The sequence below is a fragment of the Nitrospira sp. genome, assembly GCA_016873435.1.
GTDB lineage: Bacteria > Nitrospirota > Nitrospiria > Nitrospirales > Nitrospiraceae > VGXF01.
The window spans coordinates 55,555-113,225 of sequence record VGXF01000006.1; the positions used below are offsets into that span (position 1 = coordinate 55,555).

Below are 57,671 nucleotides of genomic sequence, written 5' to 3' on the forward strand. Positions count from 1 at the left end.
ACGGCGAGCGGGTTGTAAAAGCGACGCCCGATCTGGGCTATCTGCATCGCGGCGTGGAAAAGCTCTCCGAGGGGCTGACCTATATGCAGATCATCCCCCACACGGACCGGCTCGACTACGTCTGCTCGATGACGAACAACTACGCCTACGTCCGTGCCGTTGAGAAACTGCTCGCACTCACGGTACCGGAGCGGGCCGAGTACATCCGCACGGTCGTGGCGGAGATGCAGCGCATCATCGGGCATCTCTTCTGGCTCGGCACGCAAGCGCTCGACATCGGCGCGATGACGGTCTTCTTCTGGACCTTCCGCGAGCGCGAAGTCCTGCTCGACATGTTCGAGAAGCTCTGCGGGGCGCGGCTCACACTCAACTATTTCCGCATTGGCGGCGTGGACAGCGACTTCACGCCCGACCTGGTCCAGCGATTAAATGCGTTTCTCGACACGTTTGAAGAGCATGTCCGCGAGTACGATTCGCTGATCGCCAACAACCGCATCTGGATCGGCAGAACGAAGAATGTCGCCGTGATCTCGGCCGAAGATGCGATCAACTTCGGTCTGACCGGCCCGCCTCTGCGCGGCTCCGGCGTCAAGTACGATGTGCGCAAGCTGGAGCCCTACGGGGCCTACGACAAGGTGGAATGGGAGGTGCCCGTTGGCAAGAATGGCGACACCTACGACCGGTACTGGATCCGTATGGAGGAGATGCGGCAGAGCGCGCGCATCATCCGACAGTGCCTCGCGCAGATGCCGCAGGGGCCGATCGTCGCTGACGCACCCCAGATCATCCCGCCGCCCAAGGCCAACGTGATGCGGGACATGGAAAGCCTTATCCACCACTTTATCATCTTCACGCAGGGCTTCAAGCCCCCAAAGGGCGAAACCTACTGCGCGACGGAGGTGCCAAAGGGTGAGCTGGGATTTTTCATCATCAGCGACGGCAGCCCGCGGCCTTATCGTCTGAAAATCCGCGCCCCTTCCTTCGTGCACATGGGCGCCTTCGACCACATGGCTCGGGGCTATTTGATTTCGGATATCATCACGATCTTTGGCACCTACGACATCGTGATGGGGGAATGTGACAGATGAAAATTTGGAATTATCAGTTTTGACTGATAAATTTTAAATGGTCGGTAATTCACAGTTCGTCATTGAACGTTTAAAATTTGGATTGTGAACGCGCTATGTTGCAGGACAAATACACAGCTGAAATAGCCGACATTTTGTCACGCTACCCGGTGAGGCGATCAGCGCTGCTGCCCCTGCTTTATCTCGCGCAGCGCGAGCAGGGCTACGTGACCGAAGCGGCAATGAAAGAGATCGCGCAGATTCTGAAATTGACGCCACCCCAGGTCTACGAGACGATCACGTTTTACACGATGCTGAATCTTAAGCCGGTGGGCACGTTTCACATCCAGGTCTGCAAATCGCTCATGTGCGCCCTGGTCGGCTCCGACACGCTAGTCGGCTGGTTGCATGCGAAACTCGGCATCAAGCCGGGACAGACAACTTCGGACAAACTGTTCACGCTGAGTGTAGTGGAATGCCTCGGCGCCTGCGGCACCGGGCCAATGATGCAGATCAACGACGACTATTACGAGCGGCTGACGGAGACGAAGGTGGATCAGATCCTCCAGGATTTGAAAACGACCGGCGCCTGCCCGCTCAAAACCGGGCCCTTTCTGTGGCCAGCGCCCGAAAAGCGGGGCGCGTGAAGCGGTATGCATATCTCGTTGTTCGCAAGCAGGAAATCCACACTGTCTAACGCTCCGCGCTTCACAAGCGACGCTGCACGAGATTAAGCGATGGCCACGTACGAACTTGTTCTTTTAAAAAACATGATGCAGCCCGGCTATGCGGGCTCGCTCAAGGATTACGAGAACGCCGGTGGCTACCAGGCGCTAAAGAAAGTCCTGGGCAAGATTGCGCCTGGTGACGTCACGCAGACGGTTATGAAGTCCGGCCTGCGTGGGCGCGGCGGCGCGGGCTTCCCGACCGGCGTAAAGTGGAACTTCCTCCCCAAGGATTACAAGGGCCCCAAGTACCTCTGCTGCAACGCGGACGAGAGTGAGCCAGGCACCTTCAAAGACCGCCAGTTGATGGAACGGGACCCCCATCAAGTTCTGGAAGGTATCATCATCGCCTGCTACGCCATCGGCGCAGAGACGGCCTATATCTACATCCGCGGCGAGTTCGTCCTAGGTTCGCAGATCCTCGACAAGGCCGTGGCTGAGGCGCGTGCCGCCGGCTATCTGGGGAAAAACCTTCTCGGTTCCGGCGTGAACATCCAGATCCACGTGCATCGGGGGGCCGGCGCCTATATCTGCGGTGAGGAGACAGCCCTGCTGGAATCGCTTGAGGGCAAGCGCGGCCTGCCGCGGGTCAAGCCGCCCTTCCCGGCCACCTCCGGGCTGTACGGCAAACCGACGGTGATCAATAATGTCGAGACGTTGGCCAACCTGCCGCACATCATCAACCGCGGCCCCGACTGGTTTGCGTCTATCGGCTCGCCGCCCAAGAGCACCGGCACGCGCATTTTCTGCGTCAGCGGCCATGTCAAGCGGCCGGGCAACTACGAACTGCCGATGGGCGTGACGCTGCGCGAACTGGTTTATGAACACGCGGGCGGGATGCGCTCCGACAAACCGCTCAAGGCGTTGATCCCCGGCGGGGCCTCCGCACCGTTCCTGACGCCCCAGCACCTGGATGTGAAGCTGGACTTCGAATCCGTCGCAGCGGCCGGATCGATGCTTGGCTCTGGCGGCGTGACGGTCATGGAGGAGGGCACAAGCATGGTCTGGGCCGCGCTACGCCTAACGGAGTTTTTCTATCACGAGTCCTGCGGCAAGTGCAGCCCCTGCCGCGAAGGCAGCTCCTGGCTCACGCAAACGCTCCGCCGGATCCTGGCCAAACGAGGCCGGATGGAGGACCTTGAAACCCTAACACAGTTGTGCCAGAACATCGCCGGGCGGACGATCTGCGCCTTCGGCGATGCCGAGGTGTCACCGATCATGAGCACCCTTCAACACTGGCGGCACGAGTACGAGGAACTGATCCGCGAGGCCGAGGCGCACCGGGAGAAGGAACTCCCAATAGCAGAAGCGAGGCACTGAAGATACCCATGACTCCGACGACAGCCGCAGAGACAGTCCGGCTAACGATCGACGGGCAGACCGTCACGGTCCCAAAGGGGACACTCGTCATCGAGGCCGCGCGCCAGGTCGGCGTGATGGTCCCGCATTTCTGCTATCATCCGAAACTGGCGCCGGTCGCCAACTGTCGCATGTGCCTCGTCGAGGTCGAGAAGGTGCCAAAGCTCCAGACCGCCTGCAGCACGCCGGTAGCTGAGGGCATGGTCATCCGCACGGCCACGACCGTCGTCAACGAGGCACACAAATCCGTCTTGGAGTTCATCCTGGCCAACCACCCGCTGGACTGCCCCGTTTGCGATCAGGGAGGCCGCTGCGATCTTCAGGACTACTCGCACCAGTACACGCCGACGACAAGCCGCTTCATCGAAGTCAAGCGCGTCTACCAGAAGGAATATTTTAGCCCGCTGATCGAAAAACAGATGAACCGCTGCGTGCAGTGCCAGCGCTGCGTACGCTACTGCGACCAGGTGATGGACGTGAATGCGCTCGCCCCGATCAACCGCGGCACGATGACCGAGATCAAGTCGTTCGCCGATCATCCGTTGGACTGCGAGTTCTGCGGCGGCTGCGTACAGATCTGCCCAGTCGGCGCGATCACGAGCCGGCTGTCCATGTACGAGTTCCGGCCCTGGATGCTCAAGCGCGCCGAAACGACCTGCGCCTACTGCGGCGACGGCTGCTCTATTACGCTGCAAACGAAGGGCAACGATCTCATTGAAGTCATGTCCGCGCAGGGCGTAGGCCGTAACAATGGCGACCTCTGTGCGCGCGGTTTCTTCGGCTATCACGTCAGCACGCACGCCGACCGGCTCAAACATCCCCTGATCCGCCGAGACGGCAAGCTGGTCGAAACGACCTGGGAAGAAGCGCTTGAGTACGTAGCCGAGAACGCCATGCGGATCAAGATGGCGCACGGTGGGCAGGCTTTTGCCGGCCTCATTGCCTCCCGCTGCACAAACGAAGAGCTGTATGTATTCCAGAAGTTCATGCGGCTCGCCATCGGCACCAACAAGCTCGACAGCAGCGCCCGCTACGGCCACGTCAATGGCGTCCGCGCACTGCGCCACGTGCAGGGTACGCACCGGTGGACCGTCACCTTCGAGGACATCGCGAAGGCCGAGGCGCTCCTCCTTGTCGGCACGAACGTCACTGAGGCCAACCCGATCACCGGACTCAAGGTCAAGGAAGCGGTAAAGAAGAACCTCGCGACGCTGATCACCATTGAAGCGCTGCAACCGGCTATCGGCACGATCAGTAACATCGCCAATCTTTCGGCACACCACTTCGGCACGCATCCCGACCGGTTCCATGCCGTAGCACTTGGCCTGATCAAGGCGCTGATTGAAGAGAATCTTGTTGCCAAGCCGCTCGTGCAGCGCGCCCCGGCTTTTGTGAAAGCCATCGGCGACGCGGTGAAGACGCTCACCTGGCCGGCGATCGAACGGGAGATCGGCTCGCCGGTTGCCGCAGTGAAAGACGCGGCTCGCGCGTTCCAGAAAACCAGCCGCGCCGTTATCCTCGTCGGTCCCGGCGTCCTGCGGCAGCCCGGAGGCGCGGGCCTCATGACTACGCTGCTCGACCTCCTATTGTTGAGCGGCCATCACGGTCTCGCCGGCTGCGGCGTGGCTCCGCTGGCTGAGGAAAACAACGACCAGGGTGCGATCGAGATGGGCGCAACGGCGGAGTACCTGCCCGGCCCGGCTGAGTTGGGCGATCCAGCCGCGCGCCAGCGCCTCGCGCAGCTTTGGAAGGAAGAGCCGGCGAACGCGCCAGCCCGCACGCTGCTGGAAATTCTCGACGAGGCCCGCGCTAGTACGGTCAAAGCGATGTTCGTCGTCGGCGAGAATCCGGCCGGCTCGTTGCCCCCCGCCGCGAAATCGAAAGAAGCGATGGAGAAACTCGACCTCCTTGTTTGCCAGGAACTATTCCTGACTGAGACGGCGGCGCTCGCGCATGTCGTCCTGCCCGCCTGCTCCTACGCTGAGAAGGATGGTACATTTACCAATTCCGAGGGCCACGTGCAGCCAGTGCGGCGCGCGATCGAGCCGCTAGGCGAGAGCCGCCCCGACTGGGAAATCCTCTCCGCCCTGTCCGTCCTGATGGGAGCTCCGCTTGAATACGGCGACGCGAAGGAGATCACAAACGAGATCCGCAGCCTGATCCCCGGCCACGGCCTGCTCGGGGCCGGCCCCACACCGCCGAAGCCGGATGACGCGACGGTGACGAAATATTTGACCGAGGGCTTCCGCGCCGATCTGTCGGCGCGCTATGCGCTGTCCAAAACAGACTGGCCGGCCGGAGAGTTCACGCTCGTCTCGCAACAAAGCCTCTTCCACTCGGGCAAGTTCTCGACTCGCTCGAAAGGTTTGCTGCAGATTCAATCCACTGGCTCGCTGGCGTTGAATTCAACGGATGCGGCTAGGATGGGGCTGGCCGATGGCGGGCGCGTGCGCCTGTCGAACCAGCAGGGCGAGATGACGACTACGGTCAAAACGCAGGACCGCGTCCCCGAGGGCATGGCGGTGTTTCCCGAACATTTTGACCAGGAACTGCGCCACCTCACGGGCATGGCGGTCGATCCACAGACCGGCGTGCCCTATTGCAAAACGGTGCGCGTGAGGATTGCCAAAGCGTAGGAGTTTTTCTTTCAGGAGGATGTCGTGGCTGAACTGGCGTTGAAGATGGCATTTTCGCTGGCGCAGATCGCTGTCGTGATGGGCGTCATCATGCTGACCGTGATGGTCCTCACGCTGGCTGAGCGCAAGGTCCTCGGCTGGATGCAGGACCGGATGGGGCCGATGGAGGTGGGACCCTACGGCGTGCTGCAGCCGATCGCCGACGGATTGAAGCTGTTCTTTAAGGAAGACATCGTGCCCGCCGGCGCGAACAAGTTTCTCTTCAGCCTCGCGCCGATCCTGGCGCTGGTGCCGGCCCTGATTGGCTTTGCCGTCATCCCCTTCGGTCCTGATACGACAATAGAGCTGTTCGGCCAGACGTTCAACCCCTTCATCATCAGCGACATCAACATCGGTATTCTCTACATCCTGGCCTTCACCTCCATCGGCGCCTACGGCATCATCCTGGGCGGCTGGGCCTCGAACAGCAAATACTCGCTGCTGGGCGGGCTGCGGTCGGCCGCGCAAGTCATCAGCTACGAGTTGAACGTCGGCCTAGCGATCGTGGGCGTGCTGCTGCTGGCCGGCTCGCTGAGCCTCGTGAAGATCACGCAGGCGCAGGCCGGCTGGTTCTGGAACTGGTACATCTTCGCGCCGCCCTTTCCGCAACTGCTGGCCTTCGTGGTCTACGTGATCTCGGCGGTGGCCGAAACCAACCGCGTGCCCTTCGACCTGCCAGAGGCAGAGAGCGAACTGGTGGCGGGCTTCTTCACTGAGTACAGCGGGATGCGGTTTGCGTTCTTCTTCATTGCGGAGTACGCCAATATGATCATGGTCTCCTGCATCGCCGCGGCGCTGTTTCTGGGCGGCTGGAACGCGCCCTATCCGGGTACCGCGCTGGCGCGGTTGGGCTTCGAGCAGTTCGCCTGGGTCGAAAACGTCGTCTGGTTTGCGGCCAAGGTTTATTTTTTTCTATTCCTGTTTTTCTGGCTGCGCGCGACGCTGCCGCGACTGCGGTACGACCAGCTCATGCGGTTCGGCTGGAAGGTGATGCTTCCGATCGCACTGGGCAACATTCTGGTCACATCCATTGCAGCCTACCTGTTCCCCCGGGGGTAGTTTAAGACGCGAGGCCCGGAGTTCGAGGCGAAAGGAAAGACCAGGAGATGCGGACACTTAAAGCGTGGTTCAAAACCATCGTCTTCTACGAGATTCTCGTAGGCATGGCTGCCACGATGCGCCATCTGCTGCACTACAAACCCATCACGATTCAGTACCCGCACGAGAAGCGCGTGCTACCGGACAGTTATCGCGGCATGCTGGCGCTTCTGCGCTACGACGACGGTACCGAGAAGTGCGTCGGCTGCGACCTCTGCGAGGCCGCCTGCCCGTCGCGCGTCATCCGCGTCGTGAGCGGCGAGGTGCCAGGCGAGCCGACCAAGCGCTACGCGAAGGAATATTACATGGACATGACCCGCTGCCTGTTCTGCGGCATGTGCGTGGATGCCTGCCCGGTAGACGCACTAGGCATGACGCGCGAATACGAGTGGGCTGTCTACGATAAGCGAAACTTATTGCTGAATAAGCAGCAGCTCCTGGCCATCGGCGACCGCTCCTATCCGATGCGCGAGAAGCGGCTGGAGTTCCAGCATTCGAACGTCGCCTTCTTCAACGTCGCGTTCAAACAGATCCCCCAAAAGGAGAGCTGACCGCGTGGCCCAGCTCTTCTTTTTTTACTTCGCCTGCATCATCGTGCTGACCTCCATCCTAGTGGTGGCGCTGAAAAACCCTGTCTACAGCGCCCTGTCGCTGCTGATCATGTTCTTCCATGTGGCTGGCCTCTACGTCATGCTCCACGCGGAATTCGTAGCCGCCGTCCAGATCATCGTCTACGCCGGTGCGATCCTGGTGCTTTATCTCTTCGTCGTCATGTTGCTGAATCTCCACCGTGAAGATCGCTACCACGGGCAGTTGCCCGTCGGCGCATTATTGGGCGTGACGCTATTGACCGAGGCCGTGCTGCTCCTCGCGCAGCGGAAGGACACTGGCGCGCCCCCAGCACCCGACTTGACCACGGCAGTCGAAGGCAACACGGAGGCTATCGGTGATTTACTGTACTCGACCTATGTCTTCCCATTTGAAGTCGCGTCGTTGATTTTGCTGGTCGCCATGATCGGTGCGATCATCCTGGCCAAGCGGGACCTCCTCACAAGGCGCGCGCCATGAAGCAAGAAGTATCTCTCGCAAAACACGAGACGCCTTTTCGGCAAAACATGCGATACGCGCGACGAGATCCGAGGATTTAGACATGATTCCCATTTCCTACTACCTGATCCTGAGCGCGATCGTGTTCATCACGGGCGTGGTGGGTGTGCTAATCCGTCGGAATATCATCATCATTCTGCTGTCAGTGGAATTGATGTTGAATGCCACGAACATTAATTTCGTCGCCTTTTCGAATTATTTCCAGAACGTGTCGGGACAGGTTTTCGTCTTCTTCGCACTAACTGTGGCAGCCGCGGAGGTGGCGGTGGGCCTAGCCATCATCATCGCGCTCTATCGCAGTAAGGCCAGCATCAACGTGGACGATTTCCAGCTGATGAAATGGTGATCTTGTACTTATGAAGGTTCACCGATGATTGATGAACTGAGGAAGATGCGAAACAAAGAGATGCCAAGTCTTGCGTTTACCATAGCTCATCCATAGTTCATAGTTGACCCTATGGATTACATTCTCATTCCCTTGCTCCCGTTCACAGCTTTTCTGATCCTCGGCCTCTTCGGTCACTGGATTACGCACAAGGCGCACCTTGTCGCGGTACCAGCCGTAATCGTCTCCTTTATTCTGTCCGTCCTAGCCTTTGTGCAGGTTGCGAACGGCCACCCCATATCCGTGCCGCTCTACACGTGGCTGACCTCTGGTGACCTACGTATCGGCCTCGGCATCACAATTGATCCCCTGACCGCTTGCATGCTGATCCTCGTTACAGTGGTCAGCTCGCTCGTGCATATCTACACAATTGGCTACATGCACGGCGAAAAGGGCTACGCACGGTTCTTTAGTTACATCGCGCTCTTCACCTTCTCGATGCTCATGCTGGTGCTGGCGGACAATTTCCTTCAACTGTTCGTCTTCTGGGAGGCGGTCGGCCTTTGTTCCTATCTTCTGATCAGCCACTGGTACGAACGCCCCTCGGCCTGCGCTGCAGCGACCAAAGCCTTCATCGTCAACCGCGTAGGCGATTTCGGCTTTATGCTCGGCCTGCTGCTTGTCTGGTCCTCCTTCGGCTCACTGGAATACCGGCACGTCTTCGCGCTGGCGGCCGATCTTGCTGGCGAGACGATAAATCTCCTGCGCCCCTTCGGCGGCGTCTGGGAAGTGTCCACACTGACTCTGATATGCCTGTTGCTCTTCACGGGTGCGGTCGGTAAGTCGGCCCAGGTGCCACTACACGTCTGGCTGCCGGACGCGATGGAAGGTCCCACACCGATCTCGGCCCTGATCCATGCCGCTACGATGGTGACCGCTGGCGTTTTCATGGTCGCACGGCTCTCTCCTCTCTATAATCTCTCCCCTGTGGCCATGGACGTAGTTGCCCTTGTGGGCGCCGCGACCATGCTGCTGGGCGCAACGATCGCGCTGACGCAGACCGACATCAAACGCGTGGTAGCCTATTCGACCGTCAGCCAGCTCGGCTACATGACGATGGCCTGCGGGCTCGGCGCCTACGCGGCTGGCATCTACCACCTGCTCACGCATGGGGCCTTCAAGGCCCTGCTGTTCCTTGGCTGCGGCTCGGTGATCATCGCGCTGCATCACGAGCAGGACATACGCCGCATGGGCGGCTTAAAAGACAAGCTCCCCGTGACCTACTGGACCTTTGTGATCGGCTCGCTGGCGCTGGCCGGCTTCCCGCTGACCTCTGGCTTCTTCAGCAAGGACGAATTGCTGGTGTCGGCCTGGGCGTCCGGTCCGCTGGGACAGATCCTGACGGTCTTCGGGCTGCTGACCGCGATGATGACGGCCTTTTACAGTTTCCGGCTAGTCTTCGTAACTTTCTGGGGAACCTATCGGGGTGAAGCGCTTGACCACGGGCAGGGACATGAGCACGGACACGGCGGTTCGCATGAAATCCACGAGCCGTCAAAGACGATCACCGTTCCACTGCTGATCTTATCGGTGCTGTCCATTGTCTCCGGCTATTTCGGCATCTTCGAGTTCCTGTCGCCGGCGATCCCCGGCCCAATTGCTCACGGTGAAGGGCACCAGGGCCAGGCCGGCATTATTATTATGGTGGTGGCCACGCTGATGAGCCTGACTGGCTTCGCCGCGGCATATTTTGTTTACGTAAAATCGCCAGGCCTGCCCGATCGTCTGGCTGCCCAGTGGCAGACGCTCTACCGGCTCTCACTTAACAAATGGTTCGTAGATGAAGTCTACGACCGGACCTTCGTGCAGCCGACCTTTACGCTGGCCGACCGGCTGTGGCGGCACGTGGACGTGGCGGTCATCGACGGCGCGGTCAACGGCGTGGCGCGCGCCATTGCCTGGTGGGGCTGGGTGATGCGGCTGTTCCAGAGCGGACAGACGCAACACTATGCGCTTGGTATGACGCTGGGTGCCGTACTGATTTTGACCCTCTATCTTCTCTTATAGAAACAGGCAATGGGCAAGAGAGTCTTGGCAATAGGCGATGGGCGATGGGCGATGGGTCGGTATGTCCGTCCTGCCAATAGTCTATCGCCTACAGCCCCTGGCCTATGGCCCCTGGTCTGGAGCGAAGCGACATGAGCGACGCGATGCTCCAGACCGGCGGATTCCCCTGGCTGACGACGATCGTCTTCCTACCGCTCGTGGGCGTCCTGCTGCTGCTGTTTGTCAACAAGGCAGCGCATCAGACGATCCGCTGGATTGCGCTAGGCGTCTCACTGGCCGATCTCATCGTTTCGCTCCCGCTCTGGTCGCTCTTCGACTCCTTCACGCCCCGCATGCAGTTCGTGGAGCACGCGAACTGGATTGCGTCGCCGGCGATTAACTACAGCGTCGGCGTGGACGGCATCAGCCTGCCGCTCGTCCTCCTGACAACGGTGCTGTCACCCTTCTGCATCCTCTGCTCCTGGAAGGCGATCGACACCCGCGTTAAGGAATTTATGGCCGTGCTCCTGATTATGGAGACCGCCATGCTTGGCGTCTTCGTTGCGCTGGACTTTGTGCTCTTCTACATTTTCTGGGAGGCGATGCTGATCCCGATGTACCTGCTAATCGGGGTTTGGGGGGGACCGAACAGGCTCTACGCGGCGATCAAGTTCTTCATGTATACATTGGTCGGTAGCGTGCTGCTGCTCGTCGCCATCATCATGCTCTACTTCAAGGGTGGCCAGACGTTCGACATCCTTCTGTTGAGCCGCGTCGAGTACACGTCAAAGTTGCAGAACTGGCTGTTTTGGGCCTTTTGGGCCGCCTTCGCCGTGAAAGTGCCAATGTGGCCGCTGCACACCTGGCTCCCCGACGCTCACGTGGAGGCGCCGACCGCGGGCAGCGTGATTCTCGCAAGCGTGCTGCTCAAGATGGGCGGGTACGGGTTTCTGCGTTTCACGCTGCCGATGCTCCCTGACGCCACCGTCACCTTCACGCCGGTCATGGTGGTGCTGTCGCTGATCGCAATCATTTATGGGGCCTACATGGCGCTCGCGCAGGCCGATCTGAAGAAACTCATCGCCTATTCCAGCGTGAGCCACATGGGCTTTGTGACGCTTGGCATCTTCATGTTGAACGCGCAAGGCATCGAAGGCGCGATCATGCAAATGGTCAACCACGGCATCACAACCGGCGCCCTGTTCCTGTGCGTCGGTGCGATCTACGAGCGCACGCACAGCAGGCAAATCACCGACAACGTGGGCCTTGCAGGCCTGATGCCGCGCTACGTGACCGTTCTCGTCATTTTCAGCCTGTCGTCGCTCGGATTGCCCGGCACGAACAGTTTCGTCGGTGAATTCCTTGTGCTGGCTGGCACCTTTTTCTGGAGCAAATGGATTGCGACCATCGCCTCGCTGGGCATTATCCTGGCAGCAGCCTATCTCTTGTGGATGCTGCAGCGCGTGGCCTTCGGCGTGCCCAACCCTGCTCATGTTTCGCAGCTGCACGACCTCAACCTGCGCGAGATGGTGACGATGGTGCCGCTGGTCGTGCTGGTTTTCTGGATCGGGCTCTATCCGAATCCGTTGCTGGTCAACATGCACGCGAGCGTGAACGGATTGATCGAACGCGTGGACCTGGGAGACTTCGAGATGGGGCAGGACACGCCGGGCATGCCGACCGTCATGCCCGCGCCGGGGCCCCCTACGGCTGAGCTAAAGTCCGCCAACGTCCACATGCGTGATTACACCACCATACTGCCGTTTGTCAGGTGAACTGACAATGCCGCTCGCCGATCTGATTGCTATCCTGCCCGAGCTGATCGTGATCGGTGCGGCCTGCCTTGTCCTGGCGCTCGATCCGATCACCCCGCCCTCACGAAAAGACTGGCTGGCCTGGTTCAGCGTGGCCGCGCTCGCAGCCTGCGCGCACTTCACAATATCGCGTATGGGCACGTCGGTATCCGCCTTCAGTGATCTGGTGATCCTCGATCCCTTCTCAGGATTCTGGAAGCTGCTGCTCTATGGCGTGAGCGGATTCACCATTCTCCTGTCGCTGGCTTATTTAAAGGCCGAACGGCTGAACCTTGGTGAATACTACGGCTTTATCTTATTGTCACTGGCCGGCATGATGGTCATGGTCTCCGCGGCGGACCTTTTGACTATTTATCTTGGCATGGAGCTGATGTCACTCTCGCTCTACATCTTAGCTGGATTCAAGCGCTTCGAAGCACGGTCGCTGGAGGCCTCGGCCAAATACTTTGTCCTCGGCGCCTTCTCGTCGGGCATGCTGCTCTACGGCATCTCACTGCTTTACGGCGCGTCCGGAAGCACACACCTCTCCACGATTGCCATGGCCATCACGACCCGCGGGCTGGACGATCCGATGCTGGCCCTGGCTATGACACTCTTGGCCGTCGGTTTCGGCTTCAAGATCGCTGCCGTCCCGTTCCACATGTGGACGCCGGACGTCTATGAGGGCTCGCCCACGTCGGTGACGGCCTTCATGGCCGTAGCGTCGAAGGCCGCGAGCTTCGCGGCGTTCCTGCGTGTATTCGTAGACGGCCTTGGCGGCCTGAAGGCCAACTGGTCCTTCCTGTTCCTGCTGCTCTGCTTTGCCACACTGCTCCTGGGCAACCTCGTGGCCATCGTGCAGACCAACATCAAGCGCATGCTCGCCTACTCGAGTATCGCTAATGCTGGCTACGCGCTGATCGGCGTCGTGGTCGCTGGCTACGTACCGGCCGATCGCGAGGCCCAGGCCTTCGGGCTCTCCAGTGTCATGCTTTATCTGGTCGTCTATGCCTTTATGACGCTCGGCGCCTTTGCGGTGATCGCCATGGTGCGTAAGAATGGCGTCGAGAACAACGAGATCGAAGATTACGCGGGCCTGGCCAAGCGGCAGCCAGTGGCGGCTTTCCTGATGCTGGCTTTCATGGCCTCGCTAGCTGGCATTCCCCCGACTGCCGGCTTCATTGGAAAATTCTATCTCTTTACGGCAGCCGTTCGGGCTGATCTCGTCTGGCTGGCCGTCATTGGCGTGCTCTTCGCCGCCATTTCGGCCTACTACTACCTGCGCGTCGTGATGGTCATGTACATGCGCGAGCCGGAGACGGCCGGTGGGCAGCTGGCGCTCGTGACCTCGCCGGCTCTAACAGTCGCACTGGCTTGTGCCCTGGCCGGCGTCGTAATCTTTGGCCTCTTCCCCAATCCCCTCGTTGCCCTTGTCATGCAGGCCGTCCTGGGAATGCGGTAAGCCGGAGCATATGGTGGTCGGGTGATGGGCAATGAACCGTGGCTAGCATTGACCATACGCCATTGCCCATCGACCATGAAAGTTTTCAGGCACTCTGTCGTCATGTGCCTCCTCTAGGTCTACTACTCGCCCTCGCTCTTTCTCTACAGCGCTGATGTGGTCCACCGGCCGCAACAAGAACGCAACCAGAAATCAGTGCTGCGTACTGGGTTTTCTGAGGACGGCCCGGTCTGACCGTTCACTTTTAAGTTTTCACTTTTTACTTTCCGCGCGCGTATACTGCTGGTATGTGCACACGCCTGCTGCAGACCGTCTGGTTCAGCCTCGCCATCTTGCTGTCGTGTTCGGGCGACGGCGCCGCGCAGGTGATCAAGGGCGGGACGCCTGCGTGCAAGACCGTGGCCCTGACTTTCGACCTCTGCCCAGTCCGACAAGGTACGGGTTACGACGCCACGTTGATCGACTACTTGGTGGCACATAAGATCCCGGCCACCTTCTTCGCCTCGGGCAACTGGATCAAGAAGCACGATTTGGAAATGAAGCGCCTCCTCGCCGTACCCTTTTTTGAAATGGGCACGCACGGCCAGGTCCATGCGCATCTAGCTTCGCTGGACGAAGATCATCAGCGGGCTGAAATCGTTCAGGCCGTGGACCTGCTCCGAACGCGCTATCACCAGACCGCAATCCTGTTCCGCCCTCCCTACGGCGAATTCAACGATATGACTATCGAGGTGGTAAAGAAACTGGGGCTGCAATTCATTCTCTGGAACGTCATCTCGGGCGATCCTGATCCCGCGCTGTCGTCTGAAAAAATGCTGGCACACCTGACCGCCGCGACACACAGCGGCAGCATGATCGTGTTTCATGCGAACGGAAAAGGGAGGCAGACCCGGACGGTTGTGGAATCCCTCGTCCAGGAAGTGCTTCCGAAACAGGGCTTGAGGCCCGTGACTGTGACGGAACTGCTATCCTGCACGCAACCATGACGATCCGGCCCTATCAAGAGAGCGACCGTTTGGCCGTGGTAGCCATGCTGGCCTCCTCGGAGCCGTGGAAGAAACTGGGCTACACGGATGCAGACTGGAAGAAACTCCTCGATCCGATGCCGGCGGGACGCGAAGGGTTTGTCATCGAAGCGAACGGAGCGCTGGCCGGCTTCGCCCTGCTACGGCCGAAGTTTCTTATGGGTGATTATCTGGAACTGCTGGTTGTCGCACCGGCGGTCCGCGGGAAGGGTCATGGCCGTGCGCTCCTGGCCTACCTTGAAGGACTGGTATTTGCCCGCGCAAAGAACCTCTTGGCCTGCGTGTCTGATTTCAACACGGAGGCACGGGCCTTTTACAAAAAACAGGGGTATCAGGAAATCGGGCCTATGCCAAATTTGCTGATTTCTGGCTCAGCGGAGATTCTGCTCAGGAAGACGGCAGGATCAACACGGGGATAACGTCACACGTCAGTCATTTTTTGTAAAACTCCTAAACTCCTCAAATGACGCATAACCAATGACAGCTAATGCGAGATTCATGAAAGTTAAAAAGCTGCTGCACACGCGAATGAGAGTCAGCGATATGCAGCAAACCATAGACTTTTACACCGGCGTGCTCGGCCTGGAAGTAATGGAGCGGAAAACCTCTCTGCGCGGCTCGCACCTAGCGTTTCTGAAGGTCCCGAACAGTGAGGAATTGATCGAGCTGTGCAGCTTCCCGCCCAGCGGCCCCGTGGAGGTGCAAGAGGACCTGGTACACCTGGCCTTCGAGGTGGAAAATCTCGACGACACAATAGCTGCGTTAAATCAGAAGGGCGTGAAGATCACTGACGGACCGACACGGAGCTCCTCTGGCAGTCGCTTCATTTTCATTGATGCGCCGGATGGCTATGAGGTGGAGTTAATCGAACAGCCGCCAGGCCTACGGTACGCATGACGGCTTCTACTGCCATTGCCAATACGCTACTACGACACGGATGACGCGCTGAAAAAAACCAGCACTCTGATCGCGAGCATTGAGCTGAAAATTCACCAACGAGCAAAGCACAAATCCCTCTAGGGGGAGTCGTCTTCCTGACGCATCACCCATTAACCATCAGCCATGAACCCTTCCCCTGATCTTAAGCATGCCCTGGCCTGCCTCCCCAACCAGCCCGGCGTCTACCTGTTCAAGAACGACGCGGGCGAGGTGCTCTACGTCGGCAAGGCCGCCGTGCTAGCTAACCGCGTGCGGTCTTATTTTCAGAAAGGCGCCGACCACACGCCCAGGACGACATTGCTAGTGAGCCAGATTGCCGATATGGAAACCCTCGTCACGCGCTCCGAGCTGGAGGCGCTCATTCTCGAAAGCAATCTGATCAAGAAACACCGGCCGCGTTTCAACGTCATCCTACGAGATGACAAACAGTACCCCTACCTGCGCTTGCCCATTCGCGAAGCCTTTCCCCGCTTGACGATCGTCCGGCGGGTACAGAAAGACGGGGCGCTCTACTACGGCCCCTACACGGACATCGGCGCGATGAAGCAGACGCTCAAACTGATCCGCAAGGTGTTCCCGCTGGCGACCTGTGAGATTGAGATCGACGGCACCGCCGAGCGGGCCTGCCTTGAATTCGAAATCAAGCGCTGCCTGGCCCCCTGCATCGGCAACCAGTCGCGCGAGGAATATCACGAGATTGTCCGCCAGGTGCGGCAGTTTCTAGAAGGGCGTGATACGGAACTGCTCGACGAGATGCGCAGCCAGATGGAAGCCTTGGCCGACCGGCAGGCCTTTGAGGAAGCCGCGCGCGTGCGGGACCGGATCACTGACATCGAACGCACACTGGAAAAGCAACGCATCACGCAGACGACGGCCGTTGATCAAGACGTGCTCGGTCTCGCCTGGCAGGGGGCGGCCGTGGATCTCCAGATGCTCTTCGTGCGCGGCGGTCTGCTGATCGGCCGGAAGGATTTTTTCTGGCCCGACGCGGCCGGTACATCTGAGGAAGAACTCGTTCGGTCGGCCATCGAGCAGTTCTATAATAAGGACGGCCTACCCCCCCGCGAACTGCTGGTACCCCTGCCGCTGGCCGACGCGCCGCTGATCGAAACCTGGCTTTCGGAGAAAAAAACCCAGGCCGTCAAGATCGTCGCGCCGGAACGCGGGCTGAAGCACCAGCTCGTGCAGCTCGCAGAAGAGAATGCTGCGGCAGCTCTCGTAAACCACCTGCGTAACGAGGAGACCGACCGCCAGGCCACGGCTGAGCTGAAGCGTTTGCTCAAACTGCAAGCGCCCCCCAGCCGGATCGAAGGCTTTGACATTTCAAATACGATGGGGCAGGCATCCGTCGCATCCTTTGTCGTATGGCAGGATGGCCAGGCTAAGAAATCGGACTACCGAAAGTTCCGTATTAAAACAGTTGCCGGCGCTAACGACTTCGCCAGCATGAAAGAGGTGGTGGTGCGCCGGTATGGTAAATCTGAACGCCTCTGCCTACCCGACCTCGTCGTGATCGACGGTGGGCTCGGCCAGCTCACGGCCGCTATGGCAGGGCTAAAGGAGGCGGGCCGTTCGGACCTGCCGATCATTGGTTTAGCTAAGGCCAAAGGAAACAAGGACGAACGGATCTTTCTGCCGGGACGCAAGAACCCGATTGTCCTCAGGCCCTCGTCACCCGCCACGCATCTGCTCCAACGCATCCGGGACGAAGCCCACCGCTTTGCCATCGCCTACCACCGGAAACTTCGCAGCAAGGCGCTGCTGGCGTCAAAACTGGATCAGATCATCGGCGTCGGCGAGGTCCGGCGAGCCACACTGCTGAAAACGTTCGGTAGCCTCGACAAGATCGCTACAGCCACCGACGTACAATTACGCCAGGCTGGCCTCGACGCTCGCACAGCTGCCGAGATTCGCAAAGCCCTGACCTCTTCTGCCGTGAACCGGAATTAATTTCCTTTTCCATTTCCCGCTAGTCTCAGGCCTCCACCTTGTTTGTCAAACGTGCCATCGGCCGGTATTACTGGAACATGTTAAAAAAGGAGCACCCGCTCCCCCGTCCTTCATTCGGCGCTTCCGTTTCTCAGCCCAGCAGGCATCTTGCGGGCGGGCCGGAACCCTGTTTGCCACACATAGGGTCACGCCCGCATCACCGGAGGGTACACCGCATGCTCCAGGCGTTCCGCTTCCGGCGTCAGGCACGCGGTGGTCCCATGATCTGAGACGCGCGGGCTCAAATTTCTCACTCTCACCAAGCCGGAAAAAGCGGAGCTGGACGATACTGGCACCAAGACTCTGACAAAGTTCAAGGCGTTCTAGCGCGCTCTGGAAGTCAATTGACAGCGGCCCCTCATTCTCCCTAGCATGCAGAGTCGGCTGCGGGCCGTCCGCGGCGTTCAACTGCAAGGAGGATTGCGTTCATGTCCACTGCCGGTCATCCCGCCCACGTCACAGCATCGTCTAGTGGGGGCAGTCCGCCGTCGAAGCTGGAGCAGGGGTTCGAAACCCTCATCTTCGCGAGTCGCTGGATTCAGGCGCCGCTCTATGGCGGACTGATCGTCGCTGAACTGCTCTACGCCTACAAATTTATCGTTGAGTTGTGGGAGATGATCCACAACGTCCGCGAGCTCTCCGAAACCATCTTTATGCTTGGCATCCTGTCGTTGATCGATATCACGATGGTGGCGAATTTGCTGACAATGGTCGTCATCGGCGGCTACGCCACCTTCGTAAGCAAACTGGACCTGGAAGGCCATCGGGACAAGCCGGACTGGCTCAGCCACGTGGACCCGGGCACGATCAAGGTAAAGCTGGCGGCCTCGCTGATCGGCATTTCTAGCATCCATCTACTCAAGGCCTTCGTGAACATCGCGAATGAGACGCCCGAGCACGTCAAATGGAAGATTCTGATTCACATGACGTTTTTGGGCTCGGCCATCCTCTTGGCCTGGACGGATAAGATCATGCAGAAGGGAAAGCACTGAGGGATGAAACGCGCCTCACGGTTCGCTATCCGTTAGTCGCAGGGCGACCTGACTGAAGCACGTCCGAACAACGATTAACCGATAGCGGCTGCTAGCTTGGGACCCAGGCCAGCGCCACCAGCCTGACCGAGATGGTCGACTTGGACGGCTTAAGCGACACGGTTTCCAGCTTTTCCGTGAGCGGATCGACGGCGGACGCCAGCGTGTCTGTCTCAGCCTTGAACTGCGTCTCCAATTCGGCGATCTGCTGATCGATCGCGGCGACATTATCCTCAGCCCGGTCGACGTCCTTGCGGTCTTTCATGGCCCGCCCCGCGCCCCGAACGGCCGTAGTGGCCTTGCCGATCGTCGAGGTCTTGATGGCCTTTCGACCGGTGAAAGCTTCAAGCAGCGTTGCGCCGATCGAAATAGCAGTTTGAATCTGACTGTGCATCGCCTGCTCCGACTCCCGTTCGACGACCTGCAGGGCCCGGCGTTTTCTCTCTTGCAGCCCGGCGATCTTCGGCGCGAACTTGTCCCGCAATTTCTGCGCGATCCGATCCCGCTCCTCACGTCCCGCCTGCTGGAGCCGCGCGCGAAAATCCCGCTCGGACTCGCTCGGCCTCGACAGCTTCTTCAACCCCGGGCTTTTGAGCAGCTCAATCGTCTGCGTGCGATAGAGCCAGCCCAAAAAGTCCTTGCTCCAGGCCTCGAAGTTTTTGGCTTTGCCGGCCGCGGGCGGTAGTACGCCAAACTGTGCTGGTTCGGCTGGCGTCTTTTCCAGATCGGCCACGGCGACATCAACGTCTGTGGCCGCATCCCAGTCCACTGATACGGCGTTATCCGTGAACGGCGTCGCCACGACCACGTTCTGCGTCACATCCACGCCAGCTTTAGCATCCGACACATGCACCTGTGCCGCTCCCAGCAGCATCGGTTGGTAGACTACCGGCCCGGATAATTTCCCTCGCACCGGCACGAAATACTGTGGCACATCGGGCGGCAGAATGGGACGCGAACCAAGGGATTGTGGGATAGAGGGGGAAGGGGTACGGGCGCTTTCCGACTGCTGGTGCCCCTCTAGTTCTCTTCCCCCATACCCCAATCGTTTTACAGGCTCCATCAACGTCTTGATCTGCATGCGTGTGAGCGGCCCACGCAGATAAGAAAGCGTCCAGCGCGTCTCAAAGATCACCGGCGCGTCATCGTGCACATTGTTCATCAGAAACACTCGATTACCGAGTCCCGCCAGAATCTGCTCCATTCGCCCCTTGTCGAACTTCTTCCCTGCTCCAGCCGCGGCACCTTCCAATCCCTCAATCACCCGCGCCTTGTCCCGCTCTGTCTGAAGCCGGCCGATAAACCAGGTGCCGGTGTTGGCCAGCCCCTTGTAATCAAGATCGACTGGGTTCTGCGTCGCCAGCACGACACCCACGCCGAACGCGCGGGCCTGCTTGAGCAGCGTGAGCAACGGCTGCTTGGACGGGGGATTGGCCACCGGAGGGAAGTAGCCGAAGATTTCGTCCATATAGAGAATGGCACGCAGACTCGTCGTCCCCGACTGGCTCCGCATCCAGCCGAGCACTTGATTGAGCAGCAGCGAGACGAAGAACATTCGCTCGGCGTCATTCAGATGCGCAATGGACAGGATCGCCAGGCGCGGCTTGCCTTTTGGCGTATAGAGAAGGCTCTGGATGTCCAGCGGCGCCCCTTCGAGCCAGACGGAAAATCCCGGCGCAGCGAGCAGATTGTTTAGCTTCATCGCCAGCGCGAACCGGTCCTTGGACGGATAGAATAAGTCCAGATCGAGCATGCCGACTTTCGAGACCGGCGGCTCCTGAATCTGCTGGATCAGCGCGGCCAGGTCCACATTGGCGCCCTTGCTCCATGCCGCGTTCAAAATCGTGGAGAGCAGAATGTGTTCGCGGCTCTTCATCGGATCGGCATCCACGCCGATCAAGCCGAGCAGGCTCGTCGCTGTGATGCCGATGCGTTCGCGCAGTAGTTCGGCATCTTCCCGCACAGTTTTGTCAGGCATCTCGAACGATTTCAGAATCGAAACTGGAATGCCGGCGTTGCTGCCCGGCGTGTAGATCGCAATTTCGGCCGCCTCTTGCAGCCGCGTGATCCGGTCCTCATTCTGCCTCCAACCGGCAAGGCCAGTCTTCCAGAGTTCCGCCTGTTGTTTTGCATAGTCGCCTGGCGAGAGGCCTTTTTTACGCGCGTCGTCTCCGTTGACCCACGGCGCGAAATCCTCCGCACGCAACTGCGGAAAGGTCAACATGAGATTGGCCAGATCCCCCTTGGGGTCAATGATCAGCGCGGGAATGCTATCAATCGCCGCCTCTTCAAGTAGGCCGATGCAGAGACCCGTCTTGCCGCTTCCAGTCATGCCCACACAGACCGCGTGCGTGACAAGGTCCTTCGAATCATAGAGGAGCAGCCCGCCCTGTGATTTCTTTGCCCCCAGATCGTATCCGCGTCCCAGATAGAAGACGCCAAGCTTTTCGAAATCCTGTGCGGCCTGTTCTTTTACCGGTCCTCGTTTTGTCTTGGCCATATCACCATTCCTTAAAGATGAGAAACACCGCGCCGGCCATCAGCGTGAAGCCGGCCAGATAGTTCCACTTGAGCGGTTCCTTAAGATAGACCACCGAGAAAACGCAGAACACTGCCAGCGTAATGACCTCCTGAATCGTTTTCAACTGAGCCGCTGTGAACTCAGAGTGGCCAATGCGGTTGGCCGGCACCTGGAAACAATATTCTGCAAAGGCAATTCCCCAGCTCACTACGATTGCCATCCACAACGGCGAGTCCTTGTATTTCAAATGGCCGTACCAAGCAATCGTCATAAAAATGTTTGAGACCGTCAGCAGTAGAATCGTGTGCATGGGCTCCTTACTCCCTAGCTGAAGGGACAAACTACAGACTCAAATTATGCTCTCGCAAGACTGCTCGCTAAGCTGTCTTGCGACCGCCTGACAATAAGAGGGCATCGCCAGGATTTGCTTGAGCCCCCGCGCGCGATGCATTCGCAGTGGAGAGGTCTTGTTCCGCCCGTCGTCTTGCGCGCACGTGCGGTGAGCAAGGAAGGCAGACTGATCCGATACGGCCATTACCTGATCATGCCGTACCGTATCTCACCCCACGCCCGCCTCTTTTAAGACCTGCCCTGTATATGACCGCTTCACCTTCGCAATATCTCTCGGCGTCCCCTCGGCCACAATCTTGCCGCCCCGATTGCCGCCTTCGGGCCCCAGGTCAATCAGCCAGTCGGCATTTCGTATGACATCCAGATTGTGCTCGATCACCAGTACCGTATTGCCCGCCTCGACTAGACGGTTGAGCACATCCAGCAAACGCTGAATATCAGCGAAATGCAGCCCTGTCGTCGGCTCATCTAAGATGTAGAGCGTCCGGCCCGTGGCCCGCTTCGACAACTCCCGCGACAACTTCACCCGCTGCGCCTCACCGCCGGACAGGGTCGTCGCAGACTGGCCCAGCCTGATGTAGTGCAAGCCGACATCATGCAGCGTCTGCAATTTGTTCTTGATGAACGGCACCGGCTCGAAAAATTCTAACGCCTCGTCCACCGTCATATTCAGCACGTCGGCGATGCTCCGGTCTCGGTACTTCACCTCCAGCGTCTCGCGGTTATACCGCTGGCCGTTGCAGACCTCGCAGGTCACGTAGACATCAGGCAAAAAGTGCATCTCAATCTTGATCAGACCATCGCCCTCGCAGGCTTCGCATCGCCCACCCTTTACATTGAAGCTGTACCGGCCCGGCTTGTAGCCGCGCACGCGCGACTCCGGCAGTTTCGCGAAGAGGTCCCGGATGAACGTGAACAGCCCGGTATAGGTGGCCGGATTGGACCGAGGCGTGCGGCCGATCGGGGACTGATCAATATCAATGACCTTGTCGAGTGCATCGACCCCCTTGAGTTCCTTGCAGCCGTCAATTTTAGGATGCTTGTGATAGAGCAGTTGCGAGAGTGAGTGGAATAACACTTCCAACACGAGCGTGCTCTTGCCTGATCCCGAGACGCCGGTCACGCAGGTCAGCAGGCCCAGCGGAATCTTGGCCGTGAGATTTTTGAGATTGTGCTTTTTCGCGCCTACTACGCTGACAAAACCTCGCGGCTTGCGTATCCGTTGCGGGAGCGTGACGACCATCTCCCCGCACAGGTATTGCCCGGTCAGCGAGGCCTTGTTGGCCATCACCTCCTTGGGTGTCCCTTGCGCGATGATCCGGCCGCCGTGCGCACCGGCGCCGGGCCCGAGATCGAGAATGTGGTCGGCGGCCTGCATCGTCTCCGCATCATGCTCGACCACCAGGACCGTGTTGCCGAGATCACGCAGCCGGATCAGCGTCTGGAGCAGCCGCCGATTGTCCCGCTGATGTAGGCCGATGGAGGGTTCGTCTAATATATACAGCACACCGACGAGGCCCGAGCCGATTTGCGTCGCCAGGCGGATGCGTTGCCCTTCGCCACCCGAAAGTGTCGCCGCCGCACGGTCGAGTGTCAGATAGTCCAGCCCGACATTCCTAAGAAAGCCCAGCCGTTCGCGAATCTCCTTCAGAATCCGCTGTGCGATGAAAGCTTCTCGCTTGGTTAGCTTGAGCGAGGCCACGAAGTCGGCTGCCGCTCGAATCGAAAGCTCCGTCACCTCCGCAATGGACTTGCGGGCGATCTTCACCGAGAGACTTTCCGGCTTTAGTCGCGCCCCCTTACAATCCGGGCAAACCTCCAGCAGCGTGAAATCCTGCTCCCAGGAGGATTGCCCCTCTTCGGCTAAGGCGACTGTGCTTTTTCCAAATGGCATGACGAAGCCGGTCCCGTCACAGATCGGACAGGCTCCGTGCGGGCTATTGAACGAAAACACGCGCGGCGTGATTTCAGGATAGCTGATGCCGCAGCGAATGCACGCCAGCTTCTCGCTATAGAGCAGGCCTTTGCCCTCCTCCGCAAGCACGCCAACAAGTCCATCGGTCAGTTTCAACGCGGATGCGACCGAATCGGCGAGCCGTTTTGACAATGCGTCTCCTGGACCACCTTCCTTCATCACAAGGCGGTCCACTACGATTTCGATCGTGTGTTTCTTCTGCTTATCTAGCGCGATTTCGTCGGCCAGCTCGACCATTTTGCCATCGATCATCGCGCGCACGTAGCCGGCCCGGCGCATCTCCAGCAATTCCTTGCGGTACTCGCCCTTGCGCCCTCTCACAATGGGGGCAAGAATCTGGAACTTCGTCCCCTCCGGAAGATTCCGAATCGCATCCACCATCTGCTGGATCGTCTGGGAGGAAATCTCCTCGCCGCACTGATGGCAGAAGGGCCGACCGATGCGCGCAAAAAGCAGGCGCAGATAATCGTAAATCTCCGTGACCGTCCCGACCGTCGAGCGCGGGTTGTGGCTGGTACTCTTCTGCTCAATGGCAATGGCCGGTGACAGCCCTTCAATGGAATCCACGTCGGGCTTGCCCATTTGCTCGAGAAACTGGCGCGCGTAGGCCGAGAGCGATTCGACGTACCGGCGCTGCCCTTCGGCGTAGATGGTATCGAACGCGAGCGAAGACTTGCCGGACCCGCTCAGCCCGGTGATGACAACGAGCCGGTCCCGCGGAATTTCAACGTCGAGATTCTTAAGGTTGTGCTCCCGAGCACCCTTGATGACGATCGAGCTGGACAATTTTAGTCCCAAAATTGATTTTTTCGGCTTTGCCTTATTTATTAACGGTTTACCAAAACGACGAAGCGCTGTCCTTATTGCCCGCGTCCGTAATGCCTCTGCCAAGAACAAACGCCAGAGACTGCGAATCACTGGTATCCAGTGATTGGTCTCCTGACTCATCACTAAAAAGTATCTTCATGGCCTGACCGCTTCCTTGGGCTCGACGGCGTGGGTGGTCGATCAGCCGCCGGATTATACCAGCTAAGCGAGTTGGCTTGACAATGCGACGAAACGGGTGCCACCATTCCAAAATGTTGCAGTGTGAAGAAAAATCGACGCTGCCTGGGTCGGCCGCGCGCGCCGTTTCCGGGTGGTCCGGTTCCGCACGCGAGCAGGCCGTGCAGCGCATGTTCACAGCCATAGCGGGCGTCTACGATCTCAACAACACGCTGCTAAGCTTTGGGCTGCACCACAGATGGAAGAAGCTGACTGCCTCGTTCGTTCCATCGGTTCAAAACGGCCGGGCACTGGATGTGGGCTCCGGTACGGCTGATCTGGCTCTCCTGATTGAGTCGAAAATGGGATCTGGTGGGCGCGTGGTTGCCTCTGATCTCAACCATGCGATGCTCGTCGAGGGACTCAAGAAAGTCGTCCGGTGCGGATATGCACACCGGATTACCTGCCTCGAAGCCAATGCCGAGCATCTGGGATTTTCTGACGGCTCGTTCGATGCCGTGACAACCGGTTTCTGCATGCGCAACGTCGGCAATCTTGCTGCTGCTTTTTCCGAGATCCGCCGCGTGCTCAAACCGGGCGGGCGGTTCGTCTGCCTTGAGTTTTCGCACCCCCCGCAGGCCTGGCTCCGCTCACTCTACGACTGGTATTCCTTCTGCCTCTTGCCGTGGATCGGCACGGTCGTCGCACGAGACAAGACCGGTGTGTACGAATATTTGCCCGCCTCAATCAGGACCTTCCCAAACCAAGAGGGGCTCAAGACGCTGATACTGAAGACGGGATTCTCCCACGTCGAATACCACAACCTGAGCGGGGGGATCGTGGCCATCCACGTCGCCATCAAATAGCCTGGAAGTATACCGATGACCGCTGCAATAAAACTCCCGGCGCATTTCAGTTCCTTAATGCCATGAACTCTGTTCTCTACGTTTTCCTCCCCTGCAAGAAGGTGTACCCGATCGGGATCACCTATCTGGCGGACTTCATCCATCGGCGGAGGCCGGCGGTACGGCAGCACGTCCTCGACCTGTCGCTGTATCCGGTCGAGCAGCGCGCCAAGGTCCTGCGCGATACCGCGATGGCCTTTTTGCCCGATCTGGTTTGCTTTTCCTGGCGGGACATCCAGATCTTCTCGCCGCACGAGGGTGATGCCTCGCTGGAGGACGCCTTCAATTTTTATTTTTCGGCGAACCCGATTAAGAAAATGCTGGCATCGTTCAACGGCGTCAGGCAACTCTACCGTTACTACAACCATATCTGGACCGTGCTGTCCTACCCCTGGCTGATCCGAAAGGAATTTCCCACGTCGCAGATCATGATCGGCGGAGGCGCGTTCACGGCTTTTGCCGATCAGCTCATTGAAAAACTGCCGGAGGGCACGATCGGTATCCTGGGCGAGGGCGAGGATGCGATTCTGAAAGTGTTGGACGGCGACTCGTTGGAGGGCGAACGCTACATCATTCGCGAGAACGGCCGTGTCTCAAAAGGCCAGCAGAGCAAGCCGGCACTGCTCGATGCACTGACCGTAGACCTGCCCTATCTCACCTCGATTTTCCCGCAATATAAGGACTACATAGGCGAGAGCATCGGCGTGCAGACCAAGCGCGGCTGCCCCTACGATTGCGCCTTCTGCCTCTATCCCTACATTGAGGGCAAGCGCGTGCGCTACCGGCCGCCCGACATGGTCGTGAAGGACCTCTCACAACACTATCACCAGTGGGGCGCGCGGCGCTTCTGGTTTACGGACGCCCAATTCATCACGGGCAAGGAAGCTTATTCGCAGTGCACGGAGATTCTGGAACGGATCGTCTGTCAAAAACTGGCTATCGAATGGTCGGGGTATGTCCGCACGTCGCTAATCACCGCCGACATGGCCCAGCTGATGGTGCAATCAGGCGTGGGTGATCTGGAGGTGGCGATCACCTCCGGCTCGCAGGAGATCCTCAACGACCTCCATATGGGCTTCAAGCTGGAGAAGCTCTACGACGGCTGCCGGTACCTGGCCGAAGCAGGCTTCAAGGGTAAGGTGATTTTGAACTATTCGCTTAATTCGCCGCACGAAACGGAAGAGACCCTACTCCAAAGCGTTGAGTCCTACAAGAAGGTGGCAGCGATTCTGGGCGAGGAGCGCGTCTTCCCACTGATGTTCTTCCTGGGCATCCAGCCCAATACGGACTTAGAACACCGTTTATTGGAAGAGGGCTATCTCTCGGCCGGCTACAACCCGCTTATGCTGACGCCGTGGAGCATCCGGAAACTCCTCTACAACCCGGCGCCCTTAAATAAACTCATCGCCAAGGCCTGCCTGCGAGCCTGGGACAAGAAACACAGTCGCGATCCGCGCACCTGGTCCGGATCACTGTCGCAGACCGAGCAGAGTACCTACGCCGACAGCCATCTGACCAAGGGCCTCGAACACAATTCGGGTCGCCAGGCCCTCCTGACCCTCGAGGAGATCCTGAATTCTCGCAAAAAACCGGCCTCTGCCAGCTCGGCCCGGTAGCTCTTTTCTCCTCCCACAACCTGCTTGCAATCACTCTAAACCCGATGCTAAGATGAAGTCTGTTTTAAGCTCTAAATTTAAAGAATTCGTTGGTTTTTCATAACATTGCATCTGTCCTGAAGTTCTCATTTGAATGCAGGGTCGGGCTGGCCAGGACACAGGAGGAGCGCCCGCGATGTACAAGACGATTTATATCCCCGTCGATAACTCCGACCACTCCAACACCGCCGTCGATGTGGGGATCGAAATGGCCAAGACCTTTGGCTCAAAGATTGTCGGCAGCCACGTCTACGCCGCCAAGATGCACGACAAGCGGTTCAAACAGATGGAGGCGGGCCTGCCAGAGGAGTATCACGACGAGAAGGAACTGGACCGTCAGCGGCAGATCCATGACTCGCTGATCACCCGCGGGCTCCAGATCATTACCGACTCCTATCTCGATTACGTCGATAAGCGGTGCACTGAAGCCAACCTGCCGCTTGAGCGGAAGTCGCTTGAAGGCAGAAACTGGAAAGTGCTGGCGGAGGATATCAACACCAGCGGCTACGACCTCGTTATCATGGGCGCGCTGGGCGTCGGCGCCGTGAAGGACAGCGTGATCGGCAGCAACACGGAGCGGGTCATCCGTCGCGTGCGCAGCTCCGACATGCTCGTCATCAAGCAGCCCCAGCCGATCGGTCAGTCGTTCAACGGCGGCAAGATTGTCGTAGCGGTGGACGGCAGCCCCTATTCGTTTGGCGGCCTGATGACCGGTCTCGCGCTCGGCAAGGCGCTAAACAAGCCGGTCGAAGCCATTTCGGCCTTCGATCCCTACTTCCACTACGCGGCCTTCCACAGCATCTCGGGCGTGCTGAACGAGGAAGCCGGGAAGGTTTTCCGTTTCAAGGAACAGGAAAAGCTCCACGAGGACATCATCGACAGTGGCCTCGCCAAGATCTACCAGTCGCACCTCGACATCTCGCGCGAGATCGCGCAGGCCGAGCAAACCGATGTGAAGACGACCCTGCTTGACGGCAAGGCCTTTGAAAAGATCATCCAGTACGTCCGCAAGGATACGCCGTGGCTCCTGATCGTCGGTCGCATTGGCGTCCACAGTGACGAGGACATGGACATCGGCAGCAACACGGAGAATCTGCTCCGTTGTGCCCCGTGCAACGTCCTCGTGTCAAACCGCAAGTACGTGCCACCGATCGACACGCAGGCGGAATACACGATTGCCTGGACTGAGGAAGCCCTACGCCGGATGGAGAAGATCCCCATCTTTGCGCGTGGCGTCGCGAAGACGGCGATCCATCGCTATGCGATCGAAAAAGGGCATACGATCATCAGCAACTCCGTCGTGGATTTGGCCGTCGGCCATATCCTGCCGAAGGGCGCTATGGAAGCCATGAGGACGCTGGGTGGCAACCTGGACGCGGCTGGCATCGATCGCGACAAGATGCAGGCAGACGATGCCGTGGCCAAGGACCTCATGGGGAAAACGCTTAGCGGCATGGTGGGGGGTCTCGTTGAGGAAAAATCGAAACTGAGCGCCGGCACACAGGCCTATCTGGACCGCATGAACCAGACCTACTTCGTGTGCGACGGCTGCGGCTACATCGGCAAAGGCGACACGCCTGTGAAATGCCCAGTCTGCGGCGCCGCCGGCGACCGGTTCAAACAGGTGGACAAGAGCATCTTCGATGCGGCCGCCAAGGCCGAGGGCGGACTCGAAACCGACATGGCCTACGACGACGTGCCGATGCAGTGGACGAAGGACGCCAAGGAGGCCATCCGCGCGGTGCCGGCCGGCTTCCAGCGGCGGCGCGCCAAGGCCAAGATCGAGAAAAGCGCCCGCAAGCTCGGCATGACAACGATCACGCTGGAATACGCGGCCCCGATCATCAGGGAAGCTGCCGCCGAGGATTACACGCCGATCTTCGCTAACAAGGGTACTGGCACAGACGCCGCCGCGTCGGCCCTGCTCGACAACAACGGCAAGGGAAATGGAAACGGGCATGGCAACGGACATGGAGCGAGCGAGGCCATCATGAGCGAGACGCCGCCACTGTTCTCGTGGACGCCGGAAGCGCAGGAGCGGCTGGAGCGGGCTCCCGCTGGCTTCATGCGCGATTGCACGAAGGCGCTGATCCAGAAGCACGCCGAAAAGGTCAGCGCGACGACCATCACGCTTGAGATCGCCAACGAGGGCATCGAGCAGGCCCGGGGCTTCATGGAGGACGCCATGAAGACTGGGAACCTGAAGGAAATCATCGCCAGCCTCACCGGCTCCGGCTCGGCTAAATCCTGACGCTATGGCCAAGCCGCTTCCCGTCTTCAACGGGTTCTCCCTCCCGGGCCAACTCGACTCGCTCCGCCAGCAGGTCGCCAAATTCATCACGCCGGGTGCGACGCCGCACGACGGTCGCACTGTGGATGATTTCAAGCCCTATCTCCTCGCGCTGAATCTGACCAAACGCTGCAATCTCAAATGTGACCACTGCTACTTGGATGCCACCACAAAATCTGGTGGCGGCTCGGACGAGCTGACAACGGAGGAGTGTCTCCGCCTTATCGATCAGATCGCTGAAGTAAACAAGGGCTGCCTGCTGGTCATCACCGGTGGTGAGCCGCTGACGCGGCCCGACATTCTCGACATTGCCCGACATGCCGTCACGCAGGGCTTTATGGTCGTCTTTGGTACGAACGGGATGCTGATTGACGATGCGATGGCAAAACGGCTGGTCGAGATCGGCGTCGTGGGCGTCGGCATTAGCATCGACTCGCTCGACGCGCAAAAGCACAATCGATTCCGCGGCGTCCCCGGCGCCTGGGAGGGCGCGGTGGCCGGCATCGAAGCCTGTAAGCGCAACGGACTCCAGTTCCAGGTGCATTTCAGCGCCCAGCCGATGAACTATCAGGAACTGCCCGACGTCGTCGAGTGGGCGCACACTCTAGGGGCGCGTGTGCTCAATGTCTTTTTCATGGTCTGCACCGGCCGCGGTGAGGAGCTGACCGACATCACGCCCGCGCAGTACGAAGAAGTCCTCGGATTTTTGGTCACGGCCCAGGACCGCTACAAGGACATGCTAGTGCGGGCCCGCTGTGCCCCGCACTTCAAGCGGCTAGCCTACGAGAAGGATCCCCAGTCGCCGATCACCAAGGCGACCGGATATATGGGAGGCGGCTGCCTTGCCGGCACCAACTATGCCCGCGTGACGCCAAATGGCGAGTTGACCCCCTGTCCCTATATGCCGCTCTCAGCAGGCAACGTGCGCGAGCGGAGCTTCGCGGATCTATGGGAAAAGTCTGACATCTTTGATTCGTTCCGCTATCCGCACCTCAAGGGCAAATGTGGCGATTGCGAGTACAGCGAAATCTGCGGCGGCTGCCGCGCGCGGCCCTACGTGGACCACGGCGACTGGCTCGATGAAGACCAGTGGTGCCTTTACACGCCTAAGGGCGGTGAGAAGATCCGCGTGGCCTTCAACACGGAGGAGGCCTTTGCCGGAACCTGGGACCCGGCGGCCCAGGCCCGCCTCGACCGTATTCCCTACTTCCTGCGTGCCATGGTGAAGAAGGGTGTCGAACGGCACGCGCGCGAGCAAGGCCTGACCTGTGTCACAATCGAGTTGATGGAAGAATTGCGCAAGAAGCGGTTTGGCAACGACGCGCCCGTTTTTAAATTCTAGCGTACGGGGGTAAGACGTGAAGCGTTCGGGGGCTGACAAGTGGTTTTCGTTTCACCGGTCGTGCCTGACGCCTCACGTTTGACGATATCGCCATGGATACTCTCCAGTCCATCCTCTTCGACATCAATCAGGTTTTCCCGATCGTCAACCATTGGCTGCACCTGGTGTCGGTCGTGATCTGGATCGGCGGGCTGGCCTTTCTCGTGCTGTCCCTCACGCCGACGCTGCACACGGCTGTGCCGCGCGAACTGATCAAGCCAATCGCCGAGGGTCTGCACAAGCGTTACAACAAAATCGTCGGCCTCATCCTTGTGGTCATTTTGTTCACTGGTGGAGTCAATATCCACTACGTGAACCAGCTCGTACTATCGCAAACGGGCGAGGGCATTCCGCACCACCCCAAGTACCTGACGATCTTCTTCATTAAGCTGTTTCTTGTTCTCAGCATCCTGACGCTCTACCTCTACAACATCATCTTTAAGGAAGACCCCCAGGCTGAGCTGTCTGAGGAGGAAAAGGCCGAACAATCCCGGGAACCCATACCCTTCCAGCGCGCCGCGCTCGTAATTGGCCTACTGATCATTCTCTGCGCGGCCGCTCTCAAGCACCTACACCAGTAGCGATTTGTGCGTGACGTCTTTGCGCTGCGGCAATCCGCCACAAGATAGCGGTCGACCGTGTCTTGTCGAGGTCGAAATAACGCGCGGGGAGGGTCCGTCAGCTCTTGCCGCCGAAGACGGCCTTGAGGCCAAAATACCCGAACGAGTCCTTCAAATTTGAGTAGAACCGCTTGAGCGGATTCATGCCCTGATCAGTGACATATTCCATCGTCAGCACCGTCCGCTCCTCACCCTCCCCAAGTGGCGTCACTGAATGCCAGAGCTTGTCCCCGTTGAAAATCACCATATCCCCGGGCCCCGTCGATGGGGTTATCTCTTTCATCGGGCGTGTTGGATCATCCTTATAAAGCTGGCACATCAGTTTGCAGCTCGGCGACCGATCCACCAGCCCCAATAAAATCGTATAGCGAGCGCCCTTGTAATAGGACGTGTCGTAGTGCCAGCCGATGTGGTCACCTGGCTCCGTGTAGTAATAGAGCGCGCAGGCATGCGGATCGGTTTCGGGACAGAACTGCACTGGCGCATTGGTCAGCCGCTTCAGAAAGTCGATAAATGCGGAGGAACGGTAGAGGGCCATGAATTCCCGGGCCTGCTCTCGCACGGTAAAATAACTGACGCTCCCGCCTTTTTTGCTTCCTGGAATATAGTTCCGGTTCAACTTTGGCTTCAGGCTGTTGACCTGCGGGACGAAATATCGCTCGACCACCTCCGGCGGCAGAAACCCCTTCAGATGCAGACACTCGTTCTGTTCCCAATATTCTTTCCGACTGCGCTCGAAATCCAGCGCAGCGACTGCCTGTGCGATCGCGTCATCTAGCGTTGCTGCCTGCGCCACACTCATGAACTGTTCCTTCCCACGACCTGCTGGACGCCGCACGTCACGGAGGCCCGAGCGCAGGCGCCTTCACCACTTCTACTCCAGCGGGAATGGCAAACTCAAACAGTGTACTCTTCAGGCCGGTATTCGGTTTCAGGTTTTTGAACTCAAACGTGGCCACATTCCCACTGACTTCGTGGATGGCCACGCTCTTGATGAAATAGCTCTTCGGCTGGGCCTCCACCACGATACGGACCACCGTTTTCACCGACTGGACTCCGGCATCCTTCGGAATCAGCGTCACCAGTGGCAGCCCGCCTTCTCCCCGCAGACCCCCCAGGGTGGGCTGAGCGTCGAAGTGCTCCTCCAGTGCCGCAGCCCCCTGGAGCAACTGCAAGGGTGCCTGGGAAGTCGCCATCTGAGTTAGGTGACCGATCAGCACTTGCCGGTGCTGGGGAACGTACATCATCAGGTCGTTGCCGTGGACGTAGATTTCCTGCACGCCCGGCTCGCGGTAGTCCCATCGCAGCCGCTCCGGCTTTTTGACGAAGAGATTTCCGCTGGAGGTCAGCGGTGTGGCGAACCCTTCGATGCGCGTGGTCTGCTTGAACTCCGCCTGGAGGTCCTTTGTCTGCTCGTAGCGGGCCTGGATTTTTTTGACGACGTCGCGGACCTCGGCTAGCGCCTTGTCGTCTTTCTGTTCGTCGGCAGCCTGCAACGGTCCAGCTGCAAGCGTCGTCAGGCCCAGCACGAGCACTGCCCAACGAATCACGGCTCGTCCCCGCCGACCGTCCCCCGGCGCACCAACACTTCGCGGCGGCCGTTGCGCCCCGGTGCGCCGATGATGCCCTCCTGCTCCATCTGCTCGATCATGCGCGCCGCGCGCGGATAGCCCACGCTCAGCCGCCGCTGGATCAGCGACGCGGAGGCCTGACCAGACGTGATGACGAGTTCCTTGGCCTGCTCGTAGACGTCGTCTTGCCCTTCCTCGTCCCTTTCGTCATCCTGCTTGAGCGACTGCAATTCCTCCGTGTAGACGGGCGAAGCCTGCTTCTTGACGAATTCTACGACGCGGTGCACATCCTCATCTGGCATGTAGGATCCATGCAGGCGGACGATCTTGCCTGTTCCGGAAGCCGAATAGAGCATGTCGCCGCGTCCCAGCAGCGCCTCAGCGCCATTCGCATCGAGAATCGTCCGCGAGTCTGTCTTCGATGACACCTGGAACGCGATGCGCGCAGGGAAGTTGGCTTTGATCAAACCGGTCAGTACGTCCACCGACGGGCGCTGTGTGGCCAGGATCAGATGGATGCCGGAAGCACGTGCCATCTGGGCCAAACGCGCGATTTTTTCCTCAACATCCTTCGGTGCCACCGCCATTAAATCCGCTAGCTCATCAATCATCACCACGATGTAAGGCAGCGGAGAGGGTGGCGTTTTCGGTTCCATGACCTGTCTGGCCCCCTCCGTCGCCGTGCTTTCGCCTACCGCCAGACGGGCATCTTCGGAGAGAAATTCGATTGGCAGATCCTCCTGCGTGGTCTTCGAATCCGGAACCTTCCTAGACATCACGTTCTGTTCCTGCCCGACGCGGCGATTGTAGTCGTCCACATTGCGGACGCCCGCTTCAGCGAGCAGCTTATAGCGACGCTCCATTTCCTGTACCACCCACCCGAGCCCACGCGCCGCCGACTTCGCATCCGTGATCACGGGCCGCAGCAAATGTGGCAGGCCGTCATAAGTCTTGAACTCAAGCATTTTAGGATCCACCAGCAGCAGCTTCACTTCGTCGGGCTTGGCCGTGAACAGGAGGCTTAATAGCATCGTGTTCAGCCCCACGCTTTTGCCCGCGCCGGTCGCACCGGCTACGAGCAGATGCGGCATCGTCTTGAGGTCGGCCGCCACCGGCTTGCCAAAAATGTCCTTACCCAGCGCCAGCCGCAGCTTCGAGCGGGACTTCGTGAACGCCTCGTGCGCGAGCACTTCCTTCAGCGATACGGTTTCGCGGTTGGGGTTGGGGACCTCTACGCCGACAACAGACTTGCCGGGCAGCGGCGCCACGATCCGCAGGCTGATCGCCTTCATCGCCAGCGCGAGGTCGTCCGCGAGATTGACGATGCGCGCCACCTTCACGCCGGGCGCCGGTTCGAATTCGTACATCGTCACAACGGGACCCGGGTGCACCTCTATGACCTTGCCGTCGATGCCAAAATTCAACAACGCCTTGGTCAGCACATCAGATTGTGCTTTCAACTGTTCGTCAGTCAGACGATCCGGCGGCACGGGCAGATCGCTCAACAGTTCCAGCGGATCCGGGAGCATGTACCCGTCCAATGCGGCGCGGGCGGTGACCACCCGGGCCTTCTTTGAATTTTTCTTGGTTTCCTTTATGACCGGCTCGGCCGGTAGCAGATCGGGGGCGGCCGCGGTAGCCCCTAGCTCGGGTGCCGGTTCTAGCGCAGGAGCCACCGGTTTCTCCTCGACAGCCGGTGCCAGAGCCGCGGCGGCCGGAAGCGGATCGGGTCGGTTGATCTTAAGCGGCTTTGGTTTGGGCTTCCGTTCCTTTTTGGCTTCCTCCCCCGTCCGTTCCGGCAGCAGCGCCGAGGCCGTTTCCTTGAATCGTTCCCAGAAGACCGGCAGACGGAGGATTACCATCTCACTGCCGGCGATCCACCAATTTGAGAGCGCCCGACCAAGATCGGCCAGCGATATGGGCGTCGCCAGCAGCAACGAGATGGTCAGGCCGGCCAGGACAATAATATGGGCGCCCGTGCTGGCGAAGTGGCTGCGCAGACCGTCGGCGATGGCCTGGCCCACTTGCCCGCCTGCCATGCCCCGATAGACCAGGCCGCTCGAGAGCGTGGGAATGGCTGTGACTTCCAGATGCAGGAGGCCGCTCAGAAACAGCAGCGCCGCGAGCGAGCCGACCGCGCTGCGAATCGTCACGGCCAGCTCGCCCTCGACAAAACAGCGTGCGCCCAACATGGCAAGCAGAAACGACAACAGGTAGGCCCCACCGCCGATAGAGCCGAAGAACAGTGTCGCCAGCGTCGCGCCGACAGAGCCGATCATGTTTTTTGTGGAACCGGGGGACACAGCTTTCTCGACTGGCGAGCTAACCAAAGGGATATCGGTGGGAACGAATGACACCAGGCTCAGGAGCGTGAGCAGGCTCAGGGTGATCAGGATGACGCCGATCACCTCATGTTTTAAATGGATTGGGGGCTTGGACGGGCCGCGGGCGTCGCCGCGTTTCGCCGTGGTGGCTACACCCATAACGTGCGATGGTAACACCTTGCCAATCACGGGACAAGGGGTAAAGGGATACTGGGGCAGACGGGGGAAGGAAACACGGAAAAGACATTGATCCGTGTGCCAGTCTGTGCCCTCTACCCCATTGCCCCTCTACCCCTTGCAAGTTCGTTCGCAAGCGCAGCAAAAGCTTTCAACTCCAGCGTCTCTGCCCGCACCGTTGGCGCGATGCCAGCCTGTGCCAACGCCTGCGCGATCTGTTCGGACAGCAATCCCTCGTCGCGCAGTGAATTGGCGAGCGTCTTGCGGCGATGCGCGAAGGCCGCCCGCACGGTCCGGATGAACACCGCCTCATTCTCCACGGCCGCCGCCGGCGCGCGCCGCATCGCCATGGTGACGACCGTCGAATTCACCGCAGGCTTGGGCCGGAAGCAGCCGGCGGAAACGGAAAAGGCCAAGGCCGGCTCAGCCCGGTATTGCGTCAGCACCGAGAGAATACCGTAGTCTTTCGTACCGGGCTTCGCGACAAAACGTTTCGCGACTTCGGTCTGCACCATCAGCACCATCCGATCAATCCGCTCGTGGGCCTCGAGCAATTTAAACAGTAGCGGCGTCGTGATGACATAGGGCAGATTGGCCACTACCACTGTACCTTTAGGCAACGTGGCATAGACAAAGTCGAGCGCATCACCGAATAGCAGATCCAGATTGCCGGTATCAGCCAGGGCCACGCGTAGCGTGTCTTCGAGGGAGCGGTCCACTTCTACCGCAATGACTTTCCCCGCTTGTTCACAGAGTGCCCTGGTCAGAATGCCGCGGCCCGGGCCGATCTCCAGCGCGGTGTCGGCCGGGCCAAGCCGGGCAGCCGCGACGATTTTCCTGACAATGTTGTGATCAGTGAGGAAATGCTGCCCGAGGCGCTTCTTGGGAGGTGGCAGCGTCACGCGGTCGGTCTACGGAAGCTCTTTCATCACGGCGCGCACGGCTTGCCGGTAGACATCCACTTCGTCAGCAAATTCCTCAAACAGATCATTTGTGAAGGACGGCCCTGGCTTCGCGTCGGCCAGCCGTTTCGCGGCTTGGGGACTGACGTGCTGTGAGATCAAGGCTACCGCCTGCACCTTCCAGGCATGTACAAACTCAAGGCCGCGCATTGTATTCATGTTCTGTGTAGCGGTTTCCTTCTCGATGGCATCCAGCTCCTTGAGCTGTGCCTCAAGCAGCGTTTTGACGGGGCTCATTGGACACGCCTCTTTCTGGCGGCCAGCCTGGCCGCCAGCGTGATGGCCTCGACCATGCTGCCGGGATCGGCCTTGCCCTTGCCAGCAATGTCGAACGCCGTGCCGTGATCCACTGAGGTGCGGATGATCGGCAGCCCCACAGTCATGTTCACGCAAGTTCCAAACGCAAGCAGCTTGAGCGGGATCAGACCTTGATCGTGGTACATGGCCACCACGCCGTCGTAGCTGCCACGTACAGCCTTGCCAAAGAGCGTGTCGGCCGGCAGCGGATCACTGGCACGAATGCCCCGCGCGCGCGCCTGGCGGCAGGCCGGCGCGATCACACGTGCCTCCTCGTTGCCAAAGAGGCCCTGCTCGCCCGCATGCGGATTGAGCGCGGCCACGCCGATGCGCGGCCGCGCGATACCGAACGATTCGCGCAGCACCTTGTGCATGAGCCGGATGGCTTTGGCGATTTTTTCTGTGGAAAGCGTAGCGGCCAGCTCTCGGTGCGCCACGTGGGTAGTCACAAAGATAATCCTGAGCGGTCCGCCCAGGATCATCATGCCGGACTCCTTGGCCTTCGTGAGGTCGGCCAGCAATTCGGTGTGGCCCGGATAGTCGTACCCGGCCAGATTAATTGCTTTCTTATTAATGGGAGCCGTCACAATCCCGTCAAAGCAGCCAAGCATGGTCAGCCTAACGGCTTTCTCGACGAACAGTGCCGAGGCCGCGCCAGTCTGCTTGCTCACTGCGCTCATTTGAAATTGGCCCAGCGCTTTCTCCAACGGATCGAATACGGGCAGCGTGCGCAGACGCTCAATCGATTCGCCGTGTCCGGTGACACGGACAACTTTCAACGGAAGACGCAACGAACGCACCGTGTGCTCCATCACCGGCAGCGAACCGACCACAACCGGCCGGCACAGGCGGCGCACCGCCGGCATCGCACAGGCCTTCGCGATAACTTCCGGTCCGATCCCAGCCGGATCGCCCATCGTCAACGCTAGAACAGGCTTTCGGACATTGCGTTTCATCAAATCCCTGGCAAGACTACCACGCGTACTCGTACCACTCTTAACCCTGGAACGAATTATCAATTACCTCTGGTCCCACCTTACTGTAGAAACCGACAAGCATTTTTACTAGCCGTCACGGTTGATAGGAATCCCCTCTAAGATCTCGATGGCCTTACCTGTCCGTCATCAAAACCCATAGGCGATTGCCACCGTATAGCCAAGATAGAGTACCGAACCGACAGCCAGCAGCCAGGGTCGCCAGTGCCCGCCCACGAGCAACTGCGCATAGCACCAGGCGATCGACGTGAGTGCGAGGCCCATCGTGGTCATCGCCGTGGGTGCCAGTTGCCATTCTGTCCCAAACAGCCCCACCGACACGGGCACCGTGCTCTGGAAGACGATCGCGCCGGTCACGTTACCAACCGCCAGTGTGTCCTTCTTGCGGTAGAGCCACAAGAAGCTGTTCGACAGTTCCGGCAGCTCCGTGGCCAGCGGCGCGATCAGCAGCGCCAGAATCAAGGGTGACACGTGCACGGACTTCGCGATGGTCTCCGTCGCCGTCACGAAGAGGTGGGCCCCCGCCGCCAGTCCGGCCAGGCCGACCACCGCCTGGATGACGATTATGAAATAGGCCGGCACGGCGCGCTTTGGCGAAAAGATCAGTGGCTCGAGCATAGCCTCGCCGTCCGACGCGCCGGCAAACTTCAGCTTCATGTAATAGAGGTACATTGTCACCAGTAGGCCGGCTGCCACATAGCGCAGGGGCGCCGACGTCACAAACGCGCAACCAACTGCCGTGCTGTAGGCGATCAGGAAAAACAGCAGGTCGATTCGCACTTCGTTGTAGTCCAGATGGAAGACCGCGGCGCGCTTGCCCATCCCGGCATAGAGAAGCACGAGGAAACCGAGAATCGGCAGCACCAACGTACCCAGCATGAAAGGCGCGCCGAGAATGGCGCCGATGCCGACATCCGCCCGCTCCTGCCCGGTACCAAAAAAGATCGCAATGACGGGAATGGAGGTTTCAGGCATCGTCGTCCCAATGGCGGCGAGCACGCTGCCGATGGCGCCTTCGGGCAACTTGCGGCGCTTACCGAACCACTCGATGCCGTTGGTAAACAGCGAGCAGGCGGCCAACGTCACCCCAATCGATACCCCAAACAGGCCCAGGGCCGCCCACAGGCTCATACGAGCCTCTGGGCTTGAACTGAGGAACATGAACCGTCACTCGTTGCGGAAATCATCTGATTGTTTACTTTTTACGGCGCGCGCGATGGGCAGCAGCCGCTTCGGCCATGACTTCGTGCACGGGCCGCCCCGTTTTTTCAGCAATTCGCTTGCAGTCTTGGTATTCCGGTGCCGCCTTGGTTTTTCCACGACCCAGCGTCGCGACCTTGATGCGCACTACCCCGTTGCGCAGCGACACGGCCTCCATCTGACGGGCCAGCAGGCGCCGCCGAATCTCCTGCATGCGCACGCCGAGCGACGTCGTATCGGACAGGATCACGCCTGCCACCGCGTCTGCCTTGTTCGGCAAGGCGAGCGCGGTCAATACAATGCCCGGCCGGCCGCGCTTCATGATGACTGGCGCGAGGGTCACGTCCAACGCGCCGGCGGCAAACAAGCGTGCCATGACAGTTTCATAGGCCTGCGGGTTTAGATCGTCCAAATTGGTCTCGAGCTGCACGATGACGTCCTGATCGGGGAGGGCCGATGGCACGGCCTCGCCGATGAACACGCGCAGCGCGTTGGTCCAGCCGTGAGGATCGGCTCCTCCCGCCCCGTAGCCGATGGCCGTTGGTCTCATGAGCGGCAGTAGCGTGAATTCCTGCGCGAGCACGCTCACCAGCGCGAGGCCCGTTGGCGTCGTCAATTCGCGCGCAGGCCCAGCGCTATAGACCGGCAGCCCTTTCGCAAGCGCCCCCACCGCAGGTCCGGGCACCGGCAACGTGCCGTGCTCGCATGCAATGGTGCCCGATCCCAGATTGACGGGCGACGCGGTGATCCGCTCTGCGCCAAGCAGGTGGCAGCCCAACACACTGCCGATCACATCCACCAGCGAGTCGATCACGCCAACTTCGTGAAAATGCACGTGGGCCACCAGCACTTTGTGCGCCTGTCCCTCGGCCATCGCCAGTCGATCAAAGACTTCGTGGCTCCTGGTTTTAACTGGATCAGGAAGGCGGCTCGACGAAATCAGCTTGTGAATGCGTGCGACGGATAGCGGCGCGCGTAATCCATCCCGGATGTTCACGTCCACCTTGGTGGCAGGTATCCCGTTCCGCCGGACGGCCCGGGCACGCAACGAATAGCCGCGGAGCGGCACAGCCTTGAGCCCCTTTGTCAGGTCGGCCAATGGAAGCCCCGCGTCCACAAGGGCGCCAAGGGTCATGTCGCCGCTCATGCCGGAAAAACAATCAAAATGAAGCTGCGTCACGGTGGCCATCTTAACGCAGAGCTGCGCTTACCGGCAATGTGCCATACTGCGCGTTGACAGGTCCCAGACCCTGTGCTATCCCCTGTCGCCATGCTGCTTCTTCGCGTGGGTGTCCTTGCCGCAATCGGCGTCGCGTGGTTTGTCTCCGGTGGGCTGCATGCCGCAACCAAACGACCCCCGGCGATTGAACCGGATCTCCGTATTGTTCAGGCGACCCTGGCGCCAGAGTCGTACGTGGCCTCCAGCGGCTCATTAGATCTGATTGTCGAAATCGATCTCCCCACCTATCTGGACGCCCAACTGGTCCTGGAAGTGTCCTCGCTGATCAGCTCGCCGTCGAAGCGGTCGATGCGGTTCCTGTCCATTCGCCAGCCGCTGACAGTGCCGTCGCCAAAAACGGACGACCATCTAACGGTCACGCTGACCTGGGACGGTAAGGACCAGCACGCGCAGGTCGTCGGCGCCGGCCGCTATACCTATGAAGTGCAGGCAAAGCTGCTGGCAGTGGGCGAGAAGGGGCCGCGGACGTTCATGCGCTCCTGGCCCAAACGGGGGACGATTGAGATCAAATGACAACTGGGTTCGAGGCACAGGGCGCGAGGAAAGTAACTCGGTCCGCTAGCCTCCAGCCCCTTGCCCCTTGCCTAAGACATTAATCCGATGCGCCAGGACACCGGCGCCGAACCCGTTGTCGATGTTCATAACGCCGACCCCGGCCGCGCAAGAATTGAGCATTGTCAGCAGCGCCGCGAGGCCGCCGAAACTCGCGCCGTAGCCGCGGCTCGTTGGTACGGCGATCACCGGCTTGTCCACGAGCCCTCCAACCACGCTGGGCAACACTCCGTCCATGCCGGCTACCACGATCAGCACCTGCGCGCGCCGGATACGCTCATGGCGGGTCAGCACGCGATGGATGCCGGCCACGCCGACGTCGTAGAGCGTTTCGACGCGGCTGCCCATACTCTCGGCCGTCACGCGCGCCTCCTCAGCCACCGGCACATCGGCCGTCCCCGCCGTCACAATCAAGATGTCGCCCGTGCGCGCCGGCGGCTGCGGCTGCACCAACACCGTGCGGGCCAGCTCGTGGTACTGCGCGCGGCGGTTCAGTTTTTTCAGCGCCTTTGCGGTCTGGGCCGACACCCGCGTGGCCAGCAGCGGGCCGCCTTTCGCTAGCAGCCCCTTCGCGATGGCCACGACCTGCGCCGTCGTCTTCCCTTCACAGAAAATGACTTCCGGAAATCCCTGGCGGAGCGCGCGATGGTGATCGACGGTGGCGAAACCGAGGTCTTCGTAGGGGAGGCTTTCCAAGCGGCGCACCGCAGCCGACAGAGAGAGGCGTCCGCGCTGCACCTGGCGCAGCAGGTGTTCGATCTGTTCGCGGGTCATGGTTTGGCCCCGTCGGCTTCGTCCTTGGCCGCCCGCATCATCAGCTCAACAACCGACTGCCGGGAGAGCTTGCCTTCATAGAGAACCTTGTAGACTTCCTGCACGAGCGGCATATCCACCTTGTACCTCTGAGCCAGACCCAGCACGGCCCGCGCGGTCCGGACGCCCTCGGCCACCGTGCGGGAGCCCTTCAAAACTTCCTCGATCGTTTCACCCTGCCCCAGCCGGACGCCGACGCCGTAATTTCGACTGAGCGGGCCCGTGCTGGTCAGCACGAGATCACCAAGCCCGGACAGTCCGTAAAAGGTTTTGGGGTCCGCCTTCATGGCGACGCCGAGGCGGACCATTTCGGCCAGCCCGCGCGTGATCAGGGCGGCCCGCGCGTTGTGCCCGAGCTTCAACCCGTCCACCACGCCGGTGGCAATCGCCATGACGTTTTTCAATGCACCACCGAGCTGGACGCCAACCATATCGGCGGACGCGTACACGCGGAACATCGGCGTCATGAGCAGGGCTTGAATCCGTTTCACCGTGTTCGCATCCTGGCCTGCCAGCGTCACCGCGGTGGGCAGACCCTGCCCGACCTCCTGCGCGAAGCTGGGACCGGAGAGCACCAGGATTGTGGGATGCATCACCGGCACCAGCAGTTCCTTCATCACATCGGACATGAGCGACATGGTGCCCTCCTCGATGCCTTTGGTCGCACTGATGAACGGCACCGGCGAAGACAGAAGCGACGTGAGCTGGCTCAGCACCGTACGGGCGGCGTGCGACGGTACGGCAAAGATGACCAACGTGGCCTGTTGAATCGCATCGGGCAGCGTCCCAGTTGGCGTAATGTTGGCGTGCAGCTTGCGGCCCGGAAGAAAGACGGTGTTTTCGTGCTTGTTGCGGATCGCGTCTACCACTTCGCGTTCATAGGCCCAGAGCCAAACCGGCATACCCTTGGCCGCGAGCAAATGCGCGAGCGCCGTGCCCCAGGCACCCGCTCCGATGACAGCCACCCGCTGGTCTTCAGGTTTACCCTGCATGGTGATGGTGTCGTCGAAGGCGCTGTCTGAGTTTTTTCGAACTCACAAGTGTTCTTTCCGCAACCGTTTTAACGTGAAAGATTATGACGACCGCCCCCTTGCTGTGTCAATGAACCGGATCGAGACAGTCGCATTTTCTCCCACAGATGTGTACTGTAGAGTTGATGAACACCTGCACCACATGCGGCCACGAGCTGTTCGATGGGCATCGCTACTGCACACGCTGCGGAAAACCGATCCGGCCCACCGAACAGACTGCGACCGCCGCCCCCAACCTGCCGCGTCCCGCCACTTCCCCCGACACGGAAGAGCTGAACATGACGGCGCTCTATGTCATGGTGGCAGCGCTGCTGCTCGCCCTGCTTATTCCGCCGTGGGAAACCCCGCCGGGCCATCCACCGGAGTTCCTTGGTTTTTCATTCTATTGGGAACCGCCCGAACGGGGCGCCGTCGTGTCCCGCATGATGGCAACCATCGAACTCTCCACCATTGGCATCGCCGGGTTGTATTGTTCCTGGTTGCTGCGGAAGAGGAAGTAGGCTCAGCCCAACTCGTAAATCTTTGTTAATTCTCTCAGCACATTGGTAGCATACGCGCCGGGCGGGAGCGTAAAACTCACCGTTACGGTGTCACCTTCAACAGACCAATTCGGACTCTCCAACTTCACGCGCAAGGCGCGGCGTTCGCCGCGAAAGCCGCAGGCTTTTCCCGCTTCCAGCAACGATTCGGGCGTCGCATCGAACTCGGCAGCCACTTCCCGTTCAATTCCACCCGGCTCGCCTGTTGCCCAGGAGGCTCGCGAGCCGAACAGCACTCCCGTTGGACTGATCTCGAAGACATCAACCCGTTTCTGCTCCACCGCCGCGTCTTCGACGTGAAAGCAGGCACCGTTGGCGTGCTTCATTGCCCAGTCGCCGACGAGTATGCGGTCAATCCGGGCAATACGCTTGGAGAGAATGCGATTAAACAGAATGGATTGGTAGGCGTTGAGATACCAGATGCGCTTGGCGCGGGGCATTTTGTTCCGCCGTTGTTCATCGTAGAGCAGCGCTGCGCCCACTTCGAAATTAGTACCCTGGCGTCCCTGTCGCTGTGGACCGAAATAGTTGGGCACGCCGCGTTTGGTTAATTCTTCCATGATCTGCGGGACGACGGCTGATGCGGACGGCTCGGTTTTTCGAATCACAAGACGAAACGTATTACCTGAGTGGTGGCCGGGCCTGAGGCGATTCCGGTGGCGGCCCAGTATCTCAATAGACCGCACCTGTTCGTCTGTCTTGAGCCTGGTAATTAATTCCGGGGTCGCCCCATGCACCGACACCATCTGGGTCGTGACCGCGCGCGCGTCTTTCAACCCGGCCACGCCGATTCCCTGCGCCTTCACACCAAGTGTAGAGGACAATTTCGAAACAAGCTGCGGTGTGGAAAGCCCGCACTTGGTGATGGACAGATACAAATGCTCCCCCTGACCGCACGGCAGATAGAGCGGTTTCTCCTCAACACGAAAATCCTCCGGCGTGCTGCGGATCACACCGCCAGTACCGGTCAGATGCCCGGTCAAATACGGCAGCGTCTCGTCAGCGTGCGTAGGCATAGGGAAGGTGCCGTGTTATACTGCCGTTCGTGCTGTTGATGCAAAGATGGGTTTTCATCGTAGCATGGATTGGCCTGCTCTGGCTGGTCAGTCCTGTCGCGGCTCAATCCGTAAACGTCTTCCAGGGACTCATCACGCACATCAACCGACAGATTCAGCAAGACAAGCGGGCCTTCCACGAAGCGGAGCGCTGCACTGACTGGTTCTACAGGCAGGAAAAGAAGCCGCCCCTGCCGAAGGCGGAAGGCATCGCCTGGCACGAACAACCGATCAACACGTACGACTGCCCTGCCCGCTATCCAGGGGGGATCAATGCCGCACGCGAAGCGTTTAGCAGAACACAATCCGCGCTCTCTGTCAGTCTCACTTTTTATCAGTTTGTGCTGGTGGGAGATCGCAACGACGACGACCGCTACAACACGGCCGAATTGCAGGATGTCATGGAGTCGTTCGGGCTGACTTACAACCGCGATCGCCCGACCCCGGCTTTTCTCGCAGAACTCGAAGCCACCTTCGATGCTATCCATCAGGCAGCCAGAATGGAAAAAATTATGGCTGGCATGAACACGCTCTACGAGCGAGGCTATCGGTTGACCGACCGCGACCGCAGTGCCATTGAGCACGTCAGCAAGTAACCAGGACCGCCTCGTATTTATCTTCGACCACACGCTCGAGAACTTTTCAGAACTCAAGGGAGTCTCAACCCAATATCACATCTGCATTACGGACCGGACGTGCGAAGGCTTTACTTCTGCGAATTCGGCACCTACTCAATGAGGCATATGCCTGCTGCACTTTCTCTTTTCGGAGGTTCTTGTATGAATCGTCGGTATCTGTTGCTCGTCAGTACGCTATTTGCAGCGTCGATTTTCCCAAATCTCGCCTTGGCAGACGAGTCTAAGGAAGTCACGGAACTGAGTGCGCGATGCGACCGAGGCGATGCGAAAGGGTGTTTCAATCTGGGTGTGATCTATGATAGGCGTGCTTTTTTCACACAAGACGCTGACGCTGTCCGGGCGGCAGCGATGTTTCGCAATGCGTGTCACGGGGGATATGCGGCAGGGTGTTTCTATTTGGGTCTGATGCATGAAGATGGGAGAGGCGTGAATCAAGACTTTACTGAGGCGGTGGCATTGTTTCGTAAAGCGTGTGTTGGAGGTGATGCGTTGGGGTGTTTCAATCTGGGTGTGCTATATGAAGCTGGAACAAATGTCAGGCAAAGCAACTCGGACGCACTGAACTATTACGGGAAAGCGTGCGATCTGAAGTCTGAGGGGGGGTGCGAGAGCTACGCGCGATTGAAAAACAAGAGGTGACTTGTTTCAAACATGTTCGTATTCCCCTGACGTTTTTACCCCCTCTTTTGACGATACCTGTCAGGGAAAACTGACCGAGTTCGCCAGGAAACTTCCGAAGGCGCTGCCCGGCAGAGCCCGGGAGGGTCGCTTCGAGAGGTGGAACACAACTGCCTGACTATCCTACTCAAAAACTATACATCGCCAGTTACTTAATCCTCTCCAACGCCTCCAGGCACCGGCTACGCACTGTTTGATCCCAATCCTCCGCCGCCATCTCCTCCAACTTTGCTTTCGCTTCCTTTGCCCGCATCCTTCCCAGCCCCAGCGCGGCCTGCGACCGCACCCACCAGTGGTCGTCGTCCAACGCCTTCATCATCAGCGGCACCACCCGCGGATCGCACAACACGCCGAGGTAACTGGCCGCCCGGCCACGGTCTCGGTACAGCTTGTCGCCCAGCGCAGTCGTCAGCGTCTTACTGAAGACCGTCTGAAACTCGTCAGCGACTGACTCCAGCCCTTCCATTTGATAATCGTTGATCTCGACCAGCGTACAGGCTAGCTCGAGCCGCTTGTCCGGCGCCGTGGCTTTCTGAAACTGCGCGAGCAGCAACGCCCGCTCTTGCTTCATGTGTGCCCGCCGTCTGATCCGCTTGACGATCCGCCAGACAAGGAGCAGGACGACGGCGGCGGCGGCCACTACGGGCACCGCCTGCTCGACGATTTGGTCCTGTAGTTCCGGCGGCAGCCGCTTCCAGATCCAGACACAGGCGACGATGAACCCAAGCAGCAGCAGCCCGACCGTGGGATTGACCGGCCCCCGTTGCGAATGCAGTCTCATAGATATGCATCATAGGGAGGAGCCCGCACCCCGTCAACGCGCCTTATCCAAAAACAGCATAAGGACAGTCGCAAATACATCGCGAGTCTTCGTTTTCGTGACGATTTATTACCATAGACGTGCGCTGTGCTTACGTTAATAATCAATCCCTGGGAAATGCTTGCGTCCTCGTTCGCGTTATACAGTTATACATTTCGTTGCAACTCCGTAGTCGTTTTATCTGGAACATCCATCAGAAACCCGCGGCAGTACCCGGCTTTTTTTCAAAGACATCTACGCTGAAGTGAACGGTCGAAGGGACTAAAACACTACAGAACTGTCTGAGATGTGGTGTTTTTGCAGCGTCCTGCCGGACACCAGACGCCCGACTACGAGTACCACCCAGCTTTATCTCGCAGATGGAGTTCGACATGGTCACCGACCATGTCATCGCCCACTTCCGCTACAAACAGGTGCGAGGAAGAGAAAGAGAACGGACGGTTACTTCTCGTCTTCCAGTTTGGTCCCGCCGAGGATCTCCATGAACCGCATGAAGCGGTTGCGTTTCATGTGCTCATTCATCTTGTCGTAGACGGCGATGAGATTCTTGAGCATGCGCTGGAGCATGGCGCGCGACGGGCTCCGCTGGAGGTACTTGTCCTCAAATCCGTAGCCGGCCTGCATGAGGAACCGCTGGCAATCCTTTTCGGTCAGTAGCGCGCCGGCGTTGAAGCAGTCCACAAAGATTTGGTAGCGCTCCGACTCGAACTTCACGAGGAAGTGGCCAGGCATGCCGATGCCGTGGACCGGTAGCCCGAGACGCGTGCCGATCAGCAGGTAGAGCGTAGACAGGCTGATCGGAATGCCGGTTTTGCGGTCGAGCACGCGGTTGAGATAGCTGTTGTCCGGTTCGTAGTAGTTCTTGGTGTTGCCGCGAAAGCCCTGCTCGGTGAACAGATAACGGCCGAGCGTCTTGACCGCCTCCTCGCCCGAGACACGCGTGCCCATGCGGTTGCGCACCTCCTCGGCCATCGTATCGAGTGTGCGCACGTAGCCATCCACGTCCAGCCCAGGATAGGCGTAGCGCACGAGGAGAAACGCGCCCTTCTCAAGAGGCATCTCAGCGCCAAAGGTCTCGCTCAACAGCCGCAGCTCCTCTTCAAGCCGGCCGCCGCGAATCTCGTCGAGCAAGCCTTCGACCCGCTGCGCCATCTCCGGCTGCTCGATTTCCGCCTCGAGCAGGAGCGGAATCGCCGGCTCGCCGATTTCGACGAGCTTATCCCCGATCGTCCGCGCCACCCGAACGTTGTCGTCGGATAACAATTTAATGAGGGCTTTAACCTGATTCTGACTGACCACCGACATGGCTATCCTATTGCCCGGCGGAACGCTTTGGCACTACCGTACAAGCACACCGCGTCGAACACGATCATGATCATGATGACTATCCCGACCTTGGGCAGCGCCTCAACCCAGCCTGAAAGAATCAGCGGGCGGACCGCGTCGATGGCCCAAGTCATCGGATTGAACTTGGCCAGAAAACTCATCCAGGCCGGCATCACCTGCAACGGCACCAGCGCGGAGCTCAGGAAGATCATCGGCAGCGACAGGAAGCCTAGCACTGAAAAAAAGTCCCCGTGGCTCCGGGCAGAAAACGCCAGTGCCATGGAGATGGCTGTGAGTCCCACACCAAACAGCATGGCGATCAGCAGGATGACGGCCACCCCTGCCAGCCCTGTGGCCGGCACGACGCCGAAGAAAAAGGCGACGCCGAGGATGACCAATACTTGAAGGCAGGTGATCGTCGTAACGAAGATGAACCGGCTTAGCACGACGGAGGTGCGGCGGATGGGCGTGGACATGAGCCGCTCGAGGAAGCCGTTCTCCTTGTCGAAGAGTAGATCGACTCCACCGGCCAACCCATTGTTGAGAATCGTCATCACGACAACGCCCGCGGCAAGGAAGCTGATGTAGTTGGGCGCATGCATGACCTGCACGTCAGCCGCCCGCTGAAAAAGATTGCCAAAAAAAATCAGCCAGAACAGCATCGGCTGCACGAGCGTAAAGAGCATGCTGAACTTCTCACGGCTCAGCCGGCGGATCCACCGCATGGTTAGTGCCTGAACTTCCTGAAAATATTCGCGCATTAGAATTCGAGTTGCCCCTCAAAAATCTTTAATTCGTAATTCCGCAAAAAATCATCCGTCACAATTCAACAGGGGTCTTCGTCTGGGAATTCGGTTCGAATCGCACGGCCCGTGTGCGCGACGAAGACGTCGTCGAGCCGCGGGCGGTGATAGGTCACCAGTTCGAGACCGCACCCCACACGATTAGCGGACTCCAGCACTGCGGGCAGCGCTTTTTCCGACGATTCGACGCGGATGTCTACGCCCGCCGGCTTGGGATTAACTGCCCGCACCATCGGCAACGCGCGCAGTGCCGTGGCCAGCGCGTCGATTCGGGGCGTGTCGGACGCGCCGATGGTGAGTGAGACAATGTCCCCGCCCAGCGCGGCTTTCAACTCGGCCGGCGATCCCATAGCCTTGATCCGCCCCTTGTCGATGATCGCCAGCCGGTCGCACAGTCGATCGGCTTCGTCCAGGTAGTTCGTTGTCATCACAATTGTGATCCCACGCGCCTTGAGCTGCCGCACGTAGTCCCAGATGCGCAGCCGGCTCTGCACATCTAACCCAAGCGTCGGCTCGTCAAGAAACACGATTTTGGGATTGGGTAGCAGCCCACAGGCGATGTCGAGCTTGCGCTTCATGCCGCCCGAATAATTTTTGGCCGGCTGATCGGCCTTGGCTTCGAGGTCCACCAGCTTGAGCAGTTCGCCGATACGGCAGCGCGCTTCGTCCTTGGGCAGATGGTAGAGGGCGGCCAGCAGTTCGAGGTGCTCGCGGCCAGTGAGAAACCGATCCAGTGCCCGCTCCTGCGGCACGTAGCCGATGAGCCGGCGCACCGTGTCGGCTTCCCGTGCCACGTCGTGGCCCAGGACAAACGCCTGCCCGCTGGTCGGCTGCAACAGAGTGATCAGGATGCGGAGGGTTGTGCTCTTCCCCGCGCCGTTGGGCCCCAGCAGGCCGAAGATTTCCCCGGTCTGGACCTGAAAGGAAATGTCCTCGATCGCCATGACCTGGTCGTAGGCCTTGCGCAGATGGGCGGTCTCGATGGCGGGGTGGTTCATGGCGAGCTCATTCACCCCAGCCCCTGCACGTCCCCGTGTTCGTGCAGGATGAATTGGAGTAGGTCGTAGAGCCGGCGGGCACGCTGGCGAAGCGTTTCGGCTTCAAGCAGAAACTGCTTTTCAAGGGGCGTGCACTCCAGACCGACCGACAGGTGGTTGACCAGAATTTCGTCGGAGATGTCGAGCCGCAGCAGCTCGCGCCAGTAGGGCCCCTCGTCGCAGGACCGGAGATAGTTGCCTACGGCGCGCAGGAGGTCGGCACGGATGGAGGGCTCCAGCGCCGTGTCGGTTTCCTCCGGCTTGAGCGCGATGCGCGCCTCACGATACGGCTTGTCGTAGTCCTGCGATTGAATTTCGAACCGGCGGAGTCCCTGGAGCAGAATGTTGGATCGGCCGTCCTGCAGCGACTGGACGCTGACGATCCGGCCGACGCAGCCGACGTCAAACACCCGCGGATTGCCTTCGTAGCCCTGCTCCCAGCCTTCTTTCAGCAACACCATGCCGATGCACTGGCCGCGAACAGTTGTGTCCGCAACCATCTGGCGATAGCGCGGCTCGAAGACGTGCAGGGGCAGATAGGTTTTTGGGAAAAACACTGTTTCGGGCAGGGGAAACAGCGGCACACGGTCGGGAATGGGAAACGCCGGTTCCTGCTCGAACTGTGGTCGCTCCGATTCCGTTTGCATGGTCCACGATAGCCGATGTTTTTGCGCCTTGTCAACCGAACGGAAACGCGCATCACGGAGAGAAAAACGTCGAAATGGCGGAGGCCTGTGATAAGCTCTCGCGCATGTTTTCGTCTTCAGTCGGGCGACGATTCACGGGGATTGTGGCTGGTGTGCTGGTGCTCCTAACGTTCGATGCGGGGCAGGTACCGGCCACATCTCCCGATCAGCGTGCACCGGCCGGATTCCGCAACGCGAAACCGGGCTACGTGTATCGCTTTCCCTTCGACCACGGCACGCATGACGACTTCCGCACTGAATGGTGGTACTACACTGGCCACCTGCGGACAAACGACGGCCGCCGTTTTGGCTATCAGGTGACCTTTTTCCGGCGCGCTGCGGATCTGGAGAAAGTGGCCGGCAATCAGTCCGCATGGGCGATTCGCCATCTCTATCTGGCCCACGTGGCTCTGACCGACCCTGATGGAAAGCGGTTTCGCTACGCGGAAAAAATCAGTCGCGCCGCCCTCGGCAAGGCCGGTGCGGAAGCCGGACGGCTCCACGTTTGGCTCGACCACTGGTCGGCCGAGGCGGCCCCGTCGTCGCACGGGCCCCACCGCCTGCTTGCCGGCGGCGAGGACTTTGCGCTCGATCTGACGGTCACCCCGGATCAGCCGCCGGTCGTGCACGGCGAGCACGGCGTGAGCCGCAAGGGGGCGGCCCCACATGAAACCTCCCATTATTATTCGTTTCCGCGCCTGATGACGACCGGGGTGGTCACGGTTGAGGGGAAGTCCTACACGGTCGATGGTTTGAGCTGGATGGATCACGAATTCGGCTCGGGCGATCTGGGTCCAGACCTTTCTGGATGGGACTGGTTCAGTCTCCAGTTGGCCGATAACACCAGCCTCATGCTCTACTGCCTGCGCCGGACTGACGGTTCACTTGCCCCAGCTTCTAGCGGAACGGTGATCTTCCCCGATGGCCGAACGCGGCACCTTTCGTATGCTGATGTACAGGTGGAGACGCTCGCGCATTGGTTGAGTCAGACGAGCGGCGCGAGGTACCCGAGCCGCTGGCATATGACGGTCCCCTCGCTGACATTGGACGTCGAGCTGCGCCCGCTACTGGCCGATCAAGAATTGGTCACTGTGCATAGTACGCAGGTGACCTACTGGGAAGGCGCGGTCACGGCTTCTGGCACGCAGCGAGGGGCAGCCATCACCGGACAGGGCTATGTCGAGCTGACTGGTTACGCCAAGCCAATAAAAAAGCGTCTATGATGACGCACATGCTTTTGCATATGCGACACATTTTGCAGTTGTTTGCGTATGCCTCTCTCCTGGTTTTGGCGGCCTGCGGTGAGGGCAGCGAAGCGGTATCCTCCATCGCGTTGCATCCTACCAACGCCAGCATTTTCTATGTTGCTACAAACGACGCCGTCTTCAAAACGCGCGATGCTGGCGAGACCTGGGAGAAATTGTCCTCCTTTAGTTCGCGCCGGGTGACAACCGTCTCAGTCGACCCGCAACTGCCCGCCACTGTCTATGCCGGCACGATGGGAGACGCCGTCTACAAGAGCCCTGATGGCGGGCAGCACTGGCTACCGCACAACGTCGGATTAAAAGAGCATGTCTCCTACGTCAATCAGTTCGTCTTTCATCCGACCCTGAGCGAGACCATCTATCTCGCCACAACCGTCGGCGTCTTTCGCACAACCGATGGCGGACGCGAGTGGGACGAGCAGATGGCCGGCATGAAGGAGGTGCACATTGTCGTGACGATGGCCATGGACCCGCGTAATCCCAAGCTCCTCTACGCCGGGACGACCGGCGGCGCCTACCGCAGCCGCGATGGCGCAGTTTCCTGGAAGAAGGTTAACAAGGGGCTGATCCCAGAAGACCTGCTGGACGCCTCACTTGCACTCGGCGTCAACACGCTCATAGTAGACCCGGTGAACACGAGCACCGTCTACGCCGGCACGACCAAGGGGCTCTTCAAAACAACGAACGAAGCAGAATCCTGGACACGCATCGGCGAATCCCTGCCCGACCAATACGTCAGTTGCATCGCTGTGCATCCGGGACAGCCCACCACGCTCTACGCCGGCGGCCGTGCCGGCGTACAGAAAAGCACAGACGGCGGAAAGACCTGGCAGGCGATGAACCAGGGGCTTGAGACGCTAAACATCCGGACGCTCGTTATGAGTCCGCGCGATCCGAACCTCCTCTATGCGGGCACCAACGGCAGCGGCCTCTACCGTTCGACTGACGGCAGCGCCAACTGGACGCGCGTCCCGCTGACGGGGCAGGCTGCGGCGTCAGCCGCGCCTGCGCAGGGTTATTAAATGGCGTTGCTCCTTCTGATCCGCCACGGGGAAACCGACTGGAACCGCAGTGGCCAGATCATGGGTGAGCGCCCGGTACCGTTGAATCAGAACGGCATCACACAGGCAACCCGGCTGGCCACCCGGTTGAGCATCCTCACCTCGCCGCACCTCTATGCCAGCCCGATGACCCGCGCGAAACAGACGGCGGAGATTCTCACCGCCGCACTGCGCACGACGGTCAACGAAGAGCCCGATGTGCGGGAGATTAGCATGGGCCAATGGGAAGGACGCTATTGGAACGAGTTCGATGGGCATCCGGCTCGGCGTGACTGGAGCATCTCGCCCAAGGATGCCCGAGCGCCAGGAGGCGAAACCCTGGCGGAGGTTCAGCAGCGGGCGGTGGCAGCGACGGTGCGCCTCCTGGGACGGAAGGAGAAGGGGCCGACTCTCATCGTCACGCATGCGGATGTCATCAGAACGATTGTGGCGCACTACCTAGAGACAGATCTCCAGACGGTGCGCCACATGCAGATCGACCATGCCTCGGTAACCGCGCTCGCGATCACTGAGTCGTCGGGCAAGCTTTTATGTTTAAATTCCCTGCCCGACCTCAACTGGCTGAAATGAATTAATACCCGTCTTTCTTGCCCTCTTTCCCTTGCATCGCCTCGTGGCCATGGCCGTGCGTATACCGGCCGCGTGCGGCGTTGAGGTTGTCCGTCAGCGCCTTCCACTCGTCGGCCGTCAGCATCTCCTTGATCTTGAATCGGATTGCGAGGATCTTAGCTCCGGTCCGCATGCGGCCGTTGTTCAACTCGTCGAGAATTTTCGTGAACTCCTCCGGCGCAGCGTTGTAGTTGGCGTTGAGCTCATAGAGTTTCTGATGTTGCTCGCGACCGGCCTTGTAGGACTGCCGGGCCTCCTCCATGATCTCGACGATCGCCGCCTGCACCTGCTTGGCCTTCTCGGGATCCGGCACGGCCTTCTGCACCGCCTCAGCCATGGCCTGCTTGCCCCGCTCCGACGCCGCGGCGCGGTTGCCCTCGCCATAGTGCTGCATGCCGTGATGGCTGCAGCCGGCGGTCGCCAGCATCAATCCTGCGATCACTGCGAATGACTTGATCAGATTCATGAACGTGCCTCCTTGAAAATCCATCGACTGTTCGATGCGGTTACTCTAACACAGGGAACGCACGCGGGAACAGGGGAGGGAACGATGAGAGGATTGCGCGGCTTACCGCGCGGGAGCAGCCGCCATCGCCGGCGCGTGACCCATCGTCACCACGGTCGCTGGCTTCACCTGCGCGGACCCGGAGACCGGCTCAGACTGCACGAGGGTCCAGCAATCTGGCTGGCGGAGAATCGTTTCGACAAGTTTCGTGTGGAGCGCGTGCCCTGATCGGTCAGCCGTGATGTGCCCGATCACCGGGAGGCCCAGCAGCGCCACGTCGCCGACCAGGTCCAGCACCTTGTGCCGGACGAATTCGTCATTAAAGCGCAGGCCAGACTCGTTCATCACGCCCTTCTCCGTCAGCACAACGGTGTTCTCCAGCGAGCCCCCCTTGGCAAGCCCTCTGGCCCAGAGCATCTCGACTTCCTGGAAGAAACCGAATGTGCGCGCCCCTGCGATCTCCCGCTCGAAGGCCTCCACCGACCAGTCGAACGTATAGGTCTGCGTCTTGATCAGCGGGTGGTCGTACTGGATCGTATAGGTGATCCTGGTGCTCGCCGCCGGCTTGATCTGCACGCGCTTGCCGCGATCGCTCACTTCAATCGGCTTGATGATTTTCAGGAACGGCTGCCGCTTGTTCTGCGGGACGATCCCAGCATCCTTGAGTAATTTCACGAAGGGCGCCGCGCTGCCGTCCAGGACCGGCACTTCCGGCGCGTTCACTTCGACGTAGGCATTGTCCACTTCGAGGCCGACCAGGGCAGAGAGCACGTGCTCGATCGTCTTGATCGAGGTGCCGTTCACGCTGATCGCCGTGCAGAGTTCGGTCGCGAGGAGATTGCAGACAGAGGCTTTCACGAACACCGGTTCGCCTTCACCGCGACGGACGAACACCAGCCCGGTGTCGGGCGCTGCGGGAGCAATGGTAAGGGTGACGGGAAGCCCGGTATGGAGCCCAATCCCTTCACAGCTGATCGTGCGCGCTAACGTGTGCTGCGGTCGCATAATTCCTCGATAAAAACCCATCTAATTTAGAGCAACGTACGTGCCAGTTTTTTGACCACGCACTATGATTGTAACCGCTTGATTTTACATGAATTATTTTTGCATGACCATGGTAGATTGTTGCAAAAAAATGACATCTGTTGCTTTTTTCATCGAGGAGCATTTTTAACGAGTTTAAGGCCGCCCCCGGCCACCTCCAGAACTGTAAGTTCATCTACCCTTTCTTGACCTTCCATTGTCAGGGTAGCAAGGGGGATGCTAGAGTGCCCTCCGTTGGATTGCCCCTCGCTGTGCTCCTCAGCTGGAAGGAAACGACGATGGAGCCGAATGAGCGCCTGATTGCCAAAAAAGAGGACTGGGCGAAAGCCAAGCGGGGCCTGCTGGAAGATGGCGTTGCGCAGGACTACCGTGAGCGTGCTGAACGGCTGCCGCCCGGCCAGCATCAGGTCCAGACCTGGCCGGTCCTGGACCTCGGCATCCATCCAGATTTGTCGCTCGACGAGTGGACCCTCACCGTCAGCGGCCTCGTCGAGCACCCGTTCACCTGGACATGGGACCAGATGCTGGCTCAGCCACAGGTCGAGCTGGTTACCGATTTTCACTGTGTCACGACGTGGAGCACCTTCGACAACGCCTGGGAAGGCCTTCTGTTCAAACACATCGTGCGGGTGGCCAAACCCACGCCCAGGGCAAAATTCGTCTACTTCACCGCCTACGATAACTATTCGACCAACCTGCCGCTTGAAGCCTGCGACGATGACGATGTGATGCTCATCCACCGCTGGAATGGCAAGCCGCTCCCGAAGGAGCACGGCGGCCCGCTCCGTATGCATGTCCCCAAGCGCTACGCGTGGAAGGGCGCGAAGTGGGTAAAAGAAATTGTTTTTCTGGAGAACGACAAGCCGGGCTACTGGGAGGTGCGCGGGTATTCAAACACCGCGCTCCCCTGGGAAGAGGACCGGTACGCGTGAGGTCTTTCCTCCCTCTCTCTTGGGAAGAGGGCGCTTTCCGCAGCCGTTACGGCCGCGGCTCGAGATCAATAATCCCCTTCCGAATCGCCAATATCGCGGCCTGCGTGCGGTCATAGACTTGCAGCTTGTGGAAGATGTTCCGCACGTGGTTCTTAACGGTCTTTTCGCTCAAATCCAGACTGTTCGCAATCTCCTTGTTCGTCTTGCCGTCGGCGACCAGCCGCAGCACCGTGATCTCGCGCTCTGTCAGATCGTGCTCCACCCCCAGCCGCTTCTTGCCCTTCCCCTGAGCGAGCAGTGAAAACTCCGCGAGGATCTTGCTTGCCACGGAGGGATGAATGAGCGACTCGCCACGGTAGACGGCACGGATGGCCGAAACGATCTGCGAGGAATCGGTGTCCTTGAGCAAATAGCCGGTGGCACCTGAGCGCACGAGGTCGAAGATATACTGCTGCTCCTCGTACATTGTGAGCGCGATGATGCCGATGTGCGGAAACTCCCGCTTGACGATGCGCGTAGCTTCCACACCACCCATGCGCGGCATGCTCACGTCCATCAAAATAACATCCGGCTCCAGCGCGCGGGTTTTTTCAACCGCCTCCTGCCCGTCCTGCGCCTCGCCGACAACCTCGATGTTCTCTTTGGTTTTAAGGATGGACGAGAGGCCTTCACGCACCACGCGATGATCGTCCGCAATCAAGACTTTAATTTTTTCCATTCCGTCCGGCCTCCTTCTTTTCCACCAGTGGCACGGTAATCAGCACCCGCGTGCCCTTACCCTTTTTCGATTCAATGACGGCTGTGCCACCGACCAGCCGCGCGCGCTCCAGAATACCCCGCAGCCCAAAATGGTCCCACTTCTCGGGATCACGGGAGACAGATTCGACGTCGAACCCGACACCGTTGTCCATGATCGTCGCCGTGAGATTCTCCTTGCCGATCGAGACCTGTACGGCCACACGGTCTGCCTTGGCATGCTTCTGTACGTTGCTGACCGCTTCCTGGATGATGCGGAATAGAAAGACCTTGGTTTTTGGGAACAGCGTGTTCTCGTCGCCGGCCAGCGAGAATTCTGTTTTGATGTGGCACTGCGATTCATAGGCCTTCAGATAGGTCGTCAGCGCCGGGATCAGCTCCATCTTGTCGTAATGGACTGGGCGCAGATTGAAGATGACCTGCCGTGCCTCCTGGATGGCCATCTTGAGCTCGGCCTTTGTCTGGCGGAGCGTCTCGTCGGCAGCCGTGATGTCCTTCGTCAATTGTTCCTGGCCAAGATCCAACTTGAAGTTTAAGCCGGCGAGGTGCTGCACGAGGCCGTCGTGGATTTCGCAGGCGATCCGTGTCCGCTCCTCGGACACGGCCGACTCGGATTCCTTCACATAGAGGCGGTAGAGCGTCTGGTAGCGATTGAGCGTCTTTTCGATTTCCGCTGTGGCCCGGATGCGCGCCTCGATCAGCTCCCACATGAACTTGGCGCTAGCTCCACCGATGATCGTGACTCCCATGCGATGGAAATCCAGCAGTACTCGCCCGACCGCCTGGCTGCCGCTGACGTCAATGACCAGGTCCACCCGCTCCATTTCAAGCAGTTTGCGGTAGTCGCGCGTGACAGGAATGCGCAGCCGGTGCGCCAGTCTGATGCCAGGCGCTTTCAGATTGACCTCGGCGATGCCGACGATGCGGACGAGCGGATCCGGCGCGAAGATTTCCATGAGCGCTGTGCCGCCCCGGCCGGCGCCAATGATCGCCACATGCGTGGCCGACATAGCGGCGCGCGCCTTCGCCAACGGACGCCGCCTGCCTTTGGTTTTGACCGTCGCCATGTGCGTGAGCTTGCTCCTTCGCGCGGGATCCCGCGGGCCACACACTTTACCACGATCGCACAGGAGGGGAAATCGAAAGGACTTACTTCTTCTCGCGCTCGCGGGCCAGAGTCTTCAGCTCGTCCATGAACTGGTCGATGTCCTTGAACTCGCGATATACGGACGCGAATCGGACGTAGGCAACCTGATCCAGATTGTGCAGCTCTCGCATGATCTCTTCGCCGATAGCCCGGCTTTTGATTTCGGTCTCGCCCATTTCCTGGAGCCGCTTTTCGATCCGGTCCGTCACCGCCTCGGTCGTGGCCACACTGATGGGACGTTTTTCGCAGGCTTTCTTGATGCCACTGAGAATCTTGGCGCGGTCG

General features: G+C 59.6%; 53 protein-coding genes (2 of these 53 only partly in view). 29 read left to right on the forward strand and 24 right to left on the reverse strand.

Features of this window, described 5'->3' with window-relative positions; translation table 11 throughout:
• The 16 genes from nuoD to FJ248_05405 all read left to right on the forward strand — a co-directional run.
• Positions 1-1,088, forward strand: the 3' portion of a protein-coding gene (gene nuoD / locus FJ248_05330) for an NADH dehydrogenase (quinone) subunit D (GenBank protein MBM4120307.1). 664 nt of this gene lie to the left of the window's left edge; 1,088 of the gene's 1,752 nt are visible here — the last part of the coding sequence; its start codon lies off the left edge, out of view; its stop codon occupies positions 1,086-1,088.
• Between the two features lie 95 nt (positions 1,089-1,183).
• The gene (gene nuoE, locus FJ248_05335) at positions 1,184-1,714 is read left to right on the forward strand and encodes an NADH-quinone oxidoreductase subunit NuoE (GenBank protein MBM4120308.1); all 531 of its coding nucleotides are present in this window, start codon (positions 1,184-1,186) and stop codon (positions 1,712-1,714) included.
• A gap of 90 nt (positions 1,715-1,804) precedes the next feature.
• The gene (gene nuoF / locus FJ248_05340) at positions 1,805-3,112 is read left to right on the forward strand and encodes an NADH-quinone oxidoreductase subunit NuoF (protein ID MBM4120309.1); all 1,308 of its coding nucleotides are present in this window, start codon (positions 1,805-1,807) and stop codon (positions 3,110-3,112) included.
• 8 nt (positions 3,113-3,120) lie between these two features.
• On the forward strand, positions 3,121-5,787 hold the full coding sequence (gene nuoG / locus FJ248_05345) for an NADH-quinone oxidoreductase subunit NuoG (protein MBM4120310.1): 2,667 nt from the start codon (positions 3,121-3,123) through the stop codon (positions 5,785-5,787).
• A 45-nt stretch (positions 5,788-5,832) separates the two neighbouring features.
• Positions 5,833-6,885 carry an NADH-quinone oxidoreductase subunit NuoH gene (gene nuoH, locus FJ248_05350; protein ID MBM4120311.1) on the forward strand — a complete coding sequence of 351 codons (1,053 nt, stop codon included), beginning with the start codon at positions 5,833-5,835 and terminating at the stop codon, positions 6,883-6,885.
• A 47-nt stretch (positions 6,886-6,932) separates the two neighbouring features.
• Positions 6,933-7,475, forward strand: a complete 543-nt coding sequence (nuoI, locus tag FJ248_05355) for an NADH-quinone oxidoreductase subunit NuoI (protein ID MBM4120312.1) — start codon at positions 6,933-6,935, stop codon at positions 7,473-7,475.
• The gene (locus FJ248_05360; protein ID MBM4120313.1) at positions 7,384-7,992 is read left to right on the forward strand and encodes an NADH-quinone oxidoreductase subunit J; all 609 of its coding nucleotides are present in this window, start codon (positions 7,384-7,386) and stop codon (positions 7,990-7,992) included. The genes nuoI and FJ248_05360 overlap by 92 nt, the downstream gene beginning before the upstream one ends.
• Positions 7,993-8,074: 82 nt before the next feature.
• Positions 8,075-8,377: an NADH-quinone oxidoreductase subunit NuoK gene (nuoK, locus tag FJ248_05365; protein MBM4120314.1), complete on the forward strand. Its 303-nt coding sequence runs from the start codon at positions 8,075-8,077 to the stop codon at positions 8,375-8,377.
• A gap of 111 nt (positions 8,378-8,488) precedes the next feature.
• Positions 8,489-10,423, forward strand: a complete 1,935-nt coding sequence (nuoL, locus tag FJ248_05370; GenBank protein MBM4120315.1) for an NADH-quinone oxidoreductase subunit L — start codon at positions 8,489-8,491, stop codon at positions 10,421-10,423.
• A gap of 131 nt (positions 10,424-10,554) precedes the next feature.
• Positions 10,555-12,177, forward strand: a complete 1,623-nt coding sequence (locus FJ248_05375; protein MBM4120316.1) for an NADH-quinone oxidoreductase subunit M — start codon at positions 10,555-10,557, stop codon at positions 12,175-12,177.
• 1 nt (position 12,178) lies between these two features.
• Entirely contained in the window at positions 12,179-13,657 is a 1,479-nt protein-coding gene (locus tag FJ248_05380; GenBank protein ID MBM4120317.1) for an NADH-quinone oxidoreductase subunit N, read from the forward strand.
• A 287-nt stretch (positions 13,658-13,944) separates the two neighbouring features.
• Entirely contained in the window at positions 13,945-14,643 is a 699-nt protein-coding gene (locus tag FJ248_05385) for a hypothetical protein (protein MBM4120318.1), read from the forward strand.
• Positions 14,640-15,101: a GNAT family N-acetyltransferase gene (locus FJ248_05390; protein MBM4120319.1), complete on the forward strand. Its 462-nt coding sequence runs from the start codon at positions 14,640-14,642 to the stop codon at positions 15,099-15,101. Before FJ248_05385 ends, FJ248_05390 begins: the two co-directional genes overlap by 4 nt.
• 79 nt (positions 15,102-15,180) lie before the next feature.
• The gene (locus FJ248_05395) at positions 15,181-15,579 is read left to right on the forward strand and encodes a VOC family protein (GenBank protein ID MBM4120320.1); all 399 of its coding nucleotides are present in this window, start codon (positions 15,181-15,183) and stop codon (positions 15,577-15,579) included.
• 165 nt (positions 15,580-15,744) lie between these two features.
• Complete coding sequence (gene uvrC, locus FJ248_05400; GenBank protein ID MBM4120321.1) at positions 15,745-17,571, forward strand: excinuclease ABC subunit UvrC; 1,827 nt, start codon at positions 15,745-15,747, stop codon at positions 17,569-17,571.
• A gap of 467 nt (positions 17,572-18,038) precedes the next feature.
• The gene (locus FJ248_05405) at positions 18,039-18,602 is read left to right on the forward strand and encodes a TIGR00645 family protein (GenBank protein MBM4120322.1); all 564 of its coding nucleotides are present in this window, start codon (positions 18,039-18,041) and stop codon (positions 18,600-18,602) included.
• A gap of 91 nt (positions 18,603-18,693) precedes the next feature.
• Here FJ248_05405 and FJ248_05410 read toward each other — a convergent pair whose 3' ends face one another.
• The 3 genes from FJ248_05410 to uvrA form a co-directional block, all read right to left on the reverse strand.
• On the reverse strand, positions 18,694-21,141 hold the full coding sequence (locus tag FJ248_05410) for an ATP-binding protein (GenBank protein ID MBM4120323.1): 2,448 nt from the start codon (positions 21,139-21,141) through the stop codon (positions 18,694-18,696).
• A gap of 1 nt (position 21,142) precedes the next feature.
• Positions 21,143-21,472, reverse strand: a complete 330-nt coding sequence (locus FJ248_05415) for a DMT family protein (protein MBM4120324.1) — start codon at positions 21,470-21,472, stop codon at positions 21,143-21,145.
• A 249-nt stretch (positions 21,473-21,721) separates the two neighbouring features.
• Complete coding sequence (uvrA, locus tag FJ248_05420; protein ID MBM4120325.1) at positions 21,722-24,274, reverse strand: excinuclease ABC subunit A; 2,553 nt, start codon at positions 24,272-24,274, stop codon at positions 21,722-21,724.
• A gap of 293 nt (positions 24,275-24,567) precedes the next feature.
• Between uvrA and FJ248_05425 the strand changes: the two genes are divergently transcribed.
• The 5 genes from FJ248_05425 to FJ248_05445 all read left to right on the forward strand — a co-directional run bounded on the left by FJ248_05425 (position 24,568) and on the right by FJ248_05445 (position 31,284).
• Entirely contained in the window at positions 24,568-25,338 is a 771-nt protein-coding gene (locus tag FJ248_05425) for a class I SAM-dependent methyltransferase (GenBank protein ID MBM4120326.1), read from the forward strand.
• Between the two features lie 62 nt (positions 25,339-25,400).
• Positions 25,401-26,993 carry a radical SAM protein gene (locus tag FJ248_05430; GenBank protein MBM4120327.1) on the forward strand — a complete coding sequence of 531 codons (1,593 nt, stop codon included), beginning with the start codon at positions 25,401-25,403 and terminating at the stop codon, positions 26,991-26,993.
• Positions 26,994-27,168: 175 nt separating this feature from the next.
• Complete coding sequence (locus tag FJ248_05435; protein MBM4120328.1) at positions 27,169-29,283, forward strand: universal stress protein UspA; 2,115 nt, start codon at positions 27,169-27,171, stop codon at positions 29,281-29,283.
• A 4-nt stretch (positions 29,284-29,287) separates the two neighbouring features.
• Positions 29,288-30,664: a radical SAM protein gene (locus FJ248_05440; protein ID MBM4120329.1), complete on the forward strand. Its 1,377-nt coding sequence runs from the start codon at positions 29,288-29,290 to the stop codon at positions 30,662-30,664.
• Positions 30,665-30,756: 92 nt separating this feature from the next.
• A complete protein-coding gene (locus FJ248_05445) occupies positions 30,757-31,284 on the forward strand; it encodes a hypothetical protein (GenBank protein ID MBM4120330.1) in 528 nt (175 codons plus the stop codon).
• 97 nt (positions 31,285-31,381) lie between these two features.
• On the opposite strand, the gene FJ248_05450 is transcribed toward FJ248_05445, so the two are convergent.
• The 8 genes from FJ248_05450 to larC form a co-directional block, all read right to left on the reverse strand.
• The gene (locus FJ248_05450) at positions 31,382-32,125 is read right to left on the reverse strand and encodes a 2OG-Fe(II) oxygenase (protein ID MBM4120331.1); all 744 of its coding nucleotides are present in this window, start codon (positions 32,123-32,125) and stop codon (positions 31,382-31,384) included.
• 37 nt (positions 32,126-32,162) lie between these two features.
• Positions 32,163-32,873: an outer membrane lipoprotein carrier protein LolA gene (locus tag FJ248_05455; protein MBM4120332.1), complete on the reverse strand. Its 711-nt coding sequence runs from the start codon at positions 32,871-32,873 to the stop codon at positions 32,163-32,165.
• Positions 32,870-35,377 (reverse strand): DNA translocase FtsK, encoded by a 2,508-nt coding sequence (locus FJ248_05460; protein ID MBM4120333.1) that lies wholly within the window; start codon positions 35,375-35,377, stop codon positions 32,870-32,872. The genes FJ248_05455 and FJ248_05460 overlap by 4 nt, the downstream gene beginning before the upstream one ends.
• 113 nt (positions 35,378-35,490) lie before the next feature.
• On the reverse strand, positions 35,491-36,297 hold the full coding sequence (rsmA, locus tag FJ248_05465) for a ribosomal RNA small subunit methyltransferase A (GenBank protein MBM4120334.1): 807 nt from the start codon (positions 36,295-36,297) through the stop codon (positions 35,491-35,493).
• 9 nt (positions 36,298-36,306) lie between these two features.
• Positions 36,307-36,594 (reverse strand): hypothetical protein, encoded by a 288-nt coding sequence (locus tag FJ248_05470; GenBank protein ID MBM4120335.1) that lies wholly within the window; start codon positions 36,592-36,594, stop codon positions 36,307-36,309.
• The gene (gene pdxA, locus FJ248_05475; protein ID MBM4120336.1) at positions 36,591-37,610 is read right to left on the reverse strand and encodes a 4-hydroxythreonine-4-phosphate dehydrogenase PdxA; all 1,020 of its coding nucleotides are present in this window, start codon (positions 37,608-37,610) and stop codon (positions 36,591-36,593) included. The genes FJ248_05470 and pdxA overlap by 4 nt, the downstream gene beginning before the upstream one ends.
• A 168-nt stretch (positions 37,611-37,778) precedes the next feature.
• A complete protein-coding gene (locus FJ248_05480) occupies positions 37,779-38,810 on the reverse strand; it encodes a sodium:calcium antiporter (protein MBM4120337.1) in 1,032 nt (343 codons plus the stop codon).
• A gap of 34 nt (positions 38,811-38,844) precedes the next feature.
• Positions 38,845-40,038, reverse strand: a complete 1,194-nt coding sequence (gene larC, locus FJ248_05485; protein ID MBM4120338.1) for a nickel pincer cofactor biosynthesis protein LarC — start codon at positions 40,036-40,038, stop codon at positions 38,845-38,847.
• 96 nt (positions 40,039-40,134) lie between these two features.
• On the opposite strand from larC, the gene FJ248_05490 reads away from it, so the two are divergent.
• Positions 40,135-40,602, forward strand: coding sequence for a hypothetical protein (locus tag FJ248_05490; GenBank protein ID MBM4120339.1), 468 nt, complete (start codon positions 40,135-40,137; stop codon positions 40,600-40,602).
• Between the two features lie 45 nt (positions 40,603-40,647).
• Here the strand turns inward: FJ248_05490 and larB are convergent, their stop codons facing one another.
• Both larB and FJ248_05500 read right to left on the reverse strand, forming a co-directional pair.
• Complete coding sequence (larB, locus tag FJ248_05495) at positions 40,648-41,415, reverse strand: nickel pincer cofactor biosynthesis protein LarB (protein MBM4120340.1); 768 nt, start codon at positions 41,413-41,415, stop codon at positions 40,648-40,650.
• Complete coding sequence (locus FJ248_05500; GenBank protein ID MBM4120341.1) at positions 41,412-42,446, reverse strand: NAD(P)-dependent glycerol-3-phosphate dehydrogenase; 1,035 nt, start codon at positions 42,444-42,446, stop codon at positions 41,412-41,414. Before FJ248_05500 ends, larB begins: the two co-directional genes overlap by 4 nt.
• A 164-nt stretch (positions 42,447-42,610) precedes the next feature.
• On the opposite strand from FJ248_05500, the gene FJ248_05505 reads away from it, so the two are divergent.
• Positions 42,611-42,985 (forward strand): zinc ribbon domain-containing protein, encoded by a 375-nt coding sequence (locus tag FJ248_05505; protein MBM4120342.1) that lies wholly within the window; start codon positions 42,611-42,613, stop codon positions 42,983-42,985.
• A 2-nt stretch (positions 42,986-42,987) separates the two neighbouring features.
• Here the strand turns inward: FJ248_05505 and FJ248_05510 are convergent, their stop codons facing one another.
• On the reverse strand, positions 42,988-44,040 hold the full coding sequence (locus tag FJ248_05510) for a tRNA pseudouridine(13) synthase TruD (protein MBM4120343.1): 1,053 nt from the start codon (positions 44,038-44,040) through the stop codon (positions 42,988-42,990).
• A gap of 38 nt (positions 44,041-44,078) precedes the next feature.
• Between FJ248_05510 and FJ248_05515 the strand changes: the two genes are divergently transcribed.
• Both FJ248_05515 and FJ248_05520 read left to right on the forward strand, forming a co-directional pair.
• Positions 44,079-44,675 (forward strand): hypothetical protein, encoded by a 597-nt coding sequence (locus FJ248_05515; GenBank protein ID MBM4120344.1) that lies wholly within the window; start codon positions 44,079-44,081, stop codon positions 44,673-44,675.
• A gap of 99 nt (positions 44,676-44,774) precedes the next feature.
• Positions 44,775-45,356 carry a sel1 repeat family protein gene (locus tag FJ248_05520; protein ID MBM4120345.1) on the forward strand — a complete coding sequence of 194 codons (582 nt, stop codon included), beginning with the start codon at positions 44,775-44,777 and terminating at the stop codon, positions 45,354-45,356.
• A 187-nt stretch (positions 45,357-45,543) separates the two neighbouring features.
• On the opposite strand, the gene FJ248_05525 is transcribed toward FJ248_05520, so the two are convergent.
• The 5 genes from FJ248_05525 to FJ248_05545 form a co-directional block, all read right to left on the reverse strand.
• On the reverse strand, positions 45,544-46,176 hold the full coding sequence (locus FJ248_05525) for a HEAT repeat domain-containing protein (GenBank protein ID MBM4120346.1): 633 nt from the start codon (positions 46,174-46,176) through the stop codon (positions 45,544-45,546).
• Between the two features lie 480 nt (positions 46,177-46,656).
• Positions 46,657-47,520: a hypothetical protein gene (locus FJ248_05530; GenBank protein MBM4120347.1), complete on the reverse strand. Its 864-nt coding sequence runs from the start codon at positions 47,518-47,520 to the stop codon at positions 46,657-46,659.
• A gap of 2 nt (positions 47,521-47,522) precedes the next feature.
• On the reverse strand, positions 47,523-48,302 hold the full coding sequence (locus FJ248_05535) for an ABC transporter (protein MBM4120348.1): 780 nt from the start codon (positions 48,300-48,302) through the stop codon (positions 47,523-47,525).
• Positions 48,303-48,367: 65 nt separating this feature from the next.
• Positions 48,368-49,342 (reverse strand): ATP-binding cassette domain-containing protein, encoded by a 975-nt coding sequence (locus FJ248_05540; GenBank protein ID MBM4120349.1) that lies wholly within the window; start codon positions 49,340-49,342, stop codon positions 48,368-48,370.
• Between the two features lie 11 nt (positions 49,343-49,353).
• Positions 49,354-50,028 carry a Lon family ATP-dependent protease gene (locus tag FJ248_05545; GenBank protein MBM4120350.1) on the reverse strand — a complete coding sequence of 225 codons (675 nt, stop codon included), beginning with the start codon at positions 50,026-50,028 and terminating at the stop codon, positions 49,354-49,356.
• Between the two features lie 104 nt (positions 50,029-50,132).
• On the opposite strand from FJ248_05545, the gene FJ248_05550 reads away from it, so the two are divergent.
• Genes FJ248_05550 through FJ248_05560 form a run of 3 tightly spaced genes read left to right on the forward strand, consistent with a single transcriptional unit; the run spans position 50,133 to position 52,963 of the window.
• Positions 50,133-51,290 carry a carotenoid 1,2-hydratase gene (locus tag FJ248_05550; GenBank protein ID MBM4120351.1) on the forward strand — a complete coding sequence of 386 codons (1,158 nt, stop codon included), beginning with the start codon at positions 50,133-50,135 and terminating at the stop codon, positions 51,288-51,290.
• Positions 51,287-52,354, forward strand: coding sequence for a hypothetical protein (locus FJ248_05555; GenBank protein MBM4120352.1), 1,068 nt, complete (start codon positions 51,287-51,289; stop codon positions 52,352-52,354). The genes FJ248_05550 and FJ248_05555 overlap by 4 nt, the downstream gene beginning before the upstream one ends.
• Positions 52,355-52,963, forward strand: a complete 609-nt coding sequence (locus FJ248_05560; protein ID MBM4120353.1) for a histidine phosphatase family protein — start codon at positions 52,355-52,357, stop codon at positions 52,961-52,963.
• Position 52,964: 1 nt separating this feature from the next.
• On the opposite strand, the gene FJ248_05565 is transcribed toward FJ248_05560, so the two are convergent.
• On the reverse strand, positions 52,965-53,468 hold the full coding sequence (locus tag FJ248_05565) for a hypothetical protein (protein ID MBM4120354.1): 504 nt from the start codon (positions 53,466-53,468) through the stop codon (positions 52,965-52,967).
• Between the two features lie 102 nt (positions 53,469-53,570).
• Positions 53,571-54,533: a UDP-3-O-acyl-N-acetylglucosamine deacetylase gene (locus tag FJ248_05570; protein ID MBM4120355.1), complete on the reverse strand. Its 963-nt coding sequence runs from the start codon at positions 54,531-54,533 to the stop codon at positions 53,571-53,573.
• A gap of 296 nt (positions 54,534-54,829) precedes the next feature.
• Between FJ248_05570 and FJ248_05575 the strand changes: the two genes are divergently transcribed.
• Positions 54,830-55,483 (forward strand): sulfite oxidase-like oxidoreductase, encoded by a 654-nt coding sequence (locus FJ248_05575; protein ID MBM4120356.1) that lies wholly within the window; start codon positions 54,830-54,832, stop codon positions 55,481-55,483.
• 46 nt (positions 55,484-55,529) lie between these two features.
• On the opposite strand, the gene FJ248_05580 is transcribed toward FJ248_05575, so the two are convergent.
• The 3 genes from FJ248_05580 to nrdR all read right to left on the reverse strand — a co-directional run.
• Complete coding sequence (locus FJ248_05580) at positions 55,530-56,201, reverse strand: response regulator transcription factor (protein ID MBM4120357.1); 672 nt, start codon at positions 56,199-56,201, stop codon at positions 55,530-55,532.
• Positions 56,188-57,306, reverse strand: coding sequence for a hypothetical protein (locus tag FJ248_05585; protein MBM4120358.1), 1,119 nt, complete (start codon positions 57,304-57,306; stop codon positions 56,188-56,190). Before FJ248_05585 ends, FJ248_05580 begins: the two co-directional genes overlap by 14 nt.
• An 82-nt stretch (positions 57,307-57,388) precedes the next feature.
• A protein-coding gene (nrdR, locus tag FJ248_05590) for a transcriptional repressor NrdR (GenBank protein MBM4120359.1) crosses the window boundary here: on the reverse strand, positions 57,389-57,671 show its 3' portion. The gene runs 182 nt beyond the window's last position; the window shows 283 of its 465 coding nt (coding positions 183-465); its start codon lies off the right edge, out of view; it ends in the stop codon at positions 57,389-57,391.

Coding starts and splice junctions, on each gene's coding strand:
- FJ248_05395 (MBM4120320.1), top strand. CDS start 15,181: ATGAAAGTTAAAAAGCTGCTGCACACGCGAATGAGAGTCAGCGATATG.
- nuoF (MBM4120309.1), top strand. CDS start 1,805: ATGGCCACGTACGAACTTGTTCTTTTAAAAAACATGATGCAGCCCGGC.
- FJ248_05565 (MBM4120354.1), bottom strand. CDS start 53,468: ATGAATCTGATCAAGTCATTCGCAGTGATCGCAGGATTGATGCTGGCG.
- FJ248_05525 (MBM4120346.1), bottom strand. CDS start 46,176: ATGAGACTGCATTCGCAACGGGGGCCGGTCAATCCCACGGTCGGGCTG.
- FJ248_05510 (MBM4120343.1), bottom strand. CDS start 44,040: ATGCCTACGCACGCTGACGAGACGCTGCCGTATTTGACCGGGCATCTG.
- FJ248_05385 (MBM4120318.1), top strand. CDS start 13,945: ATGTGCACACGCCTGCTGCAGACCGTCTGGTTCAGCCTCGCCATCTTG.
- FJ248_05585 (MBM4120358.1), bottom strand. CDS start 57,306: ATGGCGACGGTCAAAACCAAAGGCAGGCGGCGTCCGTTGGCGAAGGCG.
- pdxA (MBM4120336.1), bottom strand. CDS start 37,610: ATGAAACGCAATGTCCGAAAGCCTGTTCTAGCGTTGACGATGGGCGAT.
- FJ248_05505 (MBM4120342.1), top strand. CDS start 42,611: ATGAACACCTGCACCACATGCGGCCACGAGCTGTTCGATGGGCATCGC.
- FJ248_05550 (MBM4120351.1), top strand. CDS start 50,133: ATGTTTTCGTCTTCAGTCGGGCGACGATTCACGGGGATTGTGGCTGGT.
- nuoL (MBM4120315.1), top strand. CDS start 8,489: ATGGATTACATTCTCATTCCCTTGCTCCCGTTCACAGCTTTTCTGATC.
- FJ248_05375 (MBM4120316.1), top strand. CDS start 10,555: ATGAGCGACGCGATGCTCCAGACCGGCGGATTCCCCTGGCTGACGACG.
- FJ248_05545 (MBM4120350.1), bottom strand. CDS start 50,028: ATGCAAACGGAATCGGAGCGACCACAGTTCGAGCAGGAACCGGCGTTT.
- FJ248_05560 (MBM4120353.1), top strand. CDS start 52,355: ATGGCGTTGCTCCTTCTGATCCGCCACGGGGAAACCGACTGGAACCGC.
- FJ248_05425 (MBM4120326.1), top strand. CDS start 24,568: ATGTTGCAGTGTGAAGAAAAATCGACGCTGCCTGGGTCGGCCGCGCGC.
- FJ248_05515 (MBM4120344.1), top strand. CDS start 44,079: ATGCAAAGATGGGTTTTCATCGTAGCATGGATTGGCCTGCTCTGGCTG.
- FJ248_05440 (MBM4120329.1), top strand. CDS start 29,288: ATGGCCAAGCCGCTTCCCGTCTTCAACGGGTTCTCCCTCCCGGGCCAA.
- FJ248_05405 (MBM4120322.1), top strand. CDS start 18,039: ATGTCCACTGCCGGTCATCCCGCCCACGTCACAGCATCGTCTAGTGGG.
- FJ248_05460 (MBM4120333.1), bottom strand. CDS start 35,377: ATGGGTGTAGCCACCACGGCGAAACGCGGCGACGCCCGCGGCCCGTCC.
- FJ248_05530 (MBM4120347.1), bottom strand. CDS start 47,520: ATGTCGGTGGTCAGTCAGAATCAGGTTAAAGCCCTCATTAAATTGTTA.
- nuoK (MBM4120314.1), top strand. CDS start 8,075: ATGATTCCCATTTCCTACTACCTGATCCTGAGCGCGATCGTGTTCATC.
- larB (MBM4120340.1), bottom strand. CDS start 41,415: ATGACCCGCGAACAGATCGAACACCTGCTGCGCCAGGTGCAGCGCGGA.
- FJ248_05470 (MBM4120335.1), bottom strand. CDS start 36,594: ATGAGCCCCGTCAAAACGCTGCTTGAGGCACAGCTCAAGGAGCTGGAT.
- FJ248_05580 (MBM4120357.1), bottom strand. CDS start 56,201: ATGGAAAAAATTAAAGTCTTGATTGCGGACGATCATCGCGTGGTGCGT.
- FJ248_05445 (MBM4120330.1), top strand. CDS start 30,757: ATGGATACTCTCCAGTCCATCCTCTTCGACATCAATCAGGTTTTCCCG.
- FJ248_05435 (MBM4120328.1), top strand. CDS start 27,169: ATGTACAAGACGATTTATATCCCCGTCGATAACTCCGACCACTCCAAC.
- FJ248_05450 (MBM4120331.1), bottom strand. CDS start 32,125: ATGAGTGTGGCGCAGGCAGCAACGCTAGATGACGCGATCGCACAGGCA.
- FJ248_05410 (MBM4120323.1), bottom strand. CDS start 21,141: ATGGCCAAGACAAAACGAGGACCGGTAAAAGAACAGGCCGCACAGGAT.
- FJ248_05535 (MBM4120348.1), bottom strand. CDS start 48,302: ATGCGCGAATATTTTCAGGAAGTTCAGGCACTAACCATGCGGTGGATC.
- FJ248_05570 (MBM4120355.1), bottom strand. CDS start 54,533: ATGGGTTTTTATCGAGGAATTATGCGACCGCAGCACACGTTAGCGCGC.
- larC (MBM4120338.1), bottom strand. CDS start 40,038: ATGGCCACCGTGACGCAGCTTCATTTTGATTGTTTTTCCGGCATGAGC.
- uvrC (MBM4120321.1), top strand. CDS start 15,745: ATGAACCCTTCCCCTGATCTTAAGCATGCCCTGGCCTGCCTCCCCAAC.
- FJ248_05415 (MBM4120324.1), bottom strand. CDS start 21,472: ATGCACACGATTCTACTGCTGACGGTCTCAAACATTTTTATGACGATT.
- nuoH (MBM4120311.1), top strand. CDS start 5,833: ATGGCATTTTCGCTGGCGCAGATCGCTGTCGTGATGGGCGTCATCATG.
- FJ248_05540 (MBM4120349.1), bottom strand. CDS start 49,342: ATGAACCACCCCGCCATCGAGACCGCCCATCTGCGCAAGGCCTACGAC.
- nuoG (MBM4120310.1), top strand. CDS start 3,121: ATGACTCCGACGACAGCCGCAGAGACAGTCCGGCTAACGATCGACGGG.
- FJ248_05480 (MBM4120337.1), bottom strand. CDS start 38,810: ATGTTCCTCAGTTCAAGCCCAGAGGCTCGTATGAGCCTGTGGGCGGCC.
- FJ248_05500 (MBM4120341.1), bottom strand. CDS start 42,446: ATGCAGGGTAAACCTGAAGACCAGCGGGTGGCTGTCATCGGAGCGGGT.
- nuoE (MBM4120308.1), top strand. CDS start 1,184: ATGTTGCAGGACAAATACACAGCTGAAATAGCCGACATTTTGTCACGC.
- nuoI (MBM4120312.1), top strand. CDS start 6,933: ATGCGGACACTTAAAGCGTGGTTCAAAACCATCGTCTTCTACGAGATT.
- FJ248_05575 (MBM4120356.1), top strand. CDS start 54,830: ATGGAGCCGAATGAGCGCCTGATTGCCAAAAAAGAGGACTGGGCGAAA.
- FJ248_05430 (MBM4120327.1), top strand. CDS start 25,401: ATGAACTCTGTTCTCTACGTTTTCCTCCCCTGCAAGAAGGTGTACCCG.
- FJ248_05555 (MBM4120352.1), top strand. CDS start 51,287: ATGATGACGCACATGCTTTTGCATATGCGACACATTTTGCAGTTGTTT.
- FJ248_05390 (MBM4120319.1), top strand. CDS start 14,640: ATGACGATCCGGCCCTATCAAGAGAGCGACCGTTTGGCCGTGGTAGCC.